The sequence below is a fragment of the Variovorax sp. MPBD4-3 genome, from assembly GCF_058809745.1.
This window is the reverse complement of sequence record NZ_JBXASW010000044.1, coordinates 1-54,463: the sequence shown is the minus strand read 5'-3', so window position 1 is coordinate 54,463 and position 54,463 is coordinate 1. Positions and strand designations below refer to the sequence as shown.

The 54,463-nt window shown below is 67.7% G+C and carries 55 protein-coding genes and 1 pseudogene; 30 read left to right on the top strand and 26 right to left on the bottom strand.

Features of this window, described 5'->3' with window-relative positions:
* Nucleotides 1-115: 115 nt before the first annotated feature.
* Together AC1RVW_RS22340 and AC1RVW_RS22335 are read right to left on the bottom strand one after the other, a co-directional pair.
* The gene (locus tag AC1RVW_RS22340; protein WP_081269727.1) at nt 116-475 is read right to left on the bottom strand and encodes a hypothetical protein; all 360 of its coding nucleotides are present in this window, start codon (nt 473-475) and stop codon (nt 116-118) included.
* Nucleotides 472-1,074, bottom strand: coding sequence for a cob(I)yrinic acid a,c-diamide adenosyltransferase (locus tag AC1RVW_RS22335; protein WP_081269728.1), 603 nt, complete (start codon nt 1,072-1,074; stop codon nt 472-474). Before AC1RVW_RS22335 ends, AC1RVW_RS22340 begins: the two co-directional genes overlap by 4 nt.
* Nucleotides 1,075-1,266: 192 nt before the next feature.
* On the opposite strand from AC1RVW_RS22335, the gene AC1RVW_RS22330 reads away from it, so the two are divergent.
* The gene (locus AC1RVW_RS22330; protein ID WP_493202569.1) at nt 1,267-2,691 is read left to right on the top strand and encodes an FAD-binding oxidoreductase; all 1,425 of its coding nucleotides are present in this window, start codon (nt 1,267-1,269) and stop codon (nt 2,689-2,691) included.
* A 101-nt stretch (nt 2,692-2,792) separates the two neighbouring features.
* Here AC1RVW_RS22330 and AC1RVW_RS22325 read toward each other — a convergent pair whose 3' ends face one another.
* The 10 genes from AC1RVW_RS22325 to AC1RVW_RS22280 all read right to left on the bottom strand — a co-directional run bounded on the left by AC1RVW_RS22325 (nt 2,793) and on the right by AC1RVW_RS22280 (nt 11,036).
* Nucleotides 2,793-3,701, bottom strand: coding sequence for a CsgG/HfaB family protein (locus tag AC1RVW_RS22325; protein ID WP_081269730.1), 909 nt, complete (start codon nt 3,699-3,701; stop codon nt 2,793-2,795).
* Nucleotides 3,702-3,826: 125 nt separating this feature from the next.
* Nucleotides 3,827-4,786, bottom strand: a complete 960-nt coding sequence (locus AC1RVW_RS22320) for a ParB/RepB/Spo0J family partition protein (RefSeq protein ID WP_285413789.1) — start codon at nt 4,784-4,786, stop codon at nt 3,827-3,829.
* Entirely contained in the window at nt 4,786-5,334 is a 549-nt protein-coding gene (locus tag AC1RVW_RS22315; protein WP_081269732.1) for an RBBP9/YdeN family alpha/beta hydrolase, read from the bottom strand. The genes AC1RVW_RS22320 and AC1RVW_RS22315 overlap by 1 nt, the downstream gene beginning before the upstream one ends.
* Nucleotides 5,335-5,350: 16 nt before the next feature.
* A complete protein-coding gene (locus AC1RVW_RS22310) occupies nt 5,351-6,271 on the bottom strand; it encodes a ParA family protein (RefSeq protein ID WP_081269733.1) in 921 nt (306 codons plus the stop codon).
* Between the two features lie 18 nt (nt 6,272-6,289).
* Nucleotides 6,290-6,904: a LysE family transporter gene (locus AC1RVW_RS22305; RefSeq protein WP_081269734.1), complete on the bottom strand. Its 615-nt coding sequence runs from the start codon at nt 6,902-6,904 to the stop codon at nt 6,290-6,292.
* Nucleotides 6,905-7,043: 139 nt separating this feature from the next.
* A complete protein-coding gene (gene rsmG, locus AC1RVW_RS22300; protein ID WP_493202565.1) occupies nt 7,044-7,685 on the bottom strand; it encodes a 16S rRNA (guanine(527)-N(7))-methyltransferase RsmG in 642 nt (213 codons plus the stop codon).
* A complete protein-coding gene (gene mnmG, locus AC1RVW_RS22295) occupies nt 7,682-9,628 on the bottom strand; it encodes a tRNA uridine-5-carboxymethylaminomethyl(34) synthesis enzyme MnmG (RefSeq protein ID WP_106936261.1) in 1,947 nt (648 codons plus the stop codon). Before mnmG ends, rsmG begins: the two co-directional genes overlap by 4 nt.
* A gap of 174 nt (nt 9,629-9,802) precedes the next feature.
* Nucleotides 9,803-10,690 carry a transglutaminase-like domain-containing protein gene (locus tag AC1RVW_RS22290; protein ID WP_493202563.1) on the bottom strand — a complete coding sequence of 296 codons (888 nt, stop codon included), beginning with the start codon at nt 10,688-10,690 and terminating at the stop codon, nt 9,803-9,805.
* Between the two features lie 10 nt (nt 10,691-10,700).
* Entirely contained in the window at nt 10,701-10,847 is a 147-nt protein-coding gene (locus AC1RVW_RS22285) for a hypothetical protein (RefSeq protein ID WP_172839905.1), read from the bottom strand.
* A gap of 3 nt (nt 10,848-10,850) precedes the next feature.
* Complete coding sequence (locus tag AC1RVW_RS22280; protein WP_013538518.1) at nt 10,851-11,036, bottom strand: DUF1328 family protein; 186 nt, start codon at nt 11,034-11,036, stop codon at nt 10,851-10,853.
* Between the two features lie 184 nt (nt 11,037-11,220).
* Between AC1RVW_RS22280 and gstA the strand changes: the two genes are divergently transcribed.
* The 7 genes from gstA (at nt 11,221) to gloA2 (ending at nt 17,611) form a co-directional block, all read left to right on the top strand.
* Nucleotides 11,221-11,829, top strand: coding sequence for a glutathione transferase GstA (gene gstA, locus AC1RVW_RS22275; RefSeq protein WP_081269738.1), 609 nt, complete (start codon nt 11,221-11,223; stop codon nt 11,827-11,829).
* Between the two features lie 155 nt (nt 11,830-11,984).
* Complete coding sequence (locus tag AC1RVW_RS22270) at nt 11,985-12,767, top strand: enoyl-CoA hydratase/isomerase family protein (protein WP_493202560.1); 783 nt, start codon at nt 11,985-11,987, stop codon at nt 12,765-12,767.
* Nucleotides 12,764-14,572 carry an acyclic terpene utilization AtuA family protein gene (locus AC1RVW_RS22265; protein ID WP_493202558.1) on the top strand — a complete coding sequence of 603 codons (1,809 nt, stop codon included), beginning with the start codon at nt 12,764-12,766 and terminating at the stop codon, nt 14,570-14,572. The genes AC1RVW_RS22270 and AC1RVW_RS22265 overlap by 4 nt, the downstream gene beginning before the upstream one ends.
* Nucleotides 14,573-14,657: 85 nt before the next feature.
* On the top strand, nt 14,658-15,761 hold the full coding sequence (locus tag AC1RVW_RS22260; protein WP_081269741.1) for an alkene reductase: 1,104 nt from the start codon (nt 14,658-14,660) through the stop codon (nt 15,759-15,761).
* A gap of 142 nt (nt 15,762-15,903) precedes the next feature.
* Complete coding sequence (locus AC1RVW_RS22255) at nt 15,904-16,389, top strand: RidA family protein (protein WP_493202556.1); 486 nt, start codon at nt 15,904-15,906, stop codon at nt 16,387-16,389.
* Nucleotides 16,386-16,847, top strand: a complete 462-nt coding sequence (locus AC1RVW_RS22250) for a GNAT family N-acetyltransferase (protein WP_493202555.1) — start codon at nt 16,386-16,388, stop codon at nt 16,845-16,847. The genes AC1RVW_RS22255 and AC1RVW_RS22250 overlap by 4 nt, the downstream gene beginning before the upstream one ends.
* Complete coding sequence (gene gloA2 / locus AC1RVW_RS22245) at nt 16,844-17,611, top strand: SMU1112c/YaeR family gloxylase I-like metalloprotein (protein WP_493202553.1); 768 nt, start codon at nt 16,844-16,846, stop codon at nt 17,609-17,611. Before AC1RVW_RS22250 ends, gloA2 begins: the two co-directional genes overlap by 4 nt.
* Before the next feature lie 26 nt (nt 17,612-17,637).
* Here the strand turns inward: gloA2 and AC1RVW_RS22240 are convergent, their stop codons facing one another.
* Nucleotides 17,638-19,032, bottom strand: a complete 1,395-nt coding sequence (locus AC1RVW_RS22240) for a sensor histidine kinase (RefSeq protein ID WP_081269745.1) — start codon at nt 19,030-19,032, stop codon at nt 17,638-17,640.
* Between the two features lie 7 nt (nt 19,033-19,039).
* Entirely contained in the window at nt 19,040-19,729 is a 690-nt protein-coding gene (locus AC1RVW_RS22235; RefSeq protein ID WP_081269746.1) for a response regulator transcription factor, read from the bottom strand.
* 137 nt (nt 19,730-19,866) lie between these two features.
* Here AC1RVW_RS22235 and AC1RVW_RS22230 point away from each other — a divergent pair, with 137 nt between their 5' ends.
* The 5 genes and pseudogenes from AC1RVW_RS22230 to AC1RVW_RS22210 form a co-directional block, all read left to right on the top strand.
* Entirely contained in the window at nt 19,867-20,727 is an 861-nt protein-coding gene (locus tag AC1RVW_RS22230; RefSeq protein ID WP_081269747.1) for an alpha/beta hydrolase, read from the top strand.
* A gap of 34 nt (nt 20,728-20,761) precedes the next feature.
* Complete coding sequence (locus AC1RVW_RS22225) at nt 20,762-21,067, top strand: phosphopantetheine-binding protein (RefSeq protein ID WP_106936266.1); 306 nt, start codon at nt 20,762-20,764, stop codon at nt 21,065-21,067.
* Nucleotides 21,064-22,347, top strand: a complete 1,284-nt coding sequence (locus AC1RVW_RS22220) for a beta-ketoacyl-[acyl-carrier-protein] synthase family protein (protein ID WP_493202550.1) — start codon at nt 21,064-21,066, stop codon at nt 22,345-22,347. Before AC1RVW_RS22225 ends, AC1RVW_RS22220 begins: the two co-directional genes overlap by 4 nt.
* Nucleotides 22,348-22,382: 35 nt before the next feature.
* On the top strand, nt 22,383-23,513 hold the full coding sequence (locus AC1RVW_RS22215; RefSeq protein WP_493202548.1) for a sterol desaturase family protein: 1,131 nt from the start codon (nt 22,383-22,385) through the stop codon (nt 23,511-23,513).
* A gap of 54 nt (nt 23,514-23,567) precedes the next feature.
* Nucleotides 23,568-24,062 (top strand): annotated as a pseudogene (locus AC1RVW_RS22210) (GNAT family N-acetyltransferase); the annotation flags it as partial.
* A gap of 10 nt (nt 24,063-24,072) precedes the next feature.
* Here the strand turns inward: AC1RVW_RS22210 and AC1RVW_RS22205 are convergent.
* Nucleotides 24,073-26,310, bottom strand: a complete 2,238-nt coding sequence (locus AC1RVW_RS22205; protein WP_493202546.1) for a heavy metal translocating P-type ATPase — start codon at nt 26,308-26,310, stop codon at nt 24,073-24,075.
* A gap of 132 nt (nt 26,311-26,442) precedes the next feature.
* On the opposite strand from AC1RVW_RS22205, the gene AC1RVW_RS22200 reads away from it, so the two are divergent.
* Both AC1RVW_RS22200 and cueR read left to right on the top strand, forming a co-directional pair.
* Nucleotides 26,443-26,640 carry a heavy-metal-associated domain-containing protein gene (locus tag AC1RVW_RS22200; protein WP_081269753.1) on the top strand — a complete coding sequence of 66 codons (198 nt, stop codon included), beginning with the start codon at nt 26,443-26,445 and terminating at the stop codon, nt 26,638-26,640.
* Nucleotides 26,637-27,038, top strand: coding sequence for a Cu(I)-responsive transcriptional regulator (cueR, locus tag AC1RVW_RS22195; RefSeq protein ID WP_285413805.1), 402 nt, complete (start codon nt 26,637-26,639; stop codon nt 27,036-27,038). Before AC1RVW_RS22200 ends, cueR begins: the two co-directional genes overlap by 4 nt.
* A gap of 117 nt (nt 27,039-27,155) precedes the next feature.
* Here cueR and AC1RVW_RS22190 read toward each other — a convergent pair whose 3' ends face one another.
* A complete protein-coding gene (locus tag AC1RVW_RS22190; protein WP_493202544.1) occupies nt 27,156-28,085 on the bottom strand; it encodes a YcjF family protein in 930 nt (309 codons plus the stop codon).
* Between the two features lie 578 nt (nt 28,086-28,663).
* Here AC1RVW_RS22190 and creB point away from each other — a divergent pair.
* The gene (gene creB, locus AC1RVW_RS22185; protein ID WP_493202542.1) at nt 28,664-29,458 is read left to right on the top strand and encodes a two-component system response regulator CreB; all 795 of its coding nucleotides are present in this window, start codon (nt 28,664-28,666) and stop codon (nt 29,456-29,458) included.
* Nucleotides 29,455-30,906 (top strand): two-component system sensor histidine kinase CreC, encoded by a 1,452-nt coding sequence (gene creC, locus AC1RVW_RS22180; RefSeq protein WP_081269757.1) that lies wholly within the window; start codon nt 29,455-29,457, stop codon nt 30,904-30,906. The genes creB and creC overlap by 4 nt, the downstream gene beginning before the upstream one ends.
* On the opposite strand, the gene AC1RVW_RS22175 is transcribed toward creC, so the two are convergent.
* From AC1RVW_RS22175 to creD, 5 genes are all read right to left on the bottom strand, one after another.
* Nucleotides 30,900-31,706 (bottom strand): acyl-CoA desaturase, encoded by an 807-nt coding sequence (locus AC1RVW_RS22175; RefSeq protein WP_493202540.1) that lies wholly within the window; start codon nt 31,704-31,706, stop codon nt 30,900-30,902. The genes creC and AC1RVW_RS22175 overlap by 7 nt on opposite strands.
* 116 nt (nt 31,707-31,822) lie before the next feature.
* Complete coding sequence (locus AC1RVW_RS22170) at nt 31,823-32,428, bottom strand: hypothetical protein (RefSeq protein ID WP_081269759.1); 606 nt, start codon at nt 32,426-32,428, stop codon at nt 31,823-31,825.
* An 85-nt stretch (nt 32,429-32,513) separates the two neighbouring features.
* Nucleotides 32,514-34,913, bottom strand: coding sequence for a penicillin-binding protein 1A (locus AC1RVW_RS22165; RefSeq protein WP_493202538.1), 2,400 nt, complete (start codon nt 34,911-34,913; stop codon nt 32,514-32,516).
* A gap of 20 nt (nt 34,914-34,933) precedes the next feature.
* Complete coding sequence (locus AC1RVW_RS22160; protein ID WP_493202536.1) at nt 34,934-36,226, bottom strand: glycoside hydrolase family 3 N-terminal domain-containing protein; 1,293 nt, start codon at nt 36,224-36,226, stop codon at nt 34,934-34,936.
* On the bottom strand, nt 36,223-37,689 hold the full coding sequence (gene creD / locus AC1RVW_RS22155; RefSeq protein WP_493202534.1) for a cell envelope integrity protein CreD: 1,467 nt from the start codon (nt 37,687-37,689) through the stop codon (nt 36,223-36,225). The genes AC1RVW_RS22160 and creD overlap by 4 nt, the downstream gene beginning before the upstream one ends.
* A 206-nt stretch (nt 37,690-37,895) precedes the next feature.
* On the opposite strand from creD, the gene AC1RVW_RS22150 reads away from it, so the two are divergent.
* The 8 genes from AC1RVW_RS22150 to AC1RVW_RS22115 all read left to right on the top strand — a co-directional run bounded on the left by AC1RVW_RS22150 (nt 37,896) and on the right by AC1RVW_RS22115 (nt 46,365).
* On the top strand, nt 37,896-39,968 hold the full coding sequence (locus AC1RVW_RS22150; protein WP_493202532.1) for a VIT and vWA domain-containing protein: 2,073 nt from the start codon (nt 37,896-37,898) through the stop codon (nt 39,966-39,968).
* Nucleotides 39,969-40,004: 36 nt separating this feature from the next.
* Complete coding sequence (gene xrtQ, locus AC1RVW_RS22145) at nt 40,005-40,934, top strand: exosortase Q (RefSeq protein ID WP_493202530.1); 930 nt, start codon at nt 40,005-40,007, stop codon at nt 40,932-40,934.
* Nucleotides 40,915-41,484 carry a hypothetical protein gene (locus AC1RVW_RS22140; protein ID WP_285413815.1) on the top strand — a complete coding sequence of 190 codons (570 nt, stop codon included), beginning with the start codon at nt 40,915-40,917 and terminating at the stop codon, nt 41,482-41,484. The genes xrtQ and AC1RVW_RS22140 overlap by 20 nt, the downstream gene beginning before the upstream one ends.
* Nucleotides 41,485-41,618: 134 nt before the next feature.
* The gene (locus tag AC1RVW_RS22135; RefSeq protein WP_253819957.1) at nt 41,619-42,764 is read left to right on the top strand and encodes a biosynthetic peptidoglycan transglycosylase; all 1,146 of its coding nucleotides are present in this window, start codon (nt 41,619-41,621) and stop codon (nt 42,762-42,764) included.
* 5 nt (nt 42,765-42,769) lie between these two features.
* Entirely contained in the window at nt 42,770-43,549 is a 780-nt protein-coding gene (locus AC1RVW_RS22130; RefSeq protein ID WP_493202527.1) for a GNAT family N-acetyltransferase, read from the top strand.
* Between the two features lie 47 nt (nt 43,550-43,596).
* Nucleotides 43,597-44,493, top strand: coding sequence for a pirin family protein (locus AC1RVW_RS22125; RefSeq protein ID WP_106936282.1), 897 nt, complete (start codon nt 43,597-43,599; stop codon nt 44,491-44,493).
* 87 nt (nt 44,494-44,580) lie between these two features.
* The gene (locus AC1RVW_RS22120; protein WP_493202524.1) at nt 44,581-45,663 is read left to right on the top strand and encodes a flavodoxin family protein; all 1,083 of its coding nucleotides are present in this window, start codon (nt 44,581-44,583) and stop codon (nt 45,661-45,663) included.
* Nucleotides 45,664-45,810: 147 nt separating this feature from the next.
* Nucleotides 45,811-46,365: a Spy/CpxP family protein refolding chaperone gene (locus AC1RVW_RS22115; RefSeq protein WP_081269769.1), complete on the top strand. Its 555-nt coding sequence runs from the start codon at nt 45,811-45,813 to the stop codon at nt 46,363-46,365.
* Nucleotides 46,366-46,453: 88 nt separating this feature from the next.
* Here the strand turns inward: AC1RVW_RS22115 and AC1RVW_RS22110 are convergent, their stop codons facing one another.
* On the bottom strand, nt 46,454-46,882 hold the full coding sequence (locus tag AC1RVW_RS22110) for a serine/threonine protein kinase (protein WP_493202522.1): 429 nt from the start codon (nt 46,880-46,882) through the stop codon (nt 46,454-46,456).
* A 223-nt stretch (nt 46,883-47,105) separates the two neighbouring features.
* Here AC1RVW_RS22110 and AC1RVW_RS22105 point away from each other — a divergent pair, with 223 nt between their 5' ends.
* Genes AC1RVW_RS22105 through AC1RVW_RS22095 form a run of 3 tightly spaced genes read left to right on the top strand, consistent with a single transcriptional unit; the run spans nt 47,106 to nt 50,132 of the window.
* Nucleotides 47,106-47,879: an endonuclease/exonuclease/phosphatase family protein gene (locus AC1RVW_RS22105; protein ID WP_081269771.1), complete on the top strand. Its 774-nt coding sequence runs from the start codon at nt 47,106-47,108 to the stop codon at nt 47,877-47,879.
* 11 nt (nt 47,880-47,890) lie between these two features.
* Complete coding sequence (clsB, locus tag AC1RVW_RS22100) at nt 47,891-49,159, top strand: cardiolipin synthase ClsB (protein WP_081269772.1); 1,269 nt, start codon at nt 47,891-47,893, stop codon at nt 49,157-49,159.
* A 19-nt stretch (nt 49,160-49,178) separates the two neighbouring features.
* Complete coding sequence (locus AC1RVW_RS22095) at nt 49,179-50,132, top strand: lysylphosphatidylglycerol synthase domain-containing protein (protein ID WP_493202520.1); 954 nt, start codon at nt 49,179-49,181, stop codon at nt 50,130-50,132.
* On the opposite strand, the gene AC1RVW_RS22090 is transcribed toward AC1RVW_RS22095, so the two are convergent.
* Nucleotides 50,120-50,698: an acyloxyacyl hydrolase gene (locus tag AC1RVW_RS22090; protein WP_493202518.1), complete on the bottom strand. Its 579-nt coding sequence runs from the start codon at nt 50,696-50,698 to the stop codon at nt 50,120-50,122. The genes AC1RVW_RS22095 and AC1RVW_RS22090 overlap by 13 nt on opposite strands.
* Nucleotides 50,699-50,907: 209 nt before the next feature.
* On the opposite strand from AC1RVW_RS22090, the gene AC1RVW_RS22085 reads away from it, so the two are divergent.
* Nucleotides 50,908-51,417 (top strand): polyhydroxyalkanoate granule-associated phasin, encoded by a 510-nt coding sequence (locus tag AC1RVW_RS22085; RefSeq protein ID WP_081269775.1) that lies wholly within the window; start codon nt 50,908-50,910, stop codon nt 51,415-51,417.
* A 14-nt stretch (nt 51,418-51,431) separates the two neighbouring features.
* On the opposite strand, the gene AC1RVW_RS22080 is transcribed toward AC1RVW_RS22085, so the two are convergent.
* The 3 genes from AC1RVW_RS22080 to AC1RVW_RS22070 all read right to left on the bottom strand — a co-directional run bounded on the left by AC1RVW_RS22080 (nt 51,432) and on the right by AC1RVW_RS22070 (nt 53,932).
* Nucleotides 51,432-52,679: a metallophosphoesterase gene (locus tag AC1RVW_RS22080; protein WP_493202515.1), complete on the bottom strand. Its 1,248-nt coding sequence runs from the start codon at nt 52,677-52,679 to the stop codon at nt 51,432-51,434.
* 133 nt (nt 52,680-52,812) lie between these two features.
* A complete protein-coding gene (locus tag AC1RVW_RS22075; RefSeq protein WP_081269777.1) occupies nt 52,813-53,298 on the bottom strand; it encodes a hypothetical protein in 486 nt (161 codons plus the stop codon).
* A 112-nt stretch (nt 53,299-53,410) separates the two neighbouring features.
* A complete protein-coding gene (locus AC1RVW_RS22070; RefSeq protein ID WP_081269778.1) occupies nt 53,411-53,932 on the bottom strand; it encodes a hypothetical protein in 522 nt (173 codons plus the stop codon).
* 286 nt (nt 53,933-54,218) lie between these two features.
* On the opposite strand from AC1RVW_RS22070, the gene AC1RVW_RS22065 reads away from it, so the two are divergent.
* Nucleotides 54,219-54,463: hypothetical protein (locus tag AC1RVW_RS22065; protein WP_493202513.1), on the top strand; the 245-nt coding region annotated here is incomplete at its 3' end.

Here is a 54,463-nt window from a genome sequence, read left to right as displayed (position 1 = left end):
GGCGGGGTGCCTTGCGCAGCGAAATAAAGGAGGAGGCCGCAGGCCGGGGGACATTCGCGGAGCAAGGTACCCCGCCGTCGTGATCGCGCCCCGAACTGGATCAGCAGTCAAAGCATCAAGGCGCGCTGCCCTGAGGCCCCACAGGCGGCGGCGCGGCACGGCCACTGGAACCCGGTGAGAGCTTGCGTCCAAAAGCCTCGCCCACATTGCGCACCGGACGGCTGGCTTTTTCAGATACGTTGTTGACGCCGCGCCTGGTGGCTGCGTCTGCACGGTCGATGCCCCGGCCTGCCGCGTTGGTGCCGCGCTGCACGCTGCCCACCACCTTGCCGCCGCGCGACGGCTGCTTGAGCGTGTGGGCGCGCTGTGCCTTGGGCGGGTTGTCGGCGCTCTGGGCCTGCGCGGCGACAGGCAGCCAGAGCGCGGCGGCCATCGCCACGGCGAACGATACGCTGACGGTGTTCGGGAATTTCATGGGGCCTCCTTGTTGTCTGCGTCTTCCGATGCTTGCGCTGCAGCAGCACGCGCCATGCGCTCGCTCTTCCAGTAGACGTCGTCGCCGCCGTTCATGCGGTTGAGCACGCGCGCGAGCACGAAGAGCAGGTCGCTGAGCCGGTTGAGGTACTGGCGCAGCGCATCGTTGAGCTCGGCCGTGGCGCCCAGCGCCACCACCGCGCGTTCGGCTCTTCGCGCCACCGTGCGGCACACATGCGCGAGCGAAGCCGCACGGGTGCCGGCCGGCAGGATGAATTCAGCCAGCCGCGGCAGCGCGGCGTTGTGCTCCGCCAGGGCGTTGTCCAGCTGCAGCAGCGCATCGGCCTTCAGCAACGTGAAACCCGGCATCGACAGCTCGCCGCCGAGGTTGAAGAGCTGGTGCTGCACATCGACCAGCAGCTCGCGCACGGGCTCAGGCATGGGCTCGCACAGCAGCACGCCGATGTGCGAGTTGAGTTCGTCCACGTCGCCCATCGCGTGCACGCGCAGGTGATCCTTGGGTACGCGCGTGTTGTCGCCGAGGCCGGTGGTGCCGTCGTCACCGGTGCGGGTGGCGATCTGGGAAAGTCGGTTGCCCATGGGCGCTCCTGCTGTTGTTACGCGACGCTCGATGCGTCGATCTTGCCGGTCGTGCCTGCAGAGGTAGTGAATGAGGCTGCGCATGGTGCGCATGCGCTGAGGGTTGTGGGGTTCATGTTTTTTCCGAAGCGCATTATGGTGCTCGCTCCGTAAAATGACCGATCCCCCTCACCCCTCGCAGGAGACGCCCCGATGAACGCCCCGACCCAAACCTCGCACCTGATGCCGGAGCTTCATCTGCGCGACGTTCCCGCCAGCCTGATCGACGGGCTGAAGGCCCGCTTCGGCGCCAACTGTTCCACGGCGCTGGCGGTGCGCACGCAGCACGGTCGCGACGAGTCTTCGTTCGACGCCCCGCCGCCCTCGGCCGTGGTGTTCGCCGAAAGCACGCAGGACGTGGCCGACGCGGTGAAGCTGGCCAGCGAGCACAGCGTGCCGGTCATTCCCTTCGGCGTGGGCTCCTCGCTCGAAGGCCACCTGCTCGCGGTGCAGGGCGGCATCAGCATCGACGTGTCGCGCATGAACCGCGTGCTGTCGGTCAACGCCGACGACCTCACGGTGACGGTGCAGCCGGGCGTCACGCGCAAGCAGCTCAACGAAGAGATCAAGAGCACGGGCCTGTTCTTCCCCATCGACCCCGGCGCCGACGCCTCCATCGGCGGCATGACGGCCACGCGCGCCAGCGGCACGAACGCGGTGCGCTACGGCACCATGCGCGAGAACGTGCTGGCGCTCGAAGTGGTCACCGCCGCCGGCGAAGTCATTCGCACCGGCACGCGCGCGAAGAAGTCTTCCGCCGGCTACGACCTCACGCGCCTCATGGTGGGCAGCGAAGGCACGCTGGGCGTGGTCACCGAGATCACGCTGCGCATCTATCCGCTGCCCGAGGCGGTGTCCGCCGCGATCTGCTCCTTCCCGAGCATCGAGGCCGCGGTGCGCACGACCATCGAGACCATCCAGCTGGGCGTGCCGATCGCTCGCGTGGAGCTGATCGACGTCAACACCGTGCGCATGGTGAATGCCTACGCCAAGCTGAACCTGCGCGAAGAGCCGATGCTGCTGATGGAGTTCCACGGCTCGCCCGCCGGCGTGAAGGAGCAGGCCGAGACGGTGCAGGAGCTGGCCAGCGGCCACGGCGGCAATGCCTTCGAATGGGCGAGCACGCCGGAAGAACGCTCGCGCCTGTGGACCGCGCGTCACAACAGCTATTTCGCGGCGGTGCAGTCGCGCCCGGGCTGCCGCGTGATCTCGACCGACACCTGCGTGCCGATCTCGCGGCTGGCCGACTGCCTGCTCGACTCGGTGGCCGAGGCCGACGCCAGCGGCATCCCCTACTTCCTGGTCGGCCACGTCGGCGACGGCAACTTCCACTTCGGCTACCTGCTCGACCCGAACATCCCCGAAGAGCGCGTGAAGGCCGAGGAGCTGAACCACGCGCTGGTGAGCCGCGCGCTGGCGCTGGAAGGCACCTGCACCGGCGAGCACGGCGTGGGGCTGCACAAGATGGACTTCCTGGTCACCGAAGCGGGCGCGGGCGCGATCGACATGATGCGCACCATCAAGCGCGCGCTCGACCCGAAGAACATCATGAATCCCGGGAAGATCTTCAGCCTCTGACACAGCCCGCGCGCCGGTCCGCGGCGTTCCACGAAAAAGCCCGGCGGCTCGCGAGAGCCCCGGGCTTTTTTTCGAATCGCGCGCGGCGAGCGAGCGAGCGATCAGTTGCTGCTGTTGCTGCGGCGGCGCGTGGGCGCCGGCTTCTCGGCCGGCACATAGGTCTGCGACGGCGCGGCGCCACCATCCACGCCCAGGCGGCCACCGCCGCCGAGGCCCTGGCCGCGCACCGTCTGCGCCTTGTAGTTGCGCAGCGAGCGGACCATCTGGTTGAAGGCGTCCATGAAGGCGGCGGCAATCACCTTGCCCTGCGCCGTGTTGGTGTAGCCGCCGAGGTTGCCGCCCGCGCTGCGGCCGGCGAGCGCGCCGAAGGCGCCGAAATCGGTCTTGGAGGCGCTGCCTTCCGCAGCTGCGACCTGCACGCCGGAGCGGTTGTCGATGAGCGTCAGCAGCGCACTGGCTTCCTTGGTCTGCATGCTGCCGCCGAGCTGCGCGAGCGCGCGGCCACGGCCGCCACCCACGAGGCCGCCAAGCGCGCCACCGATGCCGCCGGCGTCGCTGTTGCTGAACACGATTTCGGGCGACAGGCCGTAGTCGGAGGCCACCATCTGGCCGCGGCCGAAATTGCTGCCGCCGCGCATTTCGCCCGACTGCTGCAGCGCGCGTTCGCGCGTCATGGCGTTCATGCCGGCCGCGCCGCGCTCGACCACGATGAAGCAGTTCGACTGTTGCACCAGCAGGCGCAGCAGGTTGGCGGTGGGCGGCAGGCGGTACTCGCCGGTGAGGATGGTGTACCAGCCCGCGCTCTGGTTCTCGATCAGCGAGACGGTGCCCAGCGGCGATTCGCAACGCTCGAGCTGGCTGCTTTCGCCGGAGGTCGCGCCGCCGGCGGCGCTGCCGGTGGCCATGGTCTTGGCCGACTGGCTGCCCATCTGCATGTCGGTGGCTGCGCAGCCGGTCAGAAGAAGTGCGCCGACGGCCACGGCCGCGAGCGGGAACCTGGTGAACTTCATGGGGAACTCCCTCGGTTGTCAGAGATTTGGGGTTGAAAAACCAGCGGTCGAGGATACGCGCAAAGGATTGCAGGAATCAATCAACCGAATGCAATCAAACGAATGCCCGACGCCAGATTCGCAATCTAGGCTGTTCGGCGGATGCGCTCGATCAGTCCGTTGAGTGCCTCGATGGACCCGAAGTGGATGGCGAGCTCGCCGCTCTCCTCGATCCGGCCGCCGCGCTTGCTGCGCTTCTTGATGCGCACCTCGACTTCGGCGGTCAGCAGGTCGGCCAGTTCTTCTTCCACGCGCTGTAGGTCGCGCGATTTCTCGCCGTCGTTGCTGCGGCGCGAAGGCGTGAGCGTGAACTCCGCCGCGAGCTTCTTCACCAGCGCCTCGGCTTCGCGCACCGACATCTTCTTGGCGGCGATCTGGTTGGCGGCGGTGATCTGCGTGCCGCGGTCGAGCGACAGCAGCGCCCGGGCATGGCCCATGTCGATGTCGCCGGCCATCAGCATCTGCTGCGCGGGCTCGGCCAGGTTCAGCAGGCGCAGCAGATTGCTGGCGGCGCTGCGCGAACGGCCCACGGCTTGCGCGGCCTGCTCGTGCGTGAGCCCGAATTCTGTAACAAGACGTTGCAGACCTTGGGCTTCTTCCAGCGGATTGAGGTCTTCGCGCTGGATGTTCTCGATGAGGGACATCGCCGCCGCGGCCTCGTTGGGCACGTCGCGCACCAGCACCGGCACGCTGTCGAGGCCCGCCAGCCTGGCGGCGCGGAAGCGGCGCTCGCCCGCGATGATTTCGTACTCGGCATTCTTGGCCGCGGCCGATTCGGGGTCGAGCCGGCGCACCAGGATCGGCTGCATGATGCCCTGCACCTTGATGCTCTCGGCCAGCTCGTACAGCGCGCCCTCGTCCATGCGCGTGCGCGGCTGGTAGACGCCTGCGACCATCTGGTCGAGCATCAGCGTGTTCGGATTCTGCGGCGCACGCCCCTCTTCCTGGCCGTTGCTGCCGACGCCGTTGTCGGCGGAAGGCGCGGCCGTCGGGCCGAGCAGCGCTTCGAGGCCGCGGCCGAGGCCCTTGGGTTTCTTGGTCGCCATCAGTTTTTTTCTTTCGAGATTTCGTTCAGTAGGTCCCGGCCTTCGGGCCAGTCGCCCAGGCCGGATTCGGCGTTCAGGTGGCCGCGCGCGCCGGCGTCGACGAAGCGCGCGCCCCAGTCGCTGGCCAGTTGTCGCGAGCGCGCTGCTTCGCAGTACGGGTCGTCATTGGCGGCGATCAGTACCGCCGGAAACGGCAGCGGCTGCCGCACGATCGGCGCCCAGCCCGGGATCTGCTGGCGCAGGTCGTCGCGCTCCAGGTCGCCGGGCGCCACCAGCAGCGCGCCGCGCACCTTGTGGGTGTTGCGCGAGTGCGAAGCCCAGGCGGCGACGAGGATGCAGCCGAGGCTGTGCGCGGCCAGGACCACGGGGCCGGGCGATGCCAGCACTTCTTCCTCGAGCCGGATCGACCAGTCACCCCGCAGCGGACGCATCCATTCGTGCTGCTCGACACGATGGTCGCCGTAGACGGATTCCCATCGCGTCTGCCAATGGCCGGGGCCGCTGTTCTGCCATCCGGGCAGCAGCAGGATGCGGGGTGCAGCAGTCATGTGCCGTGCCCTTGCCTCAGGCGTTGTTTTCGCTGGTGGAACCGGACTCCGGCGCGGTGGCCGGCGCCAGCACGTCGGCCGGGATCGGCAGGTCCGGTGCGATGCGCTCCACCGGCGCGATCGGCGGCGCCACCGCGCCCGAGGCGAACGCGCTGGCCGGCGGCATCTTCTCGACCAGTTCCTGGGCAAAGGCGATGAATGCCTGGCTGCCCCGCGCGGCGGGGTCGAACACCACGCCAGGCAGACCGTAGCTCGGCGCCTCGGCCAACCGTACGTTGCGGGGAATGACCGTGTCGAACACCTTGTCGCCGAAGTGGGACTTGAGCTGCTCGCTCACCTGCTGCTGCAGCGTGATGCGCGGATCGAACATCACGCGCAGAAGGCCGATGATCTGCAGGTTCTTGTTGAGGTTGGCGTGCACCTGCTTGATGGTGTTGACCAGGTCGGTCAGCCCTTCGAGCGCGAAGTACTCGCACTGCATCGGCACGATCACGCCGTGGGCCGCGCACAGGCCGTTCAGCGTCAGCAGGCTGAGGCTCGGCGGGCAGTCGATCAGCACGAAGTCGTACTCCGCACCGACCGCGGCCAAGGCGGTACGCAGGCGCTTTTCGCGGCGGTCGAGCGCGACCATCTCGACTTCGGCACCCGCCAGTTCGCGGTTGGCGCCCAGCACGTCGTAGCTGCAACCGCCCTCCACCAGCTTGTCGGACTTGACCCGCGCTTCGGCCACCGAGGCGGATTCGAGCAGCACGTCGTACACCGTCAGCTCCAGCTGGCGCTTGTCGATGCCCGAACCCATGGTGGCATTGCCCTGCGGGTCGAGGTCGATCATCAGCACCCGCTGCCCGACCTTGGCCAGGCCGGCGGCGAGATTGACGGTGGTGGTGGTCTTGCCGACGCCGCCCTTTTGGTTGGCAATGCAGAAAATCTTGGCCATGTCTGTACGAGGGGTCGATCAGCGGGAAATCGCGAGCTTGATGCCGAAGGCGATCAGGAAGGTGCCGGCCAGCTTCTCGAGCGTGGTGGAGATGCGTGGATTGGCGCGGATGCGCTCGGCCAGGAAGTGCGTAAGCAGCGTGGAAGTCAGGCCGTAGAGGAACGTGAGCACGGCGATGGTGATGGCCATTGCGCCAAAGGTGACCAGGCCCTGGTGACGGGTCGGATCCACGAACAGCGGAAAGAAGGCCATGTAGAACACGATCGCCTTGGGATTCAGCAAGGTGATGGTGAAGGCCTGGCGCAGGAAATGGCTGGGCTTGATGTTGAGGATGGGTGCGGAGCCCGGCTTGGCCAGCAGCATCTTGATGCCCAGCCAGCCAAGATAGCCGGCGCCCAGCCACTGCACCGCCTTGAACGCGGCAGGATACGCGGCCAGCACTGCCGATACACCTGCGACGGCGGCCCACATCAGGCACTGGTCGCCCAGAATCACCCCGGCCGTTGCTCCCAGGCCGCCCCGGATTCCGCCCTTGCTGGTCGAAGTGATCAGCGCCAGGTTGCCCGGGCCGGGAATCAGGAGGAAAAGGATGATGGCGACGACGAATGCGCCGTAGTCAGCAATGCCGAACATGGGTTTTGCCTCGAAAAAGCGAGCCGGGGAGAGACCAGAGGGGAGGCATCGAGTCTAAGCGAGCACGATGCCGTGAAGGCCGTTCGAGCACCGGCTTTTGCCGGTGTCGGCGTTTCTTTTCGTGAATCGAGGCGCCCGTTCAGGCGGATTCTTTGCGTGCCCAGACGATGCAGCGCTCGGCATCCAGGCCGGGAACCGTCAGTTGTTCCACGTGAAACACTGCAACGCCTTTCGGCAATGCCGCGAGCTCGTCACTCGGCACCTTGCCCTTCATGGCAAGCCATACGGCGCCGGGCGCCATCAGATGCACCGAGCCATTGAAGAAATCAGGCAGCGACGCGAACGCGCGCGAGCTGATGACGTCATAGCTTCCCACGAGCGACTCGACCCGTGCGTGCAGGCCGCGCAGGTTCGGCAGCTCGAGCTCTGCTGCCACCTGCTGGACGAAAGCGGCCTTCTTGGCCACGGCATCGAGGCAGCTGACGTCGATGTCGGGGCGCATGATCGCGATCACGACACCCGGCAACCCGCCGCCCGAACCCACGTCCAGCAACTTGCCCTTCCCTTCCCACTCGCGCTGCAGCGGTGAGATGGCAGCCAGGCTGTCGAGCAGATGGTGCGTGAGTACGCTCGCCGGATCGCGCAGAGCGGTCAGGTTGTAGACCTTGTTCCACTTGAGCATCAAGTTGCCGTAGGCCAGCAACCGCTCGCCTTGCTGATCGGACAGGGTCACGCCCATGGCAGCCGCGCCTGTGCGCAGCGTATCGATCGGCGCCGTCATTCGGCGGCAGCTTCCGTGGTGGCAGTATCGCGGGCAAAGGCTTTGTGGCCGCCTTTGCGCAGATGGATCATCAAGAGCGAGATCGCAGCGGGCGTCACGCCGGAGATGCGCGAGGCCAGTCCCAGCGTCTCCGGGCGGTGCTTGTCCAGCTTCTGCCGCACCTCGAAGCTCAGCGCCTTGACCTGCCCGTAGTCAAAGTCAGCCGGCAACTTCAGGTTCTCGAAATGCGCGGCACGCTCCACTTCGTCGTGCTGGCGCTCGATGTAGCCCGAGTACTTGGCCGAAATTTCGATCTGCTCGATCTCTGTTTCGCTCAGCGCCACCGGGGCGGCGTACTTGCTACCGTCCAGCGACATGAGCGTCTCGTAGTTCACATCAGGGCGGCGCAGCAGATCGGCCAGGTTGTATTCATGGTCGATGGCCTTGCCCAGCACGCGCTCCGACTCGGAGGCAGGCAGGTTTCGCGGGTTCACCCAGATCGACTTGAGCCGCTCTGTTTCACGTGAAACAGCATCGCGCTTGCGGCTGAAAGCATCCCAGCGCGCATCGTCCACCAAGCCCAGCTTGCGGCCGGTTTCGGTCAGGCGCATGTCGGCGTTGTCTTCGCGAAGCTGCAGCCGGAACTCGGCACGGCTGGTGAACATGCGGTAGGGCTCGGTCACGCCCTTCGTGATCAGGTCATCGACCAACACGCCCAGATAGGCTTCATCACGGCGCGGCAGCCAGGCATCTTCGCCCCGGCATTGCAGCGCAGCGTTGATGCCTGCAAACAGGCCCTGGGCCGCCGCCTCTTCATAACCGGTCGTGCCGTTGATCTGCCCGGCGAAGAACAGGCCCTTGACCGAACGGGTCTCGAAGCTGCTCTTGAGCTCGCGCGGATCGAAGTAGTCGTACTCGATGGCGTAGCCCGGCCGCAGGATGTGCGCGTTTTCCAGGCCGGGCATCGAGCGCACCAGCTGGTACTGGATGTCGAACGGCAGACTGGTCGAGATTCCGTTCGGGTAGTACTCGTTGGTCGTCAGGCCTTCGGGTTCCAGGAAGATCTGGTGGCTTTCCTTGTCGGCGAAGCGGTTGATCTTGTCTTCCACGCTCGGGCAATAGCGCGGACCGACGCCGTCGATCTTGCCGGTGAACATCGGGCTGCGGTCGAAGCCCGAGCGGATGATGTCGTGCGTGCGCGCGTTGGTATGGGTGATCCAGCAAGGCATCTGCCGCGGATGCATGTCCGTACGGCCCATGAAGCTGAACACCGGCATCGGCCCTGCCCCACCAGGCATGCCGTCGCCCGGCTGCTCGGTGCACTTCGAGAAATCGATGCTGCGGCCATCGAGCCGCGGCGGCGTGCCGGTCTTGAGGCGGCCCTGCGGCAGCTTCAGTTCCTTGAGACGCGCCGACAGGCTCACCGCCGGCGGATCGCCCGCACGACCCGCCTGATAGTTGTCCAAGCCGACGTGAATGCGGCCGTCAAGGAAAGTCCCCGCAGTGAGCACCACCGTGCGCGCACGGAAAGCAATACCCACCTGGGTGACGGCGCCCACCACGCGATCGCCCTCCACCATCAGGTCGTCGACCGCTTGCTGGAACAGGCTCAGGTTTGGCTGGTTCTCCAGGCGATGGCGAATGGCCGCCTTGTAGAGCACGCGGTCGGCCTGCGCACGCGTCGCACGCACGGCCGGGCCCTTGCTCGAATTGAGAATGCGGAACTGGATGCCGGCTTCGTCGGTGGCAATCGCCATCGCGCCGCCGAGCGCATCGACCTCTTTCACCAGGTGGCCCTTGCCGATGCCGCCGATCGAGGGGTTGCAGCTCATCTGCCCAAGCGTCTCGATGTTGTGGGAGAGCAGCAGCGTCTTGGCGCCCATGCGCGCGGCGGCGAGCGCGGCTTCGGTGCCGGCGTGGCCACCGCCGACGACGATCACGTCGAATTCTTCGGGGTACAGCATTTGGAATGGGGGCGCACAACTGACGCGTGCGCGGCGCAAAAGGGGCACCGATTTTAATCGCCGGTGCCGTCTCGCGCCCGCTGTGTGGACAAGCTAGAGGGCCATGCCAAATCAGCCCCGAATACCCACAATAACTAGATAGATTGCTATAGATTTTATAGCAAACAAATCCCGTCAGCCGGTGACTTCTTCCACCTGGACCACCGGCACGGGCTTCTCTATGCCCACCAGCTCACCCGAGGGCGGCGGCGGCTTCGGCGGCTCGAGGCTTTCGTCCTGCAGTTCGCGGATCACGAGCTTCTTGTCGGTCATGCGCACGTTGCCGAAGATCGTGCAGAACGCCACGTCCTTCGCGTCGCGTCCCGTGCCCACGCGCACCAGCCGGTCGACCGGTGCCATGCGGGTGGGGTCGAACAGCACCCACTGCCCGCCCAGCCAAGCCTCGAACACGGCGTGGAAATCCTGAGGCGGCTCGTCGAACCACACATAGCCCACCACCAGCCGCGCCGGAATGTTGAGTGCACGGCAGAAGGTGATGCCCAGGTGCGCGAAGTCGCGGCACACGCCGGCGCGTTCCACGAACACCTCGCGCGCGGTAGTGGTCGAGTCGCTGCTGCCCGGCTCGTAGGCGATGCTTTCGTGGATCCAGTCGACGATCGCCTGCACCCGGCCGATGCCCGGGGGCAGGTCGCCGAAGAGCTGCTGCGCGCAGCGCGACATCAGGTCCGATTCGCAGTAGCGCGTGGGCATCATGTAGTGCAGGACTTCGTCCGGCACCTCGTTCACCGGCACTTCGCGAAGATCGGGCGGCACCAACACATGTGCGCGCTGCACCGTGGCCTTGTAGCTGATCTTCAGCGGGCCGGGCTTCGCGTCGAAGCGGATGAAGCGATTGCCGCTGCCTTCGTCGCAGAACACCTGCATCTCGGTCGGCGGCTCGATGGTCAGTTCCTCGCTGACCAACGCCTGCGCGCCCGCCCGCGCCGCCTCGATGTTGAGCAGCATGTGCGCCGGCGCGACGACCTCGTAGTCGAGCTGCGCGTCGATGTGGGAGATGTGCATGGGTTTCTCTTCAGGTGCGTCGTCGACGCGAACGGTGTTCGGGCAATTGCCAGTGAGCCTGCGTCACGAGCAGCACACGCAGCACGCGATGCGCCGGACTCTGCAGAAGCCAGCCCAGCGACCGCGCCTGCGGCCACCGGGGTTTGTTGCGCAGCATGGGTCAGTCCAGCGCTTTCTTCACGGCACCCACCCCCAGAGCCGCCAGCACCACGAACAGCACCGCCAGCACCAGGAACAGGCCGAACAGCAGCTTGGCAATGCCGGCAGCGCCAGCGGCCACGCCACCGAAGCCCAACAGGCCGGCCACCAGGGAGATGACGGCAAAAATGATCGCGTACTTCAACATTCAAGACTCCTTCAGCGGTGCCTTGCCCGCCGTGCGCAGGAGCTTAGAAACCGCCGTGGCGGCGCCCGATAGTCGCCTCGCGCAAGCCGCCGTAGGACAAAAACGCGACGCCGCCAAACCCGCTAGCATCCGCCGTGGTCTCCCAGAACAATCACACCTCGCCAATCCATTGGAGTTATTTCGAATGAAGCTGTATTACTCGCCGGGCGCCTGCTCGCTGTCTCCCCACATCGCCATGCACGAAGCCGGTCTCGCCTTCGAGCCCGTGCTGGCAAGCACCAAGAGCCACAAGCTGCAAGACGGCACCGACTACTACGGCATCAACCCGCTGGGCTACGTGCCGATGCTCGAACTCGACGACGGCACCCGCCTGCGCGAAGGCCCGGCCATCCTGCAGTACATCGCCGACCTCGCTCCCACCAAGAACCTCGCGCCAGCCGCCGGCACCATGCAGCGCTACCGCCTGCAGGAATGGCTGACCTTCATCGGCACCGAGATCCACAAGGGCTTCAGCCCGCTGTTCAACCCGGCCATGCCGGAAGAAGCCAAGAACATCGCCAAGGAAAAGCTGGCCTCGCGCTTCAAGTGGCTCGAAAGCGAGCTGGCCGGCAAGCAGTACCTGATGGGCGACACCTTCAGCGTGGCCGACGGCTACCTGTTCACCGTCACCAACTGGTCCAAGCCCACCGGCGTGGATATCTCGGGCTACCCCAACCTGCAGGCCTGGCACGCGCGTGTCGGCGCCCGCCCCGCGGTGCAGGAAGCAATGAAGGCTGAAGGCCTTCTGAAGTAAGCCGAAGAACGCAGAAGAAGCAACACGGCCGGGCGACTCCCAGGGAAAACCCGGCCTGCTTTCAGCCACAAGCCGCATGCCGCGGCTTTTTTTTCGGGCCACTCTCAGGGCATCGCTTCAGAAGAAGACAGAAGCCCCGAAGAAGGAACCGCGCCATGCCCGAAACCCCTCCACCCGTCGAACTGCGCGAAGAGATGCGCGGGCCCGTCATGTGGCTCACCATCGAGCGCGAAGAGCGCCGCAACGCCATCAGCGGCGCCGTGCTCGCCGGCCTGGGCGATGCGCTTCGCCGCGCCAACGACGACAGCGCGGTGCGCGCCGTGGTCATCACCGGTGCCGGCACGCGCGCCTTCTGCGCGGGCGCCGACCTGCAGACCGGCTCTTCCTTCAAGTTCGACTACGCCGCGCCCTACCAGGGCTTCGCCAACCTGTTCCGCCAGGCCCGCCAATCCACCGTGCCGCTGATCGCGCGCGTCAACGGCGCCTGCATGGCCGGCGGCATGGGGCTCATGGCGATGTGCGACATGGCCGTGGCCGGCAGCCATGCCGTGTTCGGCCTGCCAGAGGTGAAGGTCGGCCTCTTCCCCGCGCAGGTGCTCAGCGTGCTCGGCGGCCTGCTGCCGCGCCGCGTGCTGGCCGAGATGTGCATCACCGGCGAGCCCATCACCGCCGCGCAGGCGCTCGGCCTCGGGCTCGTCAACCGCGTGAGCGACGACGTCGACGAGAGCGTCGACTGGCTGCTCGGCCGCATGCTCGACAAATCGCCCGCCGCCATCCGGCGCGGCCTCTACACCATGAAGAAGATCGAGACCATGGCCTTCGAGGAATCGATGGCCTTCACCGAAAGCCAGATCGGCCTGTTCGCCCTGACCGAGGACGCGGCCGAAGGGCAACTCGCCTTCCGCGAGAAACGCAAGCCACGGTGGAGCGGCCGATGAACGACAAACAACGCATCGTCCGCATCGGCGGCGCCTCGGGCTTCTGGGGCGACAGCAGCGTCGGCGCGCCGCAGCTCGTGCGCAGCGGGCAGATCGACTACCTCGTGTTCGACTACCTGGCCGAACTCACGATGTCGATCCTCGCGGGCGCGCGGCTCAAGAAACCCGAGCTGGGCTACGCGACCGACTTCGTCTCGGTGGCGATGAAAGCGGTGCTGAAGGACGTCGTGAAACAGGGCATCCGCGTGGTGAGCAACGCAGGCGGCGTGAACCCCCAAGGCTGCGCCGACGCATTGGCGGCACTCGCCGCCGAACAAGGCATCGCGCTGAAGATCGCGGTGGTGAGCGGCGATGACGTGTCCCCCCTGCTGCCGCAGCTGCGCCAGTCGCAAACGCCGGTGCGCGAACTGCAGAGCGGCGCCGCGCTGCCGGAACGCGTGCTCACCGCCAACGCCTACCTGGGCGCACGGCCGATACAGGCCGCGCTCGATGCCGGCGCGCAGGTGGTCATCACCGGCCGCTGCGTCGATTCGGCCGTCACGCTGGGCGTGCTCATGCATGAATTCAAATGGCGGCCGAGCGACTTCGACCTGCTCGCCGCCGGCAGCCTCGCCGGCCACATCATCGAATGCGGCTGCCAGGCCACCGGCGGCCTGCACACCGACTGGGACACCGTGCCCGATTGGCCGAACATCGGCTATCCCATCGTGGAATGCAGCGCCGACGGCAGCTTCGTCGTGACCAAGCCCGCGGGCACCGGCGGCAAGCTCACGCCCGCCGTGGTGGGCGAGCAGATGCTCTACGAAATCGGCGACCCCGCCGCCTACCTGCTGCCCGACGTGGTGGCCGATTTCACGCAGGTGCGCATCGCGCAGGCCGGCGAGCACCGGGTGCGCGTGCACGGCGCGCGCGGCCATGCGCCGACCGCGAGCTACAAGGTCAGCGCCACCTACGTCGACGGCTTCAGGACGTCGGCGCAACTCACCATCGTGGGCTTCGACGCGGTGGCCAAGGCCCGGCGCACCGGCGAGGCGATCCTCGCGCGCACGGGCGCGCTGTTCGAGCAGAGCGGCTTCGGTCCCTACAGCGCGACGCATCTCGAGGTGCTGGGCGCGGAGTCGTGCTACGGCCCGCATGCCCAGGCCCTGCAGACGCGCGAGGCGGTGCTGCGGCTCGCGGTGACGCATCCGCGCAAGGAGGCGCTGGAGCTGTTCGCGCGCGAAGTGGCGCCCGCCGGCACCTCGTGGGCACCGGGCACCACGGGCGCGGGAGGCGGGCGCGCGTCGGTTTCGCCGTCGATACGGCAGTACGCGTTCCTGCTCGACAAATCGATGGTCGAGGCAGGCGTGACCATCGACGGTGAACGCATCGACCTGCCCCGCACCGAAACACCACCGTCGCCCACCTTACCCGTCCGACAGCCTGCCAGAGCCGAACAAACGACGACGACGCCAGCGCAGGACACCGTCGAAGTACCCCTGATCCGCCTGGCCTGGGCCCGCAGCGGCGACAAGGGCGACACCTCGAATATCGGCGTCATCGCGCGCCACCCCGCACTGCTCGAACTGCTGCGCGAACAGCTGAGCGAGGCGCGCGTCGCCGAGTGGCTTTCCCACCTCGTCAAGGGTCGCGTCACGCGCTACGACGTGCCGGGCATCGGCGCCTTCAACTTCGTCTGCGAACAGGCGCTGGGCGGCGGCGGCATGGCCTCGCTGCGCAACGACCCGCTCGGCAAGGGCATGGGGCAGATCCTGCTCGCCATGCCCCTGCGCGCGAGCCCGGCGTTGCTGGCGCTGCTTGCATAGCATCAATCCGGACAACCGTACGGCAGCAGGGTTGAGGCCGGGCGCTTAGCCTTGCGCCTGTTTCAACTTTGCCTCCAACCACACGATGTCCACCCTCTTCGACCCCGTCCAGGCCGGCGACCTCAAGCTCGCCAACCGTATCGTGATGGCGCCGCTGACGCGCAATCGCTCGCCCAACGCCATTCCGCCCGACATCGCCGCCACCTACTACGCCCAGCGCGCCACCGCCGGCCTGCTCATCACCGAGGCCACCGCCATCAGCCACCAGGGCCAGGGCTACTCCGACGTGCCCGGCCTCTACGGCACCGAGCAGCTCGACGCCTGGAAGCGCGTGACCGACGCCGTGCACGCCAAGGGCGGCAAGATCGTCGTGCAGCTGTGGCACGTGGGCCGCGTCTCGCACACCGAACTGCAACCCGGTGGCGGCAAGCCCGTGGCGCCCTCGGCCATCACCGCCAAGACCAAGACCGTGCTCATCAAGGACGGCGTGCCGACCTTCGTCGAGACCTCCGAGCCGCGCGCGCTCGACGCCGGCGAACTGCCGGGCATCGTGCACGCCTATGCGGTGGCCGCACGCAGCGCGGTCGAGACGGCCGGTTTCGATGGCGTCGAGATCCACGGCGCCAACGGCTACCTGCTTGACCAGTTCCTGAAGGACGGCAGCAACAAGCGCACCGACGACTACGGCGGCAGCATCGAGAACCGCGCCCGCCTGCTGCTGGAGACCACCCGCGCCGTGGTCGACGCGGTCGGCGGCGGCAAGACCGGCATCCGCCTGTCGCCCGTCACGCCCGCCAACGACGCGCACGACAGCGACCCGCAGCCGCTGTTCACATACGTGGTGAAGCAGCTCGCGCAGCTCAACCTGGCCTACATCCACATCATCGAAGGCGCCACCGGCGGCCCGCGCGAAATCGAAGACCGCCCCTTCGACTACGAAGCCCTCAAGGCCGCCTACCGCGAAGCCGGCGGCAAGGGCGCGTGGATGGTCAACAACGGCTACGACCGCCCGCTGGCCGAAGAAGCGGTGAAGGAAGGCGACGACCTCGTGGCCTTCGGCAAGCCCTTCATCTCGAACCCCGACCTGGTGCGCCGCCTGCGCGAGAACGCACCGCTGAACGAACTGGACAAGGCCACCATGTACGGCGGCGGCGCCAAGGGCTACACGGACTACCCGGCGCTGGCCTGAGTCCCGCTGGTCGGTCCTTCCACGGCCCGTGCAATCCGTTGGCGTGCACGGGCCGATTTGCGCGTGCGCCCGCCAGCCCGTACGCTTGGCGCTCGCGCCGCGGGCCTTTCGCCTTCTCTTTCTCCCCGCCGCGCGCACATCCATGGCCCACATCGAACACAAACTCGCCGCGCTCGGCCTCGTGCTGCCACCCACCATCACGCCGCCACCGGGTGTGGTGCTGCCCTTTGCCTTCGTGCGCGTGCTGGGCCGGCGCGCCTTCATCTCGGGCCACGGGCCGCTCAATGCCGATGGCACCATCGCCACGCCGCTCGGCAAGCTGGGCCGCGAGCTCACGGTCGAACAGGGGTATGCGGCCGCACGGCTCACCGCGCTTGCGATGCTCGGCAGCCTGCAGCGTGCCATCGGCGATCTCGACCGCATCACCGCATGGACGCGGGTGTTCGGCATGGTGGCCTCGGCACCTGGCTTCGACAGGCAGCCGGCCGTGATCAACGGCTTCTCCGACCTGATCCTCGAGCTCTTCGGCCCGGCAATCGGCATGCATGCGCGCAGCGCCGTGGGCATGGCGGAACTGCCGTTCAACATCCCGGTGGAGATCGAAGGCGAGGTGGAGTTCGAGCCGTGAACGACAGACGCTGGACCCTTCGGCGCGCCGATGCGGCCGATGCCGCTTCCATCACCGAATGCGCTGTGGAAGCCTTTCGCCACTACATTCCGCGCCTTGGCCTCACGCCGTTGCCGATGACCAGGGACTACGGAGTTGCCATCGAAAATGCGCAGGTCTGGGTCGCCACGCAAGACGCACAGACCGTCGCCGCGCTGGTGCTCGACGTCACCGAAGAAGGCTTCCTGATCGACGTGATCGCGGTGCGCCCGCAGCACCAGGGCACGGGCGTCGGCCGCGCGCTGCTGGAGCTGGCGGAACGCGAAGCGATGCGGCAGGGCCATGATTCGATCTACCTCTTCACCAACGAGAAGATGACCGAGAACCGCGCGCTCTACGAGCGCATCGGGTACGTCGAGTACAAGCGCCTCGCGCTCGAACAACGCACCCGCGTGTTCCTGCGCAAGCCATTGAGATGAGCATTGCCATGCAGCTCGAACGCATCCATCACGCCGCCATCATCTGCGCCGACTACGCGGTGTCCAGGCACTTCTACACCGAGGTGCTGGGCCTGCGCGTGGTCGCCGAAAACCATCGCGCCGCACGCGATTCATACAAGCTCGACCTGGCCCTGCCCGATGGCTCGCAGATCGAACTCTTCTCCTTTCCCGGCGCACCCGCGCGCCTCACGCGACCAGAGGCGCAGGGCCTGCGGCATCTGTCTTTCGAAGTGCACGACGTGCAGGCCGCCGCCGATGAACTCACGGCGCAGGGCATTGCCGTGGAACCGCTGCGCACCGACGAGTACACCGGTCGTCGCTTCACCTTCTTCGCCGATCCCGACGGCCTGCCGCTGGAGCTCTACGAAGCCGCACCCGCCGAAGAGCTCGATGCGCTGCTGCTGAAACTCGAAGGCGCATTGCACCTGCGCGAGGTGCGCGCGAACGCCGCACAGCTCGAAGAACTGCTCGACGACGGCTTCCATGAACTCGGCGTGTCGGGCGAAACATGGACGCGGCCCGCCATCATCGAAGCGCTGCGCGACGAGACTTTTTCGCGGCGCACGATGACGGACTTTCGCGTGCTGCGCATGGCGCCCGACGTGGCGCTGGTCACCTACCGCGTGCACCGCGAAGCCATTCCCGAAAGGCCCGCCGCGGATTCACTGCGCAGCTCGCTGTGGCGACGGCGGCATGGCCGCTGGCGCATGGCGTTCCACCAGGGCACGCCGCTCTCGCGCTGAGCGAACGCGCGGCGGAGCGGGTCGGTTCAGGCCACTTCGCCGAACGCCACGCTCACGCGCAGGCCGGTCGGCTCGGCGACTTCGAGCCGCAGCTCGGCGCCCAGCAGCTCCGCATAGCGCGACACGATCGACAGCCCCAGCCCCGAGCCCTGCCCCAGCTTCTCGCCGGCCGGGCCCTGCGCCCAGCGCTGCATCAGGTCGCGCTGCGCTTCGATCGGAATGCCCGGTCCGTCGTCGATCACGCTCAGCGTGCGGCCCGCCAGCTCGACCGTGATGGTGCTCCCGCCATAGCGCAGCGCGTTGTCGATCAGGTTGTCGAGGATGCCCTCCACCAGCGCCTCGTTGGCATACACCACCACGCCGTCGTCGAGGCCGCGCGCGCCGAGGTCGACGCCGCGCGCATCGGCGCGCGCGAGGTGGCGCAGCACCGTCTGCTCGGCCAGCACGTCGAGCCGCACCGGCACGCGCTTGAGTTCGGTGCGCGCCTCTTCGGCCAGCGCCAGCGCGAGCAGCTGGTCGATCAGGTGGCTCGCCCGCGCCTGCCGTTCGGACACGCGCTCGAGCTGCTCGCGCCACACGTTGGTGTCGTGCTGCGCAAGGCCGTATTCGGCCAGCGCGCGAATGCCCGCCAGCGGCGTGCGCAGCTCGTGCGCCACGTTGCCCACGAACTCGCGCTGCGCCTGCACGCTCTGGCCCAGGCGTTCGAACAGCGAATTGACCGCATTGCCCAGGCGCTGGAGCTCGCGCGAGGTCTGCGCCACCTGCACCGGCGACAGGTCGTGCACGTCGCGGCGGTCGAGCGCGCGCTGCAGGTCGCCCAAGGGCCGCAGGTCGCTGCGAATGCCGTACCAGAGCCAGATCGCGAGCAGCACCAGCAGCAGGATCTGTGGTGCCAGCGCATAGCCGAGCAGCTGGCGCACCAGCGCGGTCCGGCTCAGCGTGGTCTGCGCAATGATCACGCGGTAGGGCATGCTGAGGTCGGGCTCGGCGTCATGCTCGAGTACCACCGCGCGCAACGCGCTGCCTTCGTAGTCGATGTCGGAGAAGCGGTAGCGCGAGCCGTCCATAGGCAGCGGCGCGCTCAGGCCGGACTGGCCCGAGATCAGCGTGCCGTCGAGCCGCTGCACCGCGAAGTACACCTTGTCGACCTGGTCGAACAGCACCGTGGCCACTTCGCGCGGGGTCAGCAGCAGCTCGATGCCGCGTTCGCCGGCTTGCACGTTGGCCGACAGCGCATACGCGTCGTCGAGCATGCCGCGGTCGAAGGCCTGCTCCGAAAAATAGTTGGCGATGACCAGCGCGATGACGGCACCCACCATCCACGTGAGCGCCAGCGGCACCAGCACGTTGCGCAGCACGCGCCGCGTGAGCGAAGGCGCGCGCTGCGTGGCCTGTTGCTGTTCTGCGGTCTCGCCGGTCACGCTCGGATCACGCCTCGGCTTCGAGCAGGTAGCCGATGCCGCGCAGCGTGCGGATGCTCGCGCCGGTGCCCTGCAGCTTCTTGCGCAGGCGCGAGATGAAGGCCTCGAGCGCGTTGTCGCCGAGCGATTCGTCGAAGCTCGAGAGCTTGTCGGACAGCGCACGCTTGCTCACGGTGCGGCCGGGCGGGCTCATGAGCTCCCACAGCACTTCGAACTCGCGCGCAGGCAGGTCGAGCGGACCGCTGTTGGTGGAGAAGCGGCGTGCCTTGCGGTCGAGCTTGAGCTGGCCCAGCAGCACGATGTCTTCGGTGCCCTTGGCGCGGCGCACCAGCGCGCGCAGGCGGGCTTCGACTTCGGCCAGGTCGAAGGGCTTGCCGAGGTAGTCGTCGGCGCCGGCGTCGAGGCCGGCAATGCGCTCTTCGGTCCGGCCGCGCGCGGTCAGCACCAGCACCGGCGTGCGGTCGCCGCGCGCGCGTGCCTGGCGCAGCGCGGTGAGGCCGCTGGCCAGCCCGCTGGTGGGGCTGGCAGTGGCCGGCAGGTTGAGGTCGAGCAGCACCGCATCGAAGGGCTGCACGCGCCAGAGATGGTCGGCATCTTCGACGTTGGTCGAAACGTCGACCCGGTGGCCCGCGTCCGCAAGGCTGCGGACCATGACATCGCGCAGAACGGCGTCATCTTCGACAAGCAGAATTCGCATGGTGTTTGAATGGTTGGGGGTAATCTGCCCTTGCGAATGACGGGTCAGCAGCCGGTCAGTCGCTCCAGCGATAAACGCAACATGAGCATACGACAGCAATATGAACCACGGGCCATTTTCATGGCCGGCGCAACACGATGAGTGCGCGCGAACCCTCCGATCAGCTGAGCGTGGTGCCTCCCGAGGTGCAACGCACCGCCGTGGTCCTGCTGCATGGCCTGTGCAGCACGCCTGACGAGTTGCTGACCGTGCAATCGGCACTGCGCAGCCGCGGCTACCCGGTGCATCCGCTGTCGATAGAGGGTTACTCGTTCGATGCCGCCGCGCCGCTGCAGCATGCCGCGCCGTTCGAACGCTGGATCGATGCCATACAGGCCGAGGTCAAGGCGCTGCGCGCGCAGCACGACCGCGTGATGCTCATCGGCATTTCCGCCGGCTCATCGCTCGCGCTGGGCGCGGCCATCCGATGCGGCGCGGACGTCGACGCGCTGGTGCTCATGTCGACCACGCTGCGCTTCGACGGCTGGGCCATTCCGCGCACGCAGTTCCTGCTGCCGCTGGCCTTCTACACGCCGCTGGGCCGGCTGTGGCAATACCGCGAGCGCCCGCCCTACGGCGTGAAGAACGAACGCGTGCGCGCCTGGATCGAGCGCGAGCTGCGCCACCGCAAGGTGTCGCGCGCGGGCAGCTCGGTCATCGGCGTGGGCCACCTGCGCGAACACGACCGCCTCATCCGCCACGTGCGCCGCAACCTCAACAGCGTGCAATGCGACAACGTGCTCGCACTGCATGCCCAGCAGGACGAAGTGGCCAGCGTGGCCAACCTCGACATCCTCGCGCGCGGCCTGCGGTGCCGCGCATTCCGCACGGTGGTGGTCGCGAACAGCTACCACATGATCACAATCGACAACGACCGTCAACAGGTGGTACGTGAAACAGTGTCTTTTGCCGACGCCGTGGCCCATGGCACGATGCCCGAGCATCCCCTGTACGCCTGATCTGCCTGCCCACGCCTGAAAGGAAAGCATCCCCATGTCTTATTCCGACGCCTCTTCGCCCACCTTCAACAGCATCGCGACGATCCTCGAGACCGACTTCAAGGTCGAGCGCTCAGCCATCTCGCCCGCCACCGCGCTGTCCGACCTCGGCCTCGATTCGCTCGCGCTGATGGAGTTCGTCTTCGCGGTCGAAGACGCCTTCCACCTGCGCATTCCCGAAGACCGCCTCGACCCGCGCGAAGCCGGCATCACGCTGCAGCGCCTGTGCGAAGTGATCGACGCGGAAAGCAGCGGCACCGCCGCCGCCAGGCCCGCGCAACCGGCCGAAGTCCCGGCATGAGCAGCGGAGCCGCCCACGCCGTGCTCGCCGCTTCGGCAGCGCGCGCCGCATCCGCGCCGGTGCGCGTGAGCGGCCTCGGTTTCATCACGCCCATCGGCCGCACCGTCGAGGACTTCGACGACGCCCTGTTCGCCGGCCGCTCTGCGGTTCGCGCGCAGAAGCTCGAGATCAAGGGCATGGACACGATGGAGCTTGCCGTCGCCGCCTGCGATTTCGAATCGAACGGCGTGCGCAGCACCTCGCGCCTGCCGCTGGACCGCGGCACGGCCATGGCCCTGGCCGCCGCACAGGACGCCGCCGCCGAAGCCAGGCTCGACCTGGAGACCATCGACCGCGACCGCCTTGGCATCTTCTGGGGCAGCGGCCTGGCCGGCGCCGGCACCTTCGACAGCACCACCAGCGCGCTCTACGGCGAACAGCGCCGCATGCGCCCGACGACCGTGCTCACCGTGATGCCCAACGCCGCCGTGGCGGAGCTCGCGCTGCACTTCGGCGCTCGCGGCTCGGCCATCGCCTACGCCTGTGCCTGCGCCTCGTCGGCCGTGGCCATCGGCGAAGCCATGCGCGCCATCCGCGGCGGCTGGATCGACGTCGCCATCGTCGGCGGCCATGACGCCATGCTCACGCCCGGCGTGATGGCCAGCTGGCACGCGATGCGCGTGATGGCGCCGCCGCCGGCCGACGCGCCCTCCTCCGCCTGCCGCCCGTTCTCCGGCGACCGCGCGGGCTTTGCCATCGGCGAAGGCGCGGCCGCGCTGGTGCTCGAATCCAAAGCGCACGCGGCCGCCCGCGGCGCCGGTGCCGCGCCCTTCGTGCTCGCCGGCTACGCCACCAACTGCGACGGCACGCACATCACCAACCCCGACACCGCCGGCCAGGTGCGCGCCATGCGCGCCGCGCTGCGCGACGCCGGCATCGAAGCCTGCGACGTGGGCCACATCAACGCCCACGGCACCGCCACATCGGCCGGCGACGCCGCCGAGGCGGCATCGATCCGCGAAGTGTTCGGCAAGGCCACGCCGGTGAGCGCCACCAAGGCCATCCACGGCCACGTGCTCGGCGGCGGCGGCGCCATCGAACTCATCGCGGCGCTGCGCGCACTGGCCCGGGAGGCACTGCCGCCCATCGCCAACCTGCAGACACCGGACGCCGCCTTCGACCTGGATTTCGTCCAGGGCGAGGCGCGCGAGGCCAAGGGAATCCGCTATGCGCTGTCCAATTCCTTCGCTTTCGGCGGCACGAACGCGGTCATCGTGGCCGGCCGCGCGTCGGAACGCTGAAGATTCGCTGAGCACTTCCTGAAAAATCGAACGCGGTGCATCGGCTGGTCGTCTTCGTCGTGCCCGTGTTCGCGCTGCTCATGGCGTGCGAGTTCGCCTGGGGCTGGCTCAAGCGGCGCAACACCTACCGTTTCAGCGACACGCTCGGCAGCCTGAGCCAGGGCCTGCTGAGCCAGGCGCTCGCGGTCTGCACCCAGCTTTTCCAGATCGGCCTGTACGCGATGGTCTATCCGTTCGTCGCGATCTGGACCCGGCCGGACTTCTGGGACAGCGCCATCGGCTGGATCCTGGCCGTGGTGCTGTTCGACTTCTTCGACTACTGGCTGCACCGCGCGGGCCATGAGTCCGCCGTGTTCTGGGCCGCGCACTCGGTGCACCACCAGAGCCAGCAGTTCAACTTCTCCACCGCGCTGCGGCAGGAAAGCACCGTGGCCTTCCTGGGCTGGGCCTTCTACCTGCCGATGGCGGTGGTCGGCGTGCCGCCCGAGCAGTTCGGCCTTGCGGGGCTGATCGTGCTGGTCTACCAGTTCTGGATCCACACCGAGCACATCGGCAAGCTCGGCTGGTTCGACCGGGTGTTCTCGTCGCCGTCCAACCACCGCGTGCACCACGCGGTGAACGACGGCTACGTCGACCGCAACTACGGCGGCATGCTGGTGATATGGGACCGCATGTTCGGCACCTTCGCCGAAGAAACCGAACGCTGCGTGTACGGCACGCGCAAGGCGCTCGCGAGCTTCGATCCGCTGCGCGCCATCGTCGGACCCTATGCGCCGCTGCTGCGCGACGCCTGGCACACGCGGCGCTGGCAGGACAAGATCGCCGTGTGGTTCAAGCCGCCGGGCTGGCGGCCGGCCGACGTGGCGGCACGCTTTCCGGAGGCACCGTTTTCCCTGGAAGAAGCCATGCGCATCCACGACCCCCGACTGACGCGTGCGCAGGTCGCTTCGGCCGCGCTCCACTTCTCATGCTGGGTCGGCGTGACGCTGGCATTCCTGTGGCGCGCCGACGACCTGGCCTTCCAGACCGGACTGGCGCTGCTCGCGCTGGCGGTCGGCGGCTTCTGGTCCATCGGCGCGGTGCTCGATTCGAAACTGCGCCTGCGCTGGGCCTGGTGCGCGCAGGCCGCGTTGCTGGCGGTCTCGGCGGCACTGCTCGCCAGCTGAAGGGCGCACCGCGCCCACTGGCTATGCTCGGCGCTTCCATCGCTCCGAAGCAGGCAAGAAAACACCATGCGCAGGCTCGCCACTCCTGAAGACATCGACACCGTCTTCGCCCTCTACATGCACGAGAAGGTCGTGCCCTACCTGGGCTACGACCCGATGCCGCTGGAAGACTTCCGCGACATCTACCGGCAACTGCTCGATGGCCGCGATTTCTTCGTCTACGAGCGCGGCGGACGCATCGCGGGCTTCTATCGCGCCGCGCGCTACCCCGGTCGAGTGCGGCACGTCGCCAGCCTCGGCACGCTCGCGGTCGATCCCGCGTTGCACGGCCAGGGCATTGCGCTGGCGATGGTGACCGACGCCATCGACCGGCTCAGGTCGGCCGGCGTCAAGCGCATCGAGCTCATCGTCGAAAGCGACAACGCGCCGGCGCTGCGCTTCTACGAAAAGCTCGGCTTCGAGCGCGAAGGCACGCTGCGCAAGTTCTACAAGCGCGCCGGCGACGCGGAGGCCATCGACGACCACGTCATGGCGCTGCTCATCGATTGAAAAAGCTGCGTCAAGGCTTCCAGCGCCGCAGCAGCAGCGCATTGGCCATCACGCTCACGCTCGACAGCGCCATCGCCGCGCCGGCCACCACCGGGCTCAGCAGGCCGAAGGCCGCGAGCGGAATGCCGGCCACGTTGTAGGCAAAGGCCCAGAACAGGTTCTGCCGGATCTTCGAGACCGTGCGGCCCGAGAGTTCGAAGGCCTGCGCCACCAGCGCAAGGTCGCCGCGCATCAGCGTGATGCCGGCGGCTTCCATGGCCACGTCGGTGCCGCCACCCGAAGGCGCCATCGCGATGCCGACATCGGCCGCCGCCAGCGCGGGCGCGTCGTTGGCGCCGTCGCCGACCATGGCCACCACGTGTCCGTTCTTTCTCAGGGCGGCGACCTGCGCGGCCTTGTCGGCCGGCAGCACGTCGGCGCGGACATCTCCCGCGGCAATACCCAGCCGCGCCGCCATCGCTTGCGCGGCGCGCAGGTTGTCGCCCGAGATCATCACCACGCGCAGGCCGCGCGCACGCAGGGTGCGAATGGCTTCGGCGGCCTGCGGCTTGGGTTCGTCGGCAAAAGCCAGCAGCGCCTGCACATGCGCCGCGCCGGCCTCGTCGAAACGCAGCAGCGCGGAGACCGTTGCGCCCTTGGCCTGCAGGCGATCGACATCCGCCGCTTCGGGCATGGCGTCGAGTTCGCGGCACCAGCGCAGGCTGGCAATGGCCCAGGTGGCGCCGTCCACATCGCCACGCACGCCGCGGCCCGGCATGGCCTGCATCGCGCTCAACGCCGGAGCCTGCAGATTGCGCTGTGCGGCAGCGGCCAGCACCGCCTTCGCGAGCGGATGCTCGCTGCCGCCTTGCAGGCTGGCAGCGACCGCCAGCAACTCGTCTTCTGCCTCGATGGCACCGGCCACCGGCAGCAATTCGGTCAACACGGGACGGCCCAGCGTCAGCGTGCCTGTCTTGTCGAAGGCGACCGTGTCGACGCGGTGGGCGATTTCAAGCGCGCGCGCATCCTTGATGAGGATGCCGTGCTTTGCCGCCACCCCGGTGCCGGCCATCACCGCCACCGGCGTCGCGAGACCGAGGGCACACGGGCAAGCGATGACCAGCACCGCCACCGCATGGATGAGTGCCGTCTCGATGCCCGCGCCCGCAAGCAGCCAGCCAGCCAGCGTGACGAGCGCGATCACCAGCACCACCGGCACGAACACGGCCGCGACCTTGTCCACCAGCCGCTGGATCGGCGCCTTCGCCGCCTGCGCGTCTTCGACCAGCCGGATGATGCGCGCGAGCACGCTCTCGGCACCCACCGCGCTCACCTCGATCACCATGCGGCCGTCGCCGTTCACGGCGCCGCCCGTCAATGCATCGCCGGGGCCCTTCGGCACGGGCAGCGGCTCGCCGGTGAGCATCGACTCGTCGACTTCGGACTGCCCCTCGACCACGCGCGCATCCGCCGGCACGCGTTCGCCGGGCCGCACCACCAGGTGGTCGCCGACCATCACTTCGGCCAGCGGCACATCGCTTTCCTTGCCACGCGCGCCGACCAGGTGGGCGACCTCGGGGCGCAACTGCTGCAGCGCACGGATGGCCGACGTGGCTTGGCGCTTGGCGCGCGCCTCGAGCCACTTGCCGAGCAGCACCAGCGTGATCACCACGGCCGAAGCCTCGAAATACAGATGCGGCATTTCTCCGTGGCCGGCATGCTCTCCGGCGGCCGCGCGCCACCACAGCCACAGCGACAACCCGAAGGCCGCGCTGGTGCCCAGCGCCACCAGAAGATCCATGTTGCCGGTGCGTGCCTTCGCGGCATGCCAGCCCGCGCGGTAGAAGCGCGCGCCGAGCCAGAACTGCACCGGCGCGGCAAGCAGCAGCTGCACCCAGGGCGGCAGCATCCAGTCTTGCCCGAACGGGCTGCCGACCATCGGCGCCATCAGCGGAATCGACAGCAGCAGGCCGGCGGCAACCGGGCCGAAGCCGTGCCAGGGCGACAGCGCCGCGGCTTCGTCGGCCGCGCTTGCCGCCACGCGCGGTTCGTAGCCCGCGGCACGCACCGCGCGGCGCACGCGCAGGTCGATGTCGTCGCCCGGCGCTGCCACGATCCGCGCCGATTCGGTCGCGAGGTTCACGCTCACGTCCTGCACGCCGGGTACGTTCTTGAGCGCGCGCTCGACACGCATCACGCATGAAGCGCAGGTCATGCCGCCGACCGAGAGGTCCAGCGTGGTCCGGGGTTGCTGCAGTGAATTTTCCATGTGCCAAGGCTAAAGCCTCACACCGTGGCAAGGTCAAGCGGATACTTTCAGAACCCCTTCGCTGGACATTGACATCGTGAGAGGGTTCAGACTTGCATCCTCTTCCCGATCATTTCAACAGGAGCAAAGACGATGAGCCAGAAATTCCAGGTCACGGGCATGAGCTGCGGCCACTGCGTGAACGCGGTGCAGAACGCCGTGCAGACGGTCGACCCCGAAGCGCAGGTGACGGTGGATCTCCCCACCGGCCACGTCGACGTGCTGAGCGACCAGCCGCGCAAGGACATCGTGGCCGCGATCGAGAACGCGGGCTACGCCGTCCAGCAATGACAGGCCACGTCGCCATCGGCGAAGCGGCGCAGCGCTCCGGCGTGTCGGCCCGCATGGTCCGGCACTACGAAGGCCTGGGCCTGCTGCCGGCGGTGGCACGCACCGAGAGCGGCTACCGCCAGTACGACGACGCCGACATCCACACGCTGCGCTTCATCAAGCGCTCGCGCGACCTCGGCTTCTCGATGGAGGAAATCTCGGAGCTGGTGGGGCTGTGGCACAACCGCCGGCGCGCCAGCGCGAGCGTGAAGCGCATCGCCGAAAAGCACCTCGGCGAACTCGAACAGCGCATTGCCGACATGCAGTCGATGCGCAACACGCTGGCCCACCTGGTCCACTGCTGCCACGGGGACGCCAGGCCGGATTGCCCGATCCTCGACGACCTGGGCAAGCCCTAGCAAACGCTCTCTTCCAGAAACACCGCGGAACCGGCTTTGCCGGGCCGCCGGTGTTGCCCCCGGCGAGGGGGGAGGAGAAGCGACACGAAGTGCGCGAAGCCTGGGGGAGCGCCCCAGTCAGGCGCCCCGCACCAGCGACAGCACCTTGCCCGCATCCAGCGTGCGGGCCTTCTCCTGGATGGCCGGCAGGTACTGCGTCTGCAGGCTCTGCCCTTCCTTCACCACGCCGGAGAACGCGTCCTTCAGCATCTGGGCCGACAGCGTGCGGCCGCCGGCGTAGTAGCGCTTGGCCACATGCCCCAGCGCATAGGTCGAGGCGAAGCTCATCCCCGAACTCACGGCCTGGTTGCCCAGCCCGCGCAACAGCCCGCCGCCCACCTTGCCGAGCAAGCCGCCGAGCAGCTTGCGCCCGGCCTGTTCCAGGTACTGCGAAGTCAGGCCCACGCCGACCGTGGCCAGGAAATCCTTGACGTGGCCGCTGTCCAGCTGGTAGCCGTGCGCCTGGCCGATGCGGTAGACCAGCTTCATCTGCAGCGGAATGATCGCCATCGTCGACAGCGTCTCGGGCAGCAGTTCGAGCGCGCCGTTGAGGATGGCGGCGTTCAGGATGGTCTTGTCGAGTTCGGCGCCGTCGGGTGAATTCGCGGCGGTGGCCACCGCCGTTGCCGCCACCGGCACCGCCGCGATTTCTTCCACCTGCTGCGAGAAACCGGCGGCCGAGGCACCCAGCCCCAGCGAGGTGCGCACGTCCGCCAGGAACATGCGCTCGGAATCCGACTGCGCGCCGTCGGCATCGCACACGCACACCGCCATCTCGTAGGCGAGCTGCCGCGACTCGGTGCTCTTCAGCTCACCCGCCACCGATGCCAGCGACACCCGCTTCATCAGCACGTCCTGGTAGAGCGTCGGCAGGTTCACGCCGTCGGCCTGGGACAGGCCCTCCGCGATCCGCTTGATCTCTGCGCGTTCGCGTTCGTGTTTTTCGCCGTCGACGAAGGCCGCCAGCAGGCTGAGGGTCACGATGGCCTGTGTTTCAGAAGGTGTCATTTTTGATATTTCGTAATTTGCAATGTGAAGAAGGGCTGTGTTTTTCTTGCCGGCAACGGCGCGGCCTCCTCGGGCACGTTCTCCCCACAAAACTTGAGCAACTCTGTGGATAACGTTGGAGCTTCTGTGTAGGGACGTTGCAAGTTGTTGATTTTCAAAAGGAATCTACAGACTGCCTTATTTTTGCGCAATGGATTACCCTGCCCGAAAAACGTCTTTCGCAGATTTCCGAAGGGGTGTCAAAGGACAACTCTGGGGACAGTTCTGGCACAAGCCATCGGTTATCCACAGCGCTGCCGGGTTACCCAAAGTTGTTCATTTGCCAGGTACAGCCCAGAAGCGCGGCTGCGCACAGTGACACGGGCATGACAAGTCGTTGTCGCATAACGAGAAAAGCGGCATGTCCACAGAGGTGGGCAACCCTTATCTACTACTACTAATTTGAATAAGAAGAATAAGAAGATGGGAAAGGGACAGGCCTCGCCCGAAAAAAAGGCCGCGAAAGGCCGCGCCGGCCCCGGCGCCTCGGTCGAAAACCGGTCCTCCCGGCGCGCTCCCCCGTCGGTAACATCCGCGGGATGAGCTTCAAACCCCGGATCCTGATCGCCGAAGACGAATCGGGCATCGCCGACACGCTGCAATACGTCCTGAAAAGCGACGGTTTCACGCCCATCTGGTGCGCCACGGCCGAGGAAGCGATCGCGCAGTTCGCCCAGGAACCGCCCGCGCTGGCCATCCTGGACATCGGATTGCCCGATCTCAACGGCTTCGAACTCTTCAAGCGCCTCCAGGCGCTGAATCAGTCGATGGGCGGACCGGAGGTGCCGATGGTCTTCCTGACCGCCCGCAGCGACGAAATAGACCGCGTGGTGGGCCTCGAACTGGGTGCCGACGACTACATCGCAAAGCCGTTCTCCCCGCGCGAACTGGTCGCTCGCGTACGGACCATCCTGCGGCGCAGCGCCAGAAACGCGCCAGGAAGCCCGGGAACGGCTCCAGTGCCGAACCATGGGGTACCCCATCAAATCGGCGCCCACGGGCCTCATGCGGCCGCTCAACCCCCTTCCATGCCGTTTTCGCTGGACGTCGAGCGGATGCAGATCCGGTACTACGGACGCCTGCTCGAACTCTCGCGCTACGAATACGGCCTGCTGAAATTGCTGGTCCAGCGCCCGGGGCGCGTCTTCACGCGAGACGAACTGCTCGAACTGGTCTGGGACGACTCGAGCGACAGCTTCGACCGCACGGTCGACGCGCACATCAAGACCCTGCGCGCCAAGCTCAAGGCGATTGCGCCGGACGTCGAGCCGATCCGCACCTTGCGCGGCACCGGCTATGCACTGAACGAAGAATTGCCAGCCAAGGCGCCGTGACCAGGCGCACGCGGATATTCATCGGGATCCTGCTGATCTACACGGCGGGCATCGCCTTCCTGCTGTACCGCGTGGTCTCGGACATTGACCCGCGCTACCGCGAGTCGGCCGAGGAATCGCTGGTCGAGACCTCGCAGCTGCTGGCCAGCCTGGTCGAGCAGGACGTGATCGCCGGCGCCATCAACACCGCGCGCCTCGAGCCGTTGTTCCGCACCGCCTATGCGCGCGAGTTCTCGGCGCAGATCTACAACCTGCACAAGAGCCAGGTCGAGCTGCGCGTGTACGTGACCGACCGCAACGGCCGCGTGATGTTCGATTCGCTCGGCAGGCATCTCGGCGCCGACTATTCGCAATGGATGGACGTGAGCCGCACGCTGGCCGGCCTGTACGGCGCGCGCACTTCGCGCGACGTCGACGGCGACCCGCGCACCTCGGTCATGTACGTCGGCGCGCCGATCCGCTGGAACAACGAGATCGTCGGCATGGTCAGCGTGGGCAAACCGGTGCAGAGCTTCGGCCAGTTCGTGGAAGACGCGCGGGCGCGCACGCTGTGGGTGGGCGTGGGCTCGGGGCTCGCGCTGCTGCTGCTGGCGCTGATCGTGTCGGTATGGCTGGTGCGGCCCTTCGGGCTGATCCGCGACTACTGGACCTGGGTGCGCGCGCAGCGCACCCTGAGCCTGTCGCGCATGGTGCGCCGCGCCATCGACGGCGTGCGCAGCGGCTTCAGCGAAATGCGCGACGCATTGACGGGACGCAGCTACGTGGCCGACTACGTGCAGACCTTCACGCATGAAGTGAAGAGCCCGCTCTCGGCCATTCGCGGTGCGGCCGAACTGCTGCAGGAACCGTCGATGCCGCATGCCGAGCGCGAACGCTTCCTGGTGAACATCGAGCGCGAGACACAGCGCATCCAGGAAATCGTCGACCGCATGATGGAGCTCACCGCCCTCGAGACACGGCGCGTGCTGGACCGCACCGAGCCGGTCGCGCTGGCTTCGCTGATCGACGACATCGCCATCAGCGCCCAGCCCGCGGCGGCCAAGCGGAACATCAGGCTGCTGGTGAACATCCGCAACGAAGCCAGCACGGAAGGCGACCCGTTCTTGCTGCGCCGCGCGATCAGCAACCTGCTGGACAACGCAATCGATTTTTCACCGCGCGACAGCGAGGTGCTGCTCACGCTGGAGACCACCTCCAGGCTCGCGCGCGTGAGCGTGCGCGACCACGGACCGGGCATTCCGGAGTACGCGCAGGAAAAAGTCTTCCAGAAGTTCTATTCGCTGGCCAGGCCGCACAGCAAGAAGAAAAGCACCGGGCTCGGGCTGGCGTTCGTGAAGGAAATCGCGACCTTGCACCGCGGGCGCATCGAGCTGGGCAACGCGTCGCGCGGCGGTGCGGTGGCGACGCTCACGCTGCCGCTCTTGTCACATCCCGGGCGGAGTCACTGAGCGGATTTCAGTACCTTGAGCTCGGGGCGCGGCGGCAGTGATTCGGGCAGGCGCAGATCCCACACCAGTCCGCATCGTTCGAGCAGCCTGAGCATCCACCAACCCGGATCCCACTCGCCGGGAGCGAGCCCGAGCCGGGCTGATCCTGGAAACGCATGGTGGTTGTTGTGCCAGTTCTCGCCCATGGTCAGCAAGGAGATCCATGGGATGTTGCGGCCCTGCACCGCCGCGCCGCGCACTTCGTAGTTCATTTCGCCCTGGTTGTGCGCAAACCAGCCGATCAGCCAGTGGCCCAGGACACCAGCCGTCACGCGTGCGCATACGCCCCAGACAACGAAAGCCCAGCCACCCCAAATGTAGAAAAGCACGGCGATCGGCAACTGCTGCAGCATCCAGGTCCGTTCGAGCCAATGCAGGAATGGATCCTCCGCGACAAGAGGTTCGAGCTGCATGTCCGGCGGGTGCGGGAACCTGAGATCGCAATGCAGTTGCCACCATGCGTCGGTCCAGAAACCGCGGCCGTGCCGCAGGTAGTCGTGACAGGCCGGCAGGCGCTGCGCGTAGTCGCGCAATTCATGCTGGCGAAGAATGCCCAGTGGACCGGCCAGTCCGACGAGGACCCCGCAGTAGATCAAAGTGCATCGCAGCCAGCGAGGACATTGAAAGCTGTGATGAATCAGCTGGCGATGGCTGCCAAGCGAATGGCCGAACAGCAGGACGAAAGCGGTGCTGGCGACAAAAAGTGCCAGTGCGTCCCAACGAAAGAAAAAAATGCCGCCGCCAAGCGCGGCGGCAGCCATGCCGGAGAACCAGAGCGACTTGGCCGGTGCATACCGAACTTCACCATCGCAGCCAAAGCTGGCTTGTGTTGCACGAATGCGGTGGTGGTCGAGTCCCGTGGGCCGCACCGCAGGACTCAAATGCCGGTCAATGCGCGGTAGGCACTGCGCGTTTCCGGACTCACCGCATCGAGCAGTTGCTCATACGAGGTCTGGTGCCGCGCCAGCATGCGCGCCGACGCCACGGTCTTCGACTTGCAGTACCAGTGGCAGGTGTGCTGCATCAGGAACAGCTCGGCCGACATGGTGAAGGCCTTGGATTTGGGCGTGCGGTTCGACTCGTTGCGCATCACGCCGGCAATGCCGCGCGCGTGGATCAGCAGGGCCTGGCGAAAGTCGAAGCTCGCGGCCGGGAAGATGGTGGTGGCCATCGGGATTCCCACCGGCAGCTTGCTCATGCGCGTGAGCGGTTCGGGCAGGCGCGAGAACTCGGCGGCGAAGCTGTCGAACTGGCCCGCGAGCTTTTCCTCGGTGGAGTCGAGCAGGCTCCAGATCTGCTGGCGGCGTTCGGCGTCGTCCTCGCCGAGGCAGCGCAGGTAGCCCGACGTGAGGCTCTCCATCAGCTTTTCGATCTGGTAGCGGCCGAGGTGGCTGCCCAGCAGTGCGATGCGCTGTCGCTGGTCTCTGGACTTGAGGATGTAGAAGCCGGCGGCAATGAGTGCCACCAGAGTAAGAATTTCCATGGATGCGGGGGAATAAGGGAAAAAGGCGGGAAGCAGCACCGAGTGTAGGCACCGCCATCCCGCCTTTGTTTCCTGCGACAACGCGCTAGCGGAAGAAATCGAGGATCTTGTTGCGCTCTTCGGGCGGCGGCGGTGCGCCGATGGGCGCGCTCGTGAGTTCCTCCACAGGCGGCGGCGCCTCGGTGCTGTCCAGCCCCAGGCTGGCCACGTTGTGGCCCGGCGTGAAGTCGTCGAAATACAGCTCGCCGTCGATGCGCACCACGCCCGGCGGTTCGGCCGGCTGCGTCACTGGCACGCCCTGCAGCGCGGTCTGCATGTAGCCGGTCCAGATCGGCAGGCTCAGGCTGCCGCCGGTTTCGCCGCGCACGCCCAGTTGCCGCGGCGTGTCGTAGCCGACCCAGGCCACGCCGACCATGGTCGGCTGGAAGCCCGCGAACCAGGTGTCGAAGGAGTCGTTGGTGGTGCCGGTCTTGCCGTAGAGGTCGTCGCGCTTGAGCGTCTGGTAGGCCTTGAAGCCGGTGCCGTTGCGCACCACGCTCTGCAGCAGCGAACTCATGATGAAGGCGTTGCGCTGCGGAATGGCACGGCGCGATTCGTCGAGCACCGGCGGCTCGGTCTCCATCAGGACCTTGCCCTTCATGTCGGTCACCTTGGTCACGAGGTACGGGTTGACGCGGTAGCCGCCGTTGGCGAACACCGAATAGCCCACCGCCATCTGCATCGGCGTGACCGAGCCGGCGCCCAGGCCCATGGGCAGGTTGGCGGGCTGCTTGTCCTTGTCGAAGCCGAACTTGGTGACCCAGTCTTGCGCATAGGGTGCGCCGATGGACTGCAGCACGCGCAGCGTCACCAGGTTCTTCGACTTCATGAGCGCGGTGCGCAGCGGCATCGGGCCGTCGTAGGTGCCTTCGAAGTTCTTCGGCTCCCACGGCTGGCCGCCGTTGGCGCTGGCGTCGAAGTACAGCGGCGCGTCGTTCACCACGGTGGCGGGCGTGAAGCCTTTCTCGAGCGCGGCCGAATAGATGAAGGGCTTGAAACTCGAACCCGGCTGGCGCCAGGCCTGGGTCACGTGGTTGAACTTGTTCTTGCCGAAATCGAAGCCGCCGACCAGCGCCTTGATGGCGCCCGAGCGCGGGTCCATGCCGATGAAGGCCGCCTCGACCTCGGGCAGCTGCGTGATCTCCCAGGTGTTCTTCGGCGTCTTCGCAACGCGGATCACGGCGCCGCGGCGGATCTTGATGTTCGGCGGCGCCTTGGCCGCGAGGCCCGACTGCGCGGGTTTCAGGCCCTCGCCGGTGATCTGGATGGTTTCGCCGTTGGCGCGCACGGCGCTGATTTCCTTCGGACTGGCATCGAGCACCACGGCCGCGATCACGTCGCCGTTGTCGGGGTGTTCGGCCAGCGCGTCGTCCACGGCCTCGTCGATTTCCTTCTGATCGGTCGGCAGGTCGACGAACTTCTCGGGACCGCGATAGGCCTGGCGGCGCTCGTAGTCCATGACGCCCTTGCGCAGCGATCTGTAGGCTGCGGCCTGGTCGGCCGCGACCAGCGAGGTGTAGACCTTCAGGCCGCTGGTGTAGATGCTGTCGCCGTACTGCGCGTACATCATCTGCCGCACGGTCTCGGCCACGTACTCGGCATGCAGCCGGTTCGGGTCGGCGGCATCGCGCAGGTGCAGTTCTTCCTTCTTCGCGGCGGCCGCCTGCTCGGCGGTGATGAAGCCGGTTTCCTGCATGCGGTCGATCACATACAGCTGGCGCGCCCGCGCGCGGCGCGGGTTGGCCACGGGGTTGTTGGCGCCCGGCGCCTTCGGCAGGCCGGCCAGCATGGCGGCCTCGGCGATGGTCACGTCCTGCAGCGGCTTGCCGAAGTAGGTCTCTGCGGCGGCGGCGAAACCGTAGGCGCGGTTGCCCAGGTAAATCTGGTTCAGGTAGATCTCGAGGATCTGGTCCTTGGTGAGCTGCTGCTCGAGCCGCAGCGCCAGCAATATCTCGTAGGTCTTGCGGCTCATGGTCCGCTCGGAGCTCAGGTACACGTTGCGCGCGACCTGCATCGTGATGGTGGAGGCGCCCTGCTTGCGCCCGCCCTTGAGGCTGGCGACCGCCGCGCGCACGAAGCCCTTGTAGTCGACGCCGCCGTGGTCGTAGAAGCGCGCGTCTTCCACGGCGAGCACCGCGTCTTTCATGACCTTGGGAATGTCGGCGAACGGCGTGAGGTTGCGGCGCTCTTCACCGAACTCGCCGATCAGCTGGCCTTCGGTCGAGTACACGCGCAGCGGCAGCTTGGGGCGGTAGTCGGACAGTTCCGAGACATCGGGCAGCTTCGGATAGATGGCCACCACGGCCACGATGGCGGCGACCAGCACCACCAGCGCGCCGGAACCCACCACCACCGCGCCCCACTTGGCGATGCGTTTCCAGCGGCGGTTCGGATCGGCCGGCGCGGAACCGTCGTCGGGAGGGGTGGAGCTTGAGCGTTTGGACATAGAAAGGAATTACTGGCTGGCTAGCGAGAAGGTTGGAGCCGCCGCGCGTCGGCGCGTTCCGGCAACAGGAGATCGGGTGCGCCGCGCTGCGCGGCCTGCAGCGCGCAGTGCATGGCGTCGAAGTACTTGTCGTGGTCGTAGGCGATCAGCAGCAGATCCACCCCGGCGCCGAGGGCGCGGACGGTGGCGTCGCACAGACCGCGGTTGTAGGCCGCGCCCATCGTGAGGTCGTCTGTGACGAGCAGGCCCTGGTAGCCCCACTCGCCCCGAATCACCTGCCGCACGATTCTGCGCGAGAAAGAGACCGGATGTTCCGCGTCGAGTTCCGGAAGGATCACATGGCCCAGCATGATCGCTGCGTCAGATTGTTTCGATACTTCTTGAAATGGTTTCCAGTCATGTGTTGCAAGCCGGGCCGCCGGCGTGTGCAGCACCGCGGCGAAATGGTGCGTGTCCTCGGTCACACCGGCCAGCCCGGGAAAGTGCTTGAGCGTGCCGCGAATGCCAGCAGATTCAAGGCCTTGCTCGTAAGCGAGCGCCACCTGCGCCGTGATGGCAGGGTCGGCCGAAATGGCACGTTCGTCGATGCGGGTGTGAAGGTCCCATCGGCCCGGCGCGCGGCCCGGGCGCAGGTCGACCACCGGGCTGAAATTGAGTGTGATGCCTAAAGCAGCGAGCGCCCTGCCCTGCCGTGCGCCGTAAGCATGGGCGCGCTGCTTGAGTTCTTCATCTGACACTTCGGCGTCGAGCAGCGTGGCCAGCGCGGGTTGCGGTTCGACCAGCGGGGAGAGCCGAGAGACGGCGCCACCCTCCTGGTCGGTCGCGACCACCAGCGGCGGCAGCCCGGCTTCGCGGCGCAGCGCCTGCAGGCCGGCGATTTCATCGCGCAGTTCGGCGGCGGTGCGGCCCTTCACATTACGGCCGGTCACGAAAATGCCGCCGATCAGGCCCTTGCGGACGCGTTCGCGCAACTGCGCCGCATCGTCATAGCCGACGATGAAGCGCGCACCGAGCGCCTGCGCCACGGGGCCCGATGCGGCGTCTACCTCGGCCCGGTGCCGGCGCGATGCGGCTTCGTTGCCCAGGGCAGTGAGCAGGGCGGCGAAGGCCAGGCCCAGCGCCACGGGACGCAGCCTGCCCCGCGCGAACCGCCAAGCGACGGCGATGGCCACGGCGAGCGCGCCCAGCAGCAAACCCAGCTCCCACGCACGCATGAAACGCAGATGCGGGTCTTTCAGGTGCCAAGCCCAGAACCACAGCACGGCCAGGAAAACCCAGCCCAGCGCGCCGGCGATGACCCGCAGCGCTCTCATGGCGTGTCGTCGGCACGGCGCGAAAGCGCATACCAGTCGACCTTGCGCGTGACCAGCATCAGCGCGGCCAGCATGCCGAAGATCAGCAATGCGCCGAGCAGCAGTGCATTGCTCTCCGATGCGAGCAGCCCGTAGAGCGCACCGTACAGCAGCGCCACGAAAGCGCCGAACGACAACCCGCGCCGCCAGCCCGCCAGCACCGCGCTGAAATACACCGCCAGCAGCACGACGCTGGCTGCGGCAGCACCGGCGTAGGCCATCCAGAACGCGAACTTCTCCGACAGCGCGAGCAGCAGCAGGAAGAACAGCGCGATCGACAGGCCCACCAGGCCGTACTGGACCGGATGGAGCCGCAGCTTGCGGAACAGCTCGAACATGAAAGCCGCCATCAGCACCATGCCGATGAAGAGCGCGCCGTACTTGCCCGCGCGCGTGCTCATCGAATAGACGTTGATCGGCTGCGCGAGCGACACGTCGAAGGTCTGCAGCGGACCGATATTGCGGCGTGGCATGTTCATGCCGGCGGCCGTGGCGTTCGCGCCAGCCACGTCCGCCGTGTTGCCGTCGGCGGGGCCGCCACGACCCGAAAGACCGGAACGCACCTGCTCGCGCGCCGAGGTGACGAGCGACGACACACGCCAATGCGCGTCGAAGCCTTGCGGCGTCACGCTGCGCTCGGCCGCGAGAAAGCGGCCTCCGAAGCTCGGGTGGGCCCAAGGCGAGGTGAGATGCGCGGTGGTTTCCTCGGCAATGGGCGCAATGGCCAGGGTGTCCTGCCCGACGAGGCCGATCTTCATTTCGAAGGCGACCGGCGTGCCGGCCTGCCATGCGGCAAGCGCGGCACCGGTGACGGGTGCGTGGATGCCGTCGGCAAACCAGGCGTCGTCGGCCAGGCCGGGCACGCGCTGCCTGAAGCGAAGCGCCTCGCCGCCCATCACCACCGTGGGCGAGCCGTCGAGGCCGCGCAGATCGCTCACGTTGAAGGCGATGAACGGGGCCTTGAACTCGATCTTCGAATCGGCTTCGCTGTGCGAGACGGCCTTCGGGTCGAAGGCCGCGAAGCCGCCCCCGAGCGTGGCGTTCAGCGTGTAGAACGGGATTTTGAAGATGCCGCGGTAGCGCTCCTGCGGCGCCATCGTGCCTTCGATGTGCAGCTTGTCGGGGAACACCACGTGGGCCATTTCCTTGCTGCGCGGCTCCTGGCCGATCACCTTGCCCTGAGCGTTGCGCAGCGGCTCCATCCAGCGTTCGACATACGGCACCAGCAGCAGGGGGCCGACCACCGTCTGGCGGCCGGCGTAGGTGGCGGCAAGCTCGCGGCCCGCTTCGCGCTGGCTCTCGCCGCGCTCGCGGTTGATCGAATCGATTTCCGCGAGCGGAATGCACAGCAGCAACAGCAGGAAGAACAGGCCGGCCACCTTGACCAGCATCGAACTCTGCAGGGCCTTCAACAACTGAAGCATGTTTTTCTCTCCTCGTCGGTATCGGTGAAGCGGCGATGCTCTCCGCGCGACCCGAAGGCCGTGTGAAGCACCTTGCGCGCTTGCCTTCACACAGACTTCACACAGCGGAAAACCGGCTTTTTCGACTTCAAAGAGCCTTCCAACTGGCTTCTCGCGCGGTGTCGACATTCAGTCCCGTGCAAGTTCGCACGGACAAGGACACCGCCATGAACGCCCCCACCACTCCACGCCCCGGCCGCTGGCTCTGGCTCGCCACCGTGAGCCTGGCGACCGTGGGCTTCGTCGCATTGAGCGCGCGCCCGGTGTATGCGCAGGAAGCGCCCGCCGGCCCGCGCCTGAAGACAGAGAGCCCGTATTTCTTCGTCAAGAGCGACGACCCCTCGGTCGACCGCCTGCCCCTGAAGGGCACCGAGGTGGCCGTGAAGATCTCGGGCGTGATCGCCGACGTGACGGTCACGCAGACCTATCGAAACGAAGGCACGCGCGCCATCGAGGCCAAGTATGTTTTCCCCGGTTCGACCAAGGCCGCAGTGAGCGGCCTCAACGTGCGGCTGGCCGACCGGCTCGTCACCGCGCAGATCCGCGAGAAGCAGCAGGCGCAGATCGAATACGACACCGCCAAGAAAGAAGGCAAGACCGCCGCGCTGCTGGAGCAGCACCTGCCCAACGTGTTCCAGATGAACGTCGCCAACATCATGCCGGGCGACGACGTGAAGGTGGAACTGCGCTACACCGAACTGCTGGTGCCGCAGTCGGGCAACTACGAATTCGTGTTCCCGACCGTGGTGGGCCCGCGCTACAACAGCCCGCAGTCGGCCAGCGCGCAGGCCAAGTGGGTGGCGCAGCCCACGCTCGCGCAAGGCGCGGCGAGCGGCACCAGCTTCAAGCTCAAGGCCAGCATCGACACGCCGATGGGCCTGAAGGAAATCCGCTCGACCACGCACACCGTCGACGTGAAGAAGAGCGACGAAGACAGGCACGCCGACGTGGTGCTCACCGCCGACGGCCGCCCCGCGGACAACCGCGACTTCGTGCTCGACTACCGCCTGGCCGGCGAAAAGATCGAATCGGGCCTGATGCTCTACAAGGGCCAGGGAGAGAACGCCGAGAACTTCTTCCTCGCGATGGTGGAGCCGCCCAAGGCCGTGGCCGCCAGCGCCATTTCGCCGCGCGACTACATCTTCGTGGTCGACATCTCGGGCTCCATGCACGGCTTTCCGCTCGACACCGCGAAGACGGTGCTCGAGCGCCTGATCGGCGGCCTGCGCCCGAGCGACACCTTCAACGTGCTGCTGTTCTCGGGCAGCAACAAGATGCTCTCGCCCAAGTCGGTGCCGGCCACGCGCGCCAACATCGAGCAGGCGCTGGCCACCATCCAGAACTACGGCGGCAGCGGCAGCACCGAGCTGATTCCGGCGCTCAAGCGCGTGTATGCCGAGCCGAAGGAAGACAAGGTGTCGCGCACCGTGGTGGTCGTGACCGACGGCTACGTGACGGTCGAGCGCGAAGCCTTCGATCTGGTGCGCAAGAACCTGTCGAAGGCCAACGTGTTCGCCTTCGGCATCGGTTCGTCGGTGAACCGCAGCCTGATGGAGGGCATTGCGCGCGCCGGCATGGGCGAGCCGTTCATCATCACCGACCCGATCCAGGCGCCCGAGCAGGCGGCGCGTTTTCGCCGCATGGTCGAGTCGCCGGTGCTCACGAACGTGAAGGCGACCTTCGGCGGACTCGACGTGTACGACGTGGAGCCGCAGGCCCTGCCCGACGTGCTCGGCGAACGCCCGGTGATCGTGTTCGGCAAGTGGCGCGCGGATTCGAGCGGGCAGGCAAAAGGCCGCGTGATCATCGAAGGCCAGGGCGCCAGCGGTCCCTATCGGCAGGAAGTGCGCATCGACGAGCGCACCCGCCAGGACACGGCGGCGCTGCGCACGCTGTGGGCGCGCCACCGCATCCAGAGCCTGAGCGACCAGGAAACGCTGGAAGGCGGCACGGCCTTCAAGGACCGCATCACCGAACTGGGCCTGAAGTACAGCCTGCTCACCCAGTACACGAGCTTCATTGCCGTCGACAAGGTGGTGCGCAATGTGGCGCCGCAGAACAGCGTGGACGTGAACCAGCCCTTGCCCCTGCCGCAAGGCGTGAGCGAGCTGGCGCTCGGCGCCGAGGTGCCGAGCACGCCCGAACCCGAGACGCTGGGCGCCATCGCGGTCGTGCTGTCGATGCTCGCCATGCTGCGCCGCCGGGCCCGCCGCAACGACGCGCGCCGCTTCACCGCCTGAACGCGCTGGACGCTTGAACCACCAAGAAAGAAAAGAATGTCTCTGGCAGCACTTGCCCATCGCCACCCGCGCATCGTCGACTGGGGCATCCTCATCGACCGTGCACCGGCCGCCGGCTGGCTCGGCCTTCAGTTCCTGGCGCTGATGCCGACCTGGGCCTGGATGGTCCAGCGCATGCGCGACGGCTCCGACGATCCGCTGGGCCTGCTGGCGCTGGTCGCGCTGGCCGCGCTGACCTGGAACCGCCGGCGCGAACTGCGTGCCTCGCCGCGGCTGGGCTGGCTCGTGCTGGCTGGCGCGGGCACCGTGCTCGCGACCTTGCTGCGCACCGGGCTCGGTGCGCTGCCCGCGCTGCCGCCGCTGGCGGCGGGTCTCGTAGCCGTGCTGGCGCTGGCCTGCGGGCTGCTGGCGTTCCTGCCGCGCAACGTGGGCAGGTTGCCGGTGGCGGGGCTCGCGGTGCTGGCGCTGCCGCTGCTGTCGTCGCTCCAGTTCTATGCGGGCTATCCGCTGCGGGTGGTCACGGCCGAGGCGAGCCGCTGGCTGCTCGCGCCCGGCTTCGAGGTGATGCGCGAAGGCACCAGCCTGATGGTCGACGGCCGTCTCGTGATCGTCGATGCGCCCTGCTCGGGCGTGCAGATGGTCTGGCTCGGCTACTTCACCGCCTGCGCGGTCGCGCTGTGGGCGCGCCGCGGCGACCAGGCCTTCCTGCGCCGCCTGCCGATGGTCGGGCTGCTGGTGCTGGCCGGGAACATCGTGCGCAACAGCGTGCTGATCGCCTTCGAAGGCGCCGGCCATCCGCTGGCGGGCTGGGCGCACAACGCGCTGGGCCTGGCGGTGCTCGCCGTCGTGTGCGCCGCCATCGCCCGCCTGATGGTGCCGGAGCGCCACGTGGCCGAACCTGCCGGACAACCCATCCCGGGCCTGATCACCACCCAAGGAGGCCGCCGTGTCGACACCGTTCTTTGAGCGCTGGCTCGCCAACCATTTCATCAACCGCATCGGCCACAAGTCGGCCTTCGCGCTGGCGATGCTGCTGTGCATGCTGTGGTCGGCCGGCGCGGCATTGCGTGCGCCGGCCGAGCCGGCGGCCCTGGCCGCGTCGCACGAATGGCCCAGCCAGTGGGACGGCGTGCCGCTGCGCCCGCTGGCGCTGAGCGACGTGGAGCAGCGCTTCGCCGACAGCTTTCCGGGCGCCATCGGCCGCATGACCGACGGCACGCAGACCCTGGTGATGCGCGAGGTGAAGCAGCCCACGCGCATGCTGCACCCGGCGGCTGACTGTTACCGCGCGCTGGGCTACCGCATCGAGCAGGCCCGGCTGGAACGCGATGCGCAGGAGCGCCTGTGGCGCTGTTTTGTTGCGCAACGGCACGGCGCGCAAAAAATCCGTGTTTGCGAGCGCATCGTCGACGCCCGGGGCACGGCTTTCACAGACACTTCAAGCTGGTACTGGGCAGCGGCCAGCGGCCAATCGCATGGACCGTGGCAAGCTGTCACCGTGGCCAGACCGATCTGAGAAACGAGCCTGTGAAGAAGACCCTGCGAATTGTGCTTTTCAGCCTGATGGCCCTTGTCATCACGGCGTGTGTTGCTATCTTTTTGATAGTCAAGCTGGCGCTTGCGCCGGCTGCCGGCGAATGGAGCACCACGGTGAAGGCCGGTCCGCTGAATTTCGAGATCGGCGTGCCCACCGCATTGCGCGTGGCCACCTCGCCGTGGTTCGCGCCCTACCTGGACGGGCGTTCGTTCGACACCCGCGCCGGCGCCGTGCGCTTTGCCTGGAAGCCGGCCGGGGAGCTGCTCGAGATGCAATGCACGCCCTGCAGCGCCGAGGTGCCGGCGCTCGGCACCCAGCCGATCAGGGTCGAGCGGCTGGTGGCCACCGTCAAGCGCGACGGCAACACCCTCAGCGGCACCTTCGAAGCCACGCCCGAGAGCACCGACACGACCCGGCTGCATGGCCGCTGGGAAGGCAAGCTCTCGCCAAGGAATCTGCAGCTCAGCGCCAAAGTCGAAGACGCGCCCATCGCCCGCTGGTATGCGGTGCTGGTGCCCACGCTGCCCGAATTGCGCAGCGCGCGCATCGGCGGCACGCTGGCGCTGCACGGGCAACTGCTGCTGCCCGAGGCCACGTTCGCGGTGCAGCCGACCATCAGCCAGTTCACCGTCGAGGGCCTCGGCACCGAGGCCATGCTCAATGCGCGCACCAGCTGCGGCCCGTCGGCCAGGCTGACCAACGACAGCTGGCTGGCGCGCGCGGTGGTAGCCGCCGAAGACCAGCGCTTCTTCACCCATGCCGGCTACGACCTGACCGAGATCCTCGCGTCGATCGACAACAACCAGAAGCCGGGCCAGACCAAGCGCGGCGGCAGCACCCTCACGCAGCAGCTGGCCAAGCTGCTGGTGACGGGCAGCGACCGCACCGCCGAACGCAAGCTGCGCGAGATGCTCTACGCGGTCGAGATGGAGCAGACGCTGGGCAAGGCCCGCATCCTGCAGCTCTACCTCGACAACGCCCCGTGGGGCGGCAGCATCTGCGGCGCCGAGGCGGCGGCGCGGCGCTACTTCAAGCGCAGCGCGCGCACGCTGGAGCCGGCGCAGGCCGTGTGGCTCGCGGCCATGCTGCACAAGCCGCAGGCCGTGCTCGAGCAGTGGCGGCGCGACGGCCACATCGACGCCGACCGCACCAAGTGGGTTGCCGAAAGCATCCGCGGCATCAGCCGGAACCAGCGCGAGGCGCTACTCAAGAGCGTGGCCGCGGCGAAGTTCACGGCGCCCGAGGCCGTCACGCAATGAACCTCATGAACCCGATTCCAGACACCGACATCGAAGCCATCGAACGCGCCACCGTATCGGCGGTGGCGCCCGACCTGACCGAAGAGCTCGACGGCTGGCTGCTGCCCTTTGCCGAGGGCACGGTCAATCGCGCCAGGTCCGCCGTGCCGCTGCACCGGGGCGCGGTCGATGCGGCCACCCTTGACCGCATAGAAGACCGCTACGAAAGCCGTAAGGCCGTGCCGCTGCTGCGCCTGGCCGACGCGGATTGTTTCGACGGCCTGCGCGCCGAGCTGGAGCGGCGCCACTACGCCAGCGACAACCCGACGCTGGTGCAGCTCGGCTCGACGCCGCGGATGCTGCAGGTGGCCGAGGGCCGCGGCGCGCCGGCCGATGTCGACACGGCGCCCGACGACGCCTGGGCGGCGCTGTTCCTCGGCGAGGGCTTCGATCCGGTGGACGGCGCGCATCGCGTGCGCACCCTCTCGCGCGCCAAGGGCACGCTGTATGCCAGCGTGCGTGAAGGCGGCCGCACCCTGGCCGCCGGTGCGATGGCGTTCGGCCACGGCTGGTGCAGCGTGCACGGCATGCGCACCGACCAGGCGCAGCGCGGCCGGGGACTGGCAGGGCGCGTGCTGGCCGGCCTGGCGCAGGCGGCCATGTCGCGCGGTTTCGAGCGGGTGTTCCTGCAGGTCGATGCGGCGAACCCGCCGGCACTGGCCCTGTACAGGCGCGCGGGGTTCGAAACCCGCTGGCAGTACCGCTACTGGCGGCCGCGGCAATGGGATCGGGCTCCGGGGGGCTGACAGCGCCCCGGGTGGCGCCGGGCGCGCGTTAGTGCCAACATGGGCGCATGACCAACGCCAACCACCACGCCAACCACCCCACCGATCCCGTCGCCACGCCGCGCGGCATCGACCACATCGTGGCCGGTGTTTCCACCAGCGATGGCGACGGCGTGAAGCTCACCCGCGTGCTGCAGCAGCCGCTGCAGAAGCGGCTCGACCCCTACCTCATGCTCGACGCCTTCGGCAGCGACAACCCGGGCGACTACATCGGCGGCTTTCCCAACCATCCGCACCGCGGCTTCGAGACCGTGACGTACATGATCGCGGGCCGCATGCGCCACCGCGACAGCGCCGGCCATGAAGGCCTGCTCGAGAACGGCGGCGTGCAATGGATGACCGCCGGCCGCGGCCTCGTGCACAGCGAACTGCCCGAGCAGGAAGAAGGCCTGATGGAAGGCTTCCAGCTGTGGCTCAACCTGCCCGCCAAGGACAAGATGCGCGAGCCCTGGTATCGCGACATCCAGAGCGAAGAGATCCCCGAATTCACCACCACCGGCGGCGCGCACGTGCGCGTGATCGCGGGTGCGAGCCACGGCATCGAGGGCGCGGTGCGCCGCGAGCACACAGAGCCGCTGTACCTGGACATCACCCTGCCGCCCGGCGCCGAGTTCGCACAGCCGCTGCCTGACGACCACAACGCGCTGGTCTACGTCTTCCGCGAATCGCTGTGGATCGCCGGCAGCGAGATACCGACGCGCCGCATGGCCATCCTGGCGAACGACGCGGGCAGCGACGGCGTGGTGCTGCGCGCGGGCGCGACCAACCACAGCCCCGCGCGCGCACTGCTGATTGCAGGGAAGCCGCTGCACGAGCCCATCGCGCAGTACGGCCCCTTCGTGATGAACACGCAGGAGCAGGTCAAGCAGGCGGTGCACGACTTCCAGAACGGCAAGCTCGGCTGACGGGCGCCGGGCTGTAGTCGCCCACCTACCGAAAAACGGCATCAGGCGCGGATGCGGCTTGCCGCGCTCGCCGCCTAGATTGCGCCCATGCCCATCAAGACACCCACGATCAGGAAGGGACAGGCGCCCGACAAGCTGCAGCGCGCGCAGTTCCACGACCGCTTCATGCAGCCGTTCCAGGACCCGGCCTTCCAGGCCGAGGCCGCCTCGCTCCAGCGCATCGAGCTGATCGCCTGGGAAGCTTACGAGGAAGGCCGCAAGGCGCCGGTCACGCGCAAGGCCGGGCCCGGCTACGCAGACCCCGACTACGACCTGTCCGTCGACTGGCTCGAAGCCAAGGCCCGCATCGACGCTGCGCAGGCCGCATGGGGCTCGCCGCAGACGCGCTCGCGCGTGCTGCTCATCAACGGCTCGCCGCGCAACGACGGCACCTGCCCCGGCGAGGTGTCGAAGACATGGCGCCTCGCGCAGCTCGCACAGGAGGTGCTCGAAGGCAGCGGCATCGAGACCGACATGCTCGACCTGAGCCTGGTCACTTCCGAATACGGGCGGCAGATCCACCCGTGCAAGGCCTGCGCGTCGACCGCCATGCCGCTGTGCCACTGGCCCTGCAGCTGCTACCCCAACCACTCGCTGCGCCAGACCGGCGACTGGATGAACGAGATCTACGAACGCTGGGTGGCCGCGCATGGCGTGGTGCTGCTCACGCCCACGCACTGGTACCAGGCCAGCAGCCCGCTGAAGCTCATGATCGACCGCCTGGTGTGCGCCGACGGCGGCAACCCCGACCCCACCAGCACCCACGGCAAGAAGCCGGAAGAAGCCAAGGCGCTGGAGCTCGAGGGCTGGGGCTTTCCCAAGCACCTGGACGGCCGGGCCTATGGCGTGGTGGTGCACGGCGACGTGGCCGGCATCGAAAGCCTGCGCCGCAACCTCTGCGACTGGCTCGACTGGATGGGCCTGATCGACGCCGGCGCGCAGGCGCGGCTGGACCGCTACATCGGCTACTACGAGCCCTACGTCACCAGCCACGACACGCTCGACGCCGACGCCGACATGCAGGAAGAAGTGCGCAACGTGGCGCGTGCCGTCGCACGGGCGGTGGGCGAACTGCGCGCGGGCAAGCTGGAGTCGCCGGACCGGGGCCTGAAGCGTCCGAGGCCCAAATAGGCCGCGTGCCCCTGGGCGCCGCTGGGGCGGGTTCACCATTCTTTACGCAAGCTCACGCCGGACTAACGGTCGCGATACAGAGGTCTTCCACACTTCATCTCACCTGCTGCCCATCGGCGGCGGGCTTCTTGAAAGGAAGCACTTCTCATGATTTCTCTTCGCCAACGCATCGTCTGGGCCAGCCTACTGGGTTCGGCAGCCCTCGCCTCTTCGGGCGCCTTCGCTCAAGCGCCGGCCGCCCCCACCGCACCCAGCGCCGCGGTGGCCCAGGCCGACACCGCCGCAGCGCCCAAGGCGCAGCACAAGCGCATGGACCCCGCACAGCGCATGGAGCGCATGAAGGAGCACCGTGCCAAGCGCCTCGCTGCCCTGAAGGAAAAGCTCAAGCTGAGCTCGGCCCAGGAAGGCGCATGGAGCGCGTACACCACCGCGACGCAGCCGCCCGCCGGCCCGCGTCCGCACATGGACCGCGCCGAGTTCGCCAAGCTGACCACGCCGCAGCGCCTGGAGCGCATGCAGGCCCGCCAGGCCGAACGCAGCGCCATGTTCGCCAAGCGCGCCGACGCCACGAAGACCTTCTACGCCACGCTCTCGCCTGAGCAGCAGAAGACCTTCGACACCGAGACCGCGCACATGGGCGGCCATCGCTGGCACCGTGGCGGCCCGGACGGCCATCACGGCCAGGCGCCCGCCAAGAGCTGATCGCCGTCGACAAAAAAAAGCCCGCAGCGTGAAAGCGCTGCGGGCTTTTTTCCGTTCTTGAAGCCGCGAGGCTGCGGCCAGGAGGAAATTACTTCGGCGTGCCGGTCTTGTCCGTCGGGTTGGTCACGACGTCCGGGCGCTCGCCCTTCTGGCCGAACTGCGGCTTGACCTTGCGGCCGGTCTGGCTGACCTCGGCGCGCGACATCTCGCCGGTCGGCTGCGGCATTGCGTTGGGCTGGTGGTTGACCGTGGTGGTCGCCTCGCCCTTGGGCACCATGCTGTTGGCGTTGTTGCGGTTCTGCACGCGGGCTTCGGCCTTCACCGATTCGCGCGACGCGGGCATCGTGTTGTCCGGCCGCTGCGGCGGATTGGCGACGCCCGCGGGCGTCATCGTGCTGGCCTGTCCGCCGACCGATGGGTCCGGCTGCGCGGGGATGGACGTGGCCTGGGCCTGGGCGATGCCCGCGGTGCCCAGCAGGGCAGCGAGAACGGTGGCGTGGAAGATGGCTTGCTTCATGGTGTTTGCTCCTTGTGGCTTGTCTGTCTCTGTATCGGTGGATGAAAACGAAGGGCCGTTGCCTCAAGCCCTGGAACCCACCGTAGGAGCCACCAGATTGGTGCGTTGTGGGGGTGTGGCAGGCGTGGCTGTAGGAGCCCGCCGCCCGCGCGCGAAGGGTTCGGAAGAAGGTGGCGCGTTCCTACAGTCGGCGCGCGCCGGGCAACGTACAACCCGGTCAACGATGTCTTCCTCTTCCACCGGCTCCGCGCCCGTCTCGCTGAAGGTCATGACCGTGAACACCCACAAGGGCTTCACGGCGCTCAACCGCAAATTCATCCTGCCCGAGCTGCGCGACGCGGTCCGCACCGTGGGCGCGGACGTGGTGTTCCTGCAGGAAGTGCTGGGCACGCATTCGCGCCACTCGCGCAAGGTGAGCAACTGGCCCGAGGCGCCGCACTACGAATTCCTGGCCGACAGCATGTGGCCGCAGTTCGCCTACGGGCGCAACGCGGTGTATCCCAAGGGGCACCACGGCAACGCGGTGCTCTCCAAGTTTCCCATCGTGCATTTCCGCAACCACGACGTGTCGGTGAGCGGGCCCGAGAAGCGCGGCCTGCTGCATTGCGTGCTGCGCCTGCCGGCCCGGGTGGTCGACGTGCACGTGATCTGCGCGCACCTCGGCCTGGCCGAGGCGCACCGCCAGCAGCAGCTCGAGCTGCTTTGCCACATCGTGCGCGACGAAGTGCCCGCCGACGCGCCGCTGATCGTGGCCGGCGACTTCAACGACTGGCGCGGCCGCGCGCACGCCGTGCTCGAAAAAGGCGCGTCGCTGCGCGAGGTGTTCGTGCATGCCCACGGCCGTGCGGCGCGTACCTTTCCGGCGCGTTTTCCGATGCTGCCGCTGGACCGCATCTACGTGCGCAACGCGGGCGTGCACGCGCCCGTGGTGCTGCCGCGCCGGCCCTGGTCGCACCTGTCGGACCACGCCCCGCTGGTGGCGGACATCGATCTTTGAGCACTACTGCCATGAACAACAACAACCATTGGACCGGCGGCAACCGCGTGGAGCTGCTCGAGAACGGCGAGGAGTTCTTTCCGCGCGTGTTCGAGGCCATCCGGCAGGCGAAGCGCGAAGCCATCGTCGAGACCTTCATCCTGTTCGAGGACAAGGTCGGCCTGCAGCTGCACGCCGCCATGCGCGAGGCCGCGCTGCGCGGCGTGAAGGTCGACCTGATGATCGACGGCTTCGGTTCGCCCGACCTGTCGCGCGAGTTCATCGAGGGCCTCACGTCGGCCGGCGTGAAGGTGCGCGTGTTCGACCCCGGCCAGCGTTTCCTGGGCAAGCGGCTCAACGTGTTCCGCCGCATGCACCGCAAGATCGTGGTGATCGACGGGGAGCGCGCCTTCGTCGGCGGCATCAACTATTCGGCGGACCACCTGCTCGACTTCGGCCCCAAGGCCAAGCAGGACTACGCGGTCGAGCTGCACGGGCCGATCGTGGCCGAGATCCACCAGTTCGTGCTGCGCGCCATCGCGCTCGGCGGCAAGGGCGCGGGCTGGTTCCGCCGCCGGCTGCGGCAGGCGCCGGCTGTCGAGCACGCGGCGGCCGGCCAGGCCGACGCGATGTTCGTCACGCGCGACAACCGCCGCCACACCAACGACATCGAGCGGCAGTACCGTGCCGCCATCCGCGCGGCGCGCGAGCGCATCGTGATCGCCAACGCATACTTCTTTCCGGGCTACCGGCTCATCAAGGAGCTGCGGCGCGCGGCGCGGCGCGGCGTGGACGTGCGGCTGATACTGCAGGGCGAGCCCGACATGCCGATCGTCAAGACGGCGGCGAGCATGCTCTACCACCACCTGCTGCACGCGGGCGTGCGCATCTACGAGTACTGCGACCGCCCGTTGCACGGCAAGGTCGCGCTCATGGACGACAAGTGGAGCACCGTGGGTTCGAGCAACCTCGACCCGCTGAGCCTGTCGCTCAACCTCGAGTCGAACGTGATCGTGCGCGACCGGGCCTTCAACGGCGTGCTGTGGGAGCGGATGGACCATCTCATGCAGCACAGCTGCAAGAAGATCGACGCGGCCGACCTCGCGAGCGAATGGAGCGGCTGGCGGCTGGTGCGCAGCTTCTTCGTCTTCCACATCCTGCGCTGGTATCCGGCGCTGCTGGGCCGGCTGCCGCGCCACGTACCGCGCCTGACGCCGGCCGAAGCCATCGAGCTGGCCAGCCGCCGCGACACCGGCACCAGCCAGCCGACCGGCGGCGCAACGCAGACGGAAGCCGCCTGAGCCGCGGCCGGATGCACGCATGAGCACGATGGCCCTGTCCCGGCAGTCCTGGTGGCCCTGGGTCCGCCGTGCCGCGGCGTGGGGCTTCTTCGCGCTGATCGCATGGCTGCTGGTGCGGCAGGCGCGCACCATCGACTGGGACGACGTGCTCGACGCGATCCGCGCGCTGCCCGCCACCACGCTGCTCGCGGCCGGCGCGATGGCGGCCTGCAGCTTCGTGCTGTACAGCACGTACGACCTGCTGGGGCGGCACCTCACGCGGCACCGGCTGGGCACCGGCACGGTGATGGGCGTGACCTTCATCAGCTACGCCTTCAATCTCAACCTGGGTTCGCTGGTGGGCGGCGTGGCGTTCCGCTACCGGCTCTATTCGAGGCTGGGGCTGGGCAACGAGACCATCACGCGCGTGCTGGGCTTCAGCATGCTGACCAACTGGATCGGCTACCTGCTCGTGGCGGGCGTCGCCTTCTGCTTCTGGCCGCTGTCATTGCCGCCCGGCTGGAAGATCGGCAACGACGGCCTGCGCATCCTGGGCGCGGCGCTTCTGGTGCTGGCCGCGGCCTATGTGCTGGTGTGCGCCTTTGCCAGAGGCCGCGTGTGGCGCATACGCGGCCATGCGTTCAGGACGCCGGGGCTCGCCATGGCGCTGCTGCAGCTGGCGATGTCGTGCGCCAACTGGTCGCTGATCGGTGGCGTGATCTGGTTCCTGCTGCAGGGCGCGGTCGGCTATCCGCACGTGCTGGCGGTGCTGCTGGTGGCGGCGGTGGCGGGCGTGGTCACGCACGTGCCGGCGGGGCTCGGCGTGCTCGAGGCGGTGTTCGTGGCGCTGCTGGCCCACCAGGTGCCGGAAGCCACGTTGCTCGGCGCCTTGCTGGCCTATCGGGGCCTCTATTACCTGCTGCCGCTGACGGTGGCGACGCTCGGCTATCTCGCGACGGAAGTTCGCGCGCGGCGGCGGCTTCAGAAGCGGTAGGCGTAGCGCAGGCGCAGGAAGGTCTCGCCGGGGTTTGGTTTCTTGATGCCCGCGTTGGAGAAGTGCTGCACGCGCAGCGACACCTCGTGCGCGCCTTTCTCGCCGAAGCTGCGGCCGATGCCCAGCACTTCGGTGAACTGGAAAGCGGTGCTGAAGCTGCGGTCGGGCGTGCGGTAGATGCGGTCCATCAGCGTCGCGCCGACGCCGCCTTCGGCGAACCAGGGCGATCCGCCGTCGCCGAAGCGGTAGCGCAGCATGTAGATGGCGCCGATCTGCGTGTAGCTGCGGCGACCGTCGTTGTTCAGCCCCGGCGCGCTCCACTGGCTCAGGAAAACATCCCAGTAGCGCGTGAGCGGCCCTTGCTGCACCGCCTGGCCCGGTGCCCACGGCAGCACCATGCCCACCGTGGCCGCGTCGGCATCGCCTTTCTGGCCATGCGCGGCATGGCCGAGGTCGAAGTAGATGCCGCGCGTGTTGTCGTCGAATGCATGGGCCGCCGAGCCCAGCAGCCCGAATGAAGCTGCGAACACGGCGGCCCGAAGTGGCGTGGATGCGTGCAATCTCATGATGTGGTTTTCTTGCGCGGAGAGTGGGATATGACAGCCGGATGATCAATTTCCCGGCGCCTCTGCATCCGTCCAGCGCGTAATTTCCACGTCCGAAAGTAGGACTTGGTCAACAAAACGGACTTCGTCATGTTGCACTGCAGCAATTTCGGCTCGCGAGGCCTATAGTGGTTCGACTTCCTCCAAGCGTTCGCGCGCACAACCCCACCATGTCGTCGTCTCTCACCACCACTCCCGGCCTGGTCCATCCGCTCATGCAGTGGTTCGACCTGGCACTCAAGACCAACGAGATGCTGCTGTCCTCCGGCTCCGTGATCCGCATGCGCACTGAACGCATCGCCAAGGCGGGGCTCGCGCCCAGCCCGGCCGACCTTGCGGAATTCCAGCTCATGGGCCACGAAAAGCTCGCCGCCGCGAGCGAGTCGGGCATCGCGATGGCGAAGCAGTGGCACAGCAGCCACCTCTCGCTGGCCAGCCGCGTGCTGCAGCAGTGGGTGCAGAGCACCACGGCGTTCTTCTCGCTGGCCGGCAGCGTCACGCCGGCGCAGGCGGCGGTGCACGGCGACGCGCTCGTGCAGTCGGCCGCCGGCACGGTGAGCGCGGCGAGCGAGCTGTCCGACATGGCGGTGCACATCGCTCGCGAAGGCCTGGAGCCGATTCGCGCGGCCGCCACGTCGAACGCGCGGCGCCTGGCAGAGCTCGAATCCAGCCCCGACTGATCGATCGAAGCCGCTCAGGCGGCCGCGGGCACCAGCGTCAGCAGCGTGATCTCGGAGGGCGCGCCAAAGCGCTTCGGCGGGCCCCAGTAGCCGGTGCCCCGGCTCACGTAGACCCACATGTCGTGCAGGCGATGCAGGCCCGCCGTGAAAGGCTGCTGCATCGGCACGAAGAGATTCCACGGAAAGAACTGGCCGCCGTGCGTGTGGCCCGACAGCTGCAGCTGGTAGCCGGCCGCGGCCGCCAGCGGCGCGCTGCGCGGCTGGTGCGCCAGCAGCACGCGGGTGTGCACCAACGGGGGCGCGTCATGCAGCGCCAAGTGCGGGTCGCTGGCATGGGCCGCGTCGAAATGCCCGGCGGTGAAGTCGGTCACGCCCGCCAGCACCAGCGCGCTTTCGAACAGCTCTTCATCGGTCTGCGCGCCGCGCACGTTGCGCGTCTGCAGCACCACATGCTCGTTGAGCAGCACCTTCAGGCCCAGGCGGCGCAACTCGTCGATCCAGGCATGCGCGCCCGCGTAGTACTCGTGGTTGCCGGTGACCACGAAGGTGCCGTGCCGCGCGCGCAGCCCGGCCAGCGGCGCGATGTGCTCGCGCAGTTCCGGCACGCTGCCGTCCACCAGGTCGCCGGTGATGGCGATGGTGTCGGCGCCCAGCCGGTTGACCGCCTCGACGATGCGCTGGATGTACCCGCTCCTGATCGTCGGCCCGACTTGGATGTCGCTGAGCTGCGCGATCGTGAAGCCCTCGAGCGCCTGCGGCAGGCCGCGGATCGGCACGTCGACACGCTTCACGCTGGCCGTGCGCCGTGCATTGAGAAAACCGATCGCCGACGTGGCCGTGGCCACGGCCAGCACCGCCAGCGCGGTCCATGGGCGCAGCGTGTTCCATTGCACCTGCACGCCGCCCAATGCGCCGGCCAGCCACGTGAGCAGCAGGCCCGCATCGCGCACCAGCGTCAGCACGAACATGGAGGAGAACCAGCCCATGCTGATCAGCCCGATCCACTTGATCGCCTCGCCCATCGACGCGTTGCGCTCGATTCGGCGCGACAGGAAAGGCAGCGGAATCGTCACCGCCGAGACCACCAGCGCAAGCAGCGCCAGCGGCCATGCGGGCGTGAGCACGGCGAGCGCGGGCAGCAGGCGCAGCGCAATGTAGACATGGAGCAACGCGGTCAGCGCGCTCAGGGGACGGATCGGCATCGGGGCAATGGGGTCGGGCATCGCCCGGGATACACCATCTGCAAGGCGCATGCCGCGCATTCAAGACGCCAAAGTGCACCACCACCGCTATTTTTTCTATAGCGAGAGGCGCCCGGATAGCGGGCGTTGTGGCTCACATGGAGCTTGCTGACGCGCGCCGGCGGCATGTGCTGCCGGCGCCCGTTTTCACGCGTTACTGCACCGTGCGCGTGCCGGCCAAAGCCATGTCGGTGCCCGCCGGCCAGACGAAGGTGGCCTTGGCGGAGGCACCCTGCGGCACGCGCAGCTGCTGCTTCAGCACCTGGTTGCCGAGGCGGGCCTCGACCTCGTAGTTGCCCGGGTCGAGCCGGGCCACCATGAACGGGCCGCCCGACACCACGTTGTCGAGCAACGCCACGCCGCTGCTGTCGCGCACGGTAACGTGCACATTGGCGGCGAAATCGGCGCCCTTGTGGTCCTTGATCGCGAACTCGAAGCTGGCGGGCCAGCGCGGCAGCACAGTTTCCATCAGCTGCGCTTCGTCACTGCCGATGCCGCCGCTCATGTACTCGACGCCGTGCGTCATGTAGATCGGCGGGTTCATCGCGGCCTGCGCCGACGAGAACGCGCCGAGCAGAACGGCGCCGCAAAGCATCGCGGCCGCCACGGGCCGCATGCGCGATGAAAAGCGGGAGGTCATGGTCTGGGTCCTTTCCTGTTCGTAGTGGCGAAAAACCACAGCGCCACTGTGCGGCGCACGACTTAGGAAAGGCTGACCGAGGACGCGACGGCCACAGCCGTGCGCCGGTTTTTCAACGGGTGGCCGAGGCGGTCTGCGCCAGCGCCTGCGGCAGCGGCGGCGCGACCGAGGCCATGTCGAAGTTCGACGGCCACACGAACGAAGCGCGCGCCGGCACGCCGGCAATCACCACCAGCGACTGCGTCAGCGTCAGCCCGCCCAGCGTCACGTTCACGTCATAGGCGCCGGGATTCAGGCGCGCGAGCATGTACGGCGCCTGGGAGTCCACGGTCATCACGGCCTGGCCGGTGTACTTCTGGCGCACTTCGACGTGTGCCTTGGCGGGAAAGCCGGGTTGCTGCGCACCCTTGCCGTCGCTCACACCCAGCGCGATGGTCGCGGCCCAGCGGGGCGACACCATTTCCATGAACGCGGCTTCGTCCCGTGTGGTGCCGCCGCTCATGAATTCGATGCCCTGCGCCACCTGGATGGGTGGGTTCGAGAACGCATGGGCCGAAGTGAAGGCCCCGAGGAATGCTGCTGTGCCGCCCAAAACCAGCGCGGCCAGCGGCCGGCGGAGACGCGAAGGGTTCATTGCTGTGTGGTCCTCGATCTTGCGTGACGTGAAATCCGACGAGGATTTTGCTTAGCAAGAGTCGGGCTAGATATAGCGTTTACGAGGAACGATCCTCGGATTCAATGTGAATGCTATTGTTTTCATAGCTGGTGACGCCCGTGTGACGGCCGTGCAAGCCACATTTGCTGACAGACCTCACGCAAACCCTGATGCGGCAGTTTCCACGGGCCTTGCCGCCGGAGTCCGCCAGGGTGCACGGCGCAGGTCTATGGCGGTGCATCGCGGCCGGAGATACTGCGGTCCCATGAAGCCCGACGACGACTACGACCCGATGCGCGAACGCCGCGAGGCGATGACCGCGTGGGAGCAGGGCCTGCGGCCGAAGCCGGATCGCCATTGGGCGCTGTGGCTGGCGTTGGCCGTGCTGGCCGTGTACCTGTTCTATATGGGTGCGGAGTGGCTGCTGGCGCAGCAAAGGGCGCCGAAGCAATCCGCGGGGCCGATGGCGGCACAGCCCCGCATCGCGCCGCCCCCGCGGCAGGCCCGCCC

Excerpts from the sequence above, each read along its gene's own strand:
- AC1RVW_RS22340 (WP_081269727.1), bottom strand. The coding sequence starts at position 475 with ATGAAATTCCCGAACACCGTCAGCGTATCGTTCGCCGTGGCGATGGCC.
- AC1RVW_RS22335 (WP_081269728.1), bottom strand. The coding sequence starts at position 1,074 with ATGGGCAACCGACTTTCCCAGATCGCCACCCGCACCGGTGACGACGGC.
- AC1RVW_RS22330 (WP_493202569.1), top strand. The coding sequence starts at position 1,267 with ATGAACGCCCCGACCCAAACCTCGCACCTGATGCCGGAGCTTCATCTG.
- AC1RVW_RS22325 (WP_081269730.1), bottom strand. The coding sequence starts at position 3,701 with ATGAAGTTCACCAGGTTCCCGCTCGCGGCCGTGGCCGTCGGCGCACTT.
- AC1RVW_RS22320 (WP_285413789.1), bottom strand. The coding sequence starts at position 4,786 with ATGGCGACCAAGAAACCCAAGGGCCTCGGCCGCGGCCTCGAAGCGCTG.
- AC1RVW_RS22315 (WP_081269732.1), bottom strand. The coding sequence starts at position 5,334 with ATGACTGCTGCACCCCGCATCCTGCTGCTGCCCGGATGGCAGAACAGC.
- AC1RVW_RS22310 (WP_081269733.1), bottom strand. The coding sequence starts at position 6,271 with ATGGCCAAGATTTTCTGCATTGCCAACCAAAAGGGCGGCGTCGGCAAG.
- AC1RVW_RS22305 (WP_081269734.1), bottom strand. The coding sequence starts at position 6,904 with ATGTTCGGCATTGCTGACTACGGCGCATTCGTCGTCGCCATCATCCTT.
- rsmG (WP_493202565.1), bottom strand. The coding sequence starts at position 7,685 with ATGACGGCGCCGATCGATACGCTGCGCACAGGCGCGGCTGCCATGGGC.
- mnmG (WP_106936261.1), bottom strand. The coding sequence starts at position 9,628 with ATGCTGTACCCCGAAGAATTCGACGTGATCGTCGTCGGCGGTGGCCAC.
- AC1RVW_RS22290 (WP_493202563.1), bottom strand. The coding sequence starts at position 10,690 with ATGCACATCTCCCACATCGACGCGCAGCTCGACTACGAGGTCGTCGCG.
- AC1RVW_RS22285 (WP_172839905.1), bottom strand. The coding sequence starts at position 10,847 with ATGCTGCGCAACAAACCCCGGTGGCCGCAGGCGCGGTCGCTGGGCTGG.
- AC1RVW_RS22280 (WP_013538518.1), bottom strand. The coding sequence starts at position 11,036 with ATGTTGAAGTACGCGATCATTTTTGCCGTCATCTCCCTGGTGGCCGGC.
- gstA (WP_081269738.1), top strand. The coding sequence starts at position 11,221 with ATGAAGCTGTATTACTCGCCGGGCGCCTGCTCGCTGTCTCCCCACATC.
- AC1RVW_RS22270 (WP_493202560.1), top strand. The coding sequence starts at position 11,985 with ATGCCCGAAACCCCTCCACCCGTCGAACTGCGCGAAGAGATGCGCGGG.
- AC1RVW_RS22265 (WP_493202558.1), top strand. The coding sequence starts at position 12,764 with ATGAACGACAAACAACGCATCGTCCGCATCGGCGGCGCCTCGGGCTTC.
- AC1RVW_RS22260 (WP_081269741.1), top strand. The coding sequence starts at position 14,658 with ATGTCCACCCTCTTCGACCCCGTCCAGGCCGGCGACCTCAAGCTCGCC.
- AC1RVW_RS22255 (WP_493202556.1), top strand. The coding sequence starts at position 15,904 with ATGGCCCACATCGAACACAAACTCGCCGCGCTCGGCCTCGTGCTGCCA.
- gloA2 (WP_493202553.1), top strand. The coding sequence starts at position 16,844 with ATGAGCATTGCCATGCAGCTCGAACGCATCCATCACGCCGCCATCATC.
- AC1RVW_RS22235 (WP_081269746.1), bottom strand. The coding sequence starts at position 19,729 with ATGCGAATTCTGCTTGTCGAAGATGACGCCGTTCTGCGCGATGTCATG.
- AC1RVW_RS22230 (WP_081269747.1), top strand. The coding sequence starts at position 19,867 with ATGAGTGCGCGCGAACCCTCCGATCAGCTGAGCGTGGTGCCTCCCGAG.
- AC1RVW_RS22225 (WP_106936266.1), top strand. The coding sequence starts at position 20,762 with ATGTCTTATTCCGACGCCTCTTCGCCCACCTTCAACAGCATCGCGACG.
- AC1RVW_RS22220 (WP_493202550.1), top strand. The coding sequence starts at position 21,064 with ATGAGCAGCGGAGCCGCCCACGCCGTGCTCGCCGCTTCGGCAGCGCGC.
- AC1RVW_RS22205 (WP_493202546.1), bottom strand. The coding sequence starts at position 26,310 with ATGGAAAATTCACTGCAGCAACCCCGGACCACGCTGGACCTCTCGGTC.
- AC1RVW_RS22200 (WP_081269753.1), top strand. The coding sequence starts at position 26,443 with ATGAGCCAGAAATTCCAGGTCACGGGCATGAGCTGCGGCCACTGCGTG.
- cueR (WP_285413805.1), top strand. The coding sequence starts at position 26,637 with ATGACAGGCCACGTCGCCATCGGCGAAGCGGCGCAGCGCTCCGGCGTG.
- AC1RVW_RS22190 (WP_493202544.1), bottom strand. The coding sequence starts at position 28,085 with ATGACACCTTCTGAAACACAGGCCATCGTGACCCTCAGCCTGCTGGCG.
- creB (WP_493202542.1), top strand. The coding sequence starts at position 28,664 with ATGAGCTTCAAACCCCGGATCCTGATCGCCGAAGACGAATCGGGCATC.
- AC1RVW_RS22175 (WP_493202540.1), bottom strand. The coding sequence starts at position 31,706 with ATGGCTGCCGCCGCGCTTGGCGGCGGCATTTTTTTCTTTCGTTGGGAC.
- AC1RVW_RS22170 (WP_081269759.1), bottom strand. The coding sequence starts at position 32,428 with ATGGAAATTCTTACTCTGGTGGCACTCATTGCCGCCGGCTTCTACATC.
- AC1RVW_RS22165 (WP_493202538.1), bottom strand. The coding sequence starts at position 34,913 with ATGTCCAAACGCTCAAGCTCCACCCCTCCCGACGACGGTTCCGCGCCG.
- AC1RVW_RS22160 (WP_493202536.1), bottom strand. The coding sequence starts at position 36,226 with ATGAGAGCGCTGCGGGTCATCGCCGGCGCGCTGGGCTGGGTTTTCCTG.
- creD (WP_493202534.1), bottom strand. The coding sequence starts at position 37,689 with ATGCTTCAGTTGTTGAAGGCCCTGCAGAGTTCGATGCTGGTCAAGGTG.
- AC1RVW_RS22150 (WP_493202532.1), top strand. The coding sequence starts at position 37,896 with ATGAACGCCCCCACCACTCCACGCCCCGGCCGCTGGCTCTGGCTCGCC.
- xrtQ (WP_493202530.1), top strand. The coding sequence starts at position 40,005 with ATGTCTCTGGCAGCACTTGCCCATCGCCACCCGCGCATCGTCGACTGG.
- AC1RVW_RS22130 (WP_493202527.1), top strand. The coding sequence starts at position 42,770 with ATGAACCCGATTCCAGACACCGACATCGAAGCCATCGAACGCGCCACC.
- AC1RVW_RS22125 (WP_106936282.1), top strand. The coding sequence starts at position 43,597 with ATGACCAACGCCAACCACCACGCCAACCACCCCACCGATCCCGTCGCC.
- AC1RVW_RS22120 (WP_493202524.1), top strand. The coding sequence starts at position 44,581 with ATGCCCATCAAGACACCCACGATCAGGAAGGGACAGGCGCCCGACAAG.
- AC1RVW_RS22115 (WP_081269769.1), top strand. The coding sequence starts at position 45,811 with ATGATTTCTCTTCGCCAACGCATCGTCTGGGCCAGCCTACTGGGTTCG.
- AC1RVW_RS22110 (WP_493202522.1), bottom strand. The coding sequence starts at position 46,882 with ATGAAGCAAGCCATCTTCCACGCCACCGTTCTCGCTGCCCTGCTGGGC.
- AC1RVW_RS22105 (WP_081269771.1), top strand. The coding sequence starts at position 47,106 with ATGTCTTCCTCTTCCACCGGCTCCGCGCCCGTCTCGCTGAAGGTCATG.
- clsB (WP_081269772.1), top strand. The coding sequence starts at position 47,891 with ATGAACAACAACAACCATTGGACCGGCGGCAACCGCGTGGAGCTGCTC.
- AC1RVW_RS22095 (WP_493202520.1), top strand. The coding sequence starts at position 49,179 with ATGAGCACGATGGCCCTGTCCCGGCAGTCCTGGTGGCCCTGGGTCCGC.
- AC1RVW_RS22090 (WP_493202518.1), bottom strand. The coding sequence starts at position 50,698 with ATGAGATTGCACGCATCCACGCCACTTCGGGCCGCCGTGTTCGCAGCT.
- AC1RVW_RS22085 (WP_081269775.1), top strand. The coding sequence starts at position 50,908 with ATGTCGTCGTCTCTCACCACCACTCCCGGCCTGGTCCATCCGCTCATG.
- AC1RVW_RS22080 (WP_493202515.1), bottom strand. The coding sequence starts at position 52,679 with ATGCGCGGCATGCGCCTTGCAGATGGTGTATCCCGGGCGATGCCCGAC.
- AC1RVW_RS22075 (WP_081269777.1), bottom strand. The coding sequence starts at position 53,298 with ATGACCTCCCGCTTTTCATCGCGCATGCGGCCCGTGGCGGCCGCGATG.
- AC1RVW_RS22070 (WP_081269778.1), bottom strand. The coding sequence starts at position 53,932 with ATGAACCCTTCGCGTCTCCGCCGGCCGCTGGCCGCGCTGGTTTTGGGC.